The organism is Kribbella sp. NPDC050281 (assembly GCF_040655855.1).
Classification (GTDB): domain Bacteria; phylum Actinomycetota; class Actinomycetes; order Propionibacteriales; family Kribbellaceae; genus Kribbella.
The window spans coordinates 1-54,944 of the sequence record NZ_JBFAKS010000022.1; the positions used below are offsets into that span (position 1 = coordinate 1).

Here is a 54,944-nt window from a genome sequence, read left to right on the forward strand (position 1 = left end):
CCGGTCGCGGCCATGGCGTCGGTGACGAGGATCGAGCGTTCGTGGCCGGCGGCACGGGCGGGGTGGTTGATGCCGGGGGACGGTGGGTGTTGCCCGGCTTTGTCGACACGCATTGCCACGGGGGTGGCGGAGCTGCCTTGTACTCCGGCACCACCGACGACGTCATCCAGGCCGCCGGTAGTCACCTCGCGCAGGGCACCACCACGCTGATCGCCTCGGTCGCCACCATGCGGCTCGATCGGATGCTCGCCGCCGCCACCGCCATCGCTCGAGCCGTCGCCACCAACCAGGCGCCGAACATCCGAGGCATCCACTTCGAAGGCCCGTTCCTGTCGCCGAAGCGCCGCGGAGCACAGACCGAGTCCGCCCTCCTCACCCCCGACGAGCAGGTGTTCGCCGACCTGATCGACGCGGCCGACGGCCTGGCCGTCTCGATGACCATCGCCCCCGAACTCCGCGGCGCCATCGACCTCATCCACCGCCACCACGAGCAGATCACCTTCGCCGTAGGTCATACCGACGACGACGGATCCCACACCCGCCAGGCCTTCGACGCCGGCGCCCGCACGGCGACCCACCTCTTCAACGCCATGCCCACCATGACCCACCGCCACCCCGGCCCGGTCGGCCTCGCCCTCCTGGACGACCGGGTCGCCTGCGAATTGATTGCCGACGGCACCCACCTGTCCCCCGAAGCCCTGACCGTCGCGACCCGAACCGCAGGCCACGAACGCTCGATCCTCGTCACCGACGCCATGGCCGCGACCGGCCTCGGCGACGGCGACTACTCGTACGCCGACCGCCACGTCACCGTCCACCACGGCATCGCCAAACTCCGCGGCACCGACACCCTCGCCGGCTCGGTCCACTTCCTGTCCGACGCACTGGCCAACGTCGTACGCCTCCTCCACCTGACTCCCCCACAAGCCGCCCCACTCGTCTCCACCAACGCCGCCCGCCACTACGGCTGGCACGACCGCGGCACCATCGCCATCGGCCGGTCCGCCGACCTCGTCCTCCTCTCGGAAGACCTCACCGTCCACACCGTCTATCTGGCAGGCAAGCCCTTTGATCGCTAGCGCTCACCCTGACTGAGCGAAACCGCGACGGCGCGTGGGCAGACCCTCACACTGAGGCGATCCATCCCGCCGTCCAGGCCGGAACGAGGTGATCGTCATCAGTACGGCAGCCCTCCCCGCGCTCCACTCCTGGCAACCGTCCGCCCCCTCTCCCCGCCGTACTCAACGGCTGGCCGAGATCCTCGACCTCTTGACCACGCGCGGCGCGATGTCCGTCGGCGCCCTGTGTGGCGAGCTCCAGGTGTCACCGGCGACGCTGCGCCGGGACATGACCCATCTACAGGACCAGGGCCTCGTCTCCCGGACCCGCGGCGGTGCCCGGGCCAACACAGGGCCTGAACTGCCGGTTCGGCTGCGGGACACGAAGTCCCCGCTGGCCAAGCACGCGATCGCCGTCACGGCTGCTGCCCTGCTGCCGACCGACAGGCCGCTCGCCGTGGCGATCGGTGGCGGATCGACGACTGCCGAGGTCGCCCGGGAGCTCGGTCACCGGCAGCGGCTGACCATCGTGACGAACGCGCTCACCACCGCGGCCGCGGTGGCGGCGCGGCCGAACCTGCAGGTGATCATGACCGGTGGAGTGATCCGGGCGAGCTCGTTCGAGCTGGTCGGCAGTCTGGCGGAGAACGCCTTCAACGGGATCAGCGTCAACGTGGCCATCCTCGGCGCCGACGGCGTCAGCGCGGCCCACGGCGTCACTACCCACGACCACACCGAGGCCCGCACGAATCACGCCATGGTGACCCATGCGCACCGGCTGATGGTGGTGGCCGACGGTTCCAAGGTCGGTCAGACCACCGTGGCCAAGGTCGCCGACGCGTCGGAGATCGACATCCTGGTCACCGATCCGTCGGCGGATCCGGACGAACTCGCCCGGCTCACCGGGCTGGGCGTCACGGTGCATCTCGCCCGGATCTCCGCCGACGTATCGCTCCCGCTCAGCTGACGCCGCTCAGCCCTTCACCCCGGAGAAGGCGATGCCGCTCATCAGGTGACGCTGGAAGACGATGAACACGATGATCACCGGCAGGCTCGCCAGCAGCGATCCGGCCATCAGCACCGGGAAGTTCGTCGTGTACTGCCCCTGCAGACTGGCCAGTCCCGCGGAGACCGGCATCTGCCGGGGATCCGAGTTGACCACCAGCGGCCAGAGCAGGTCGTTCCAGGACCAGATGATCACCAGTACGCCGAGCGCGATCATCCCGGGAGCACTCATCGGCAGCATGATCCGCCAGAAGATCTGCAGGATGTTCGCACCGTCGATCCGCGCGGCCTCCTCGATCTCCATCGGGATCTGCCGGAAGAACTGCCGCATCAGGAACGTCCCGAACGCACTGAACATGCCCGGCAGGAACAAGGCCGTCAGTGTGTTCAGCAGTCCCAGGCCCTGCATGATCTGGTACTGCGGCAGCAGGAACACCTGGTACGGAACCATCGTCACCGACAGAAAGATCGCGAACAGTACGGCGTTGCCGCGGAACCGCATCCGGGCGAAGGCGAAGCCGGCCAGCGAACTGAACAGCACCTGGCCGACGGTCCGCGCGATGGTCATCAGTGTCGTGTTCATCAACTCCCGGCCGAACGGCAAGGCGCTGAAGACGGTCGTCACGTTCGACCACTGCGGTGAGTGCGGCAGGAACGTCGGCGGCACGCTCACGGACTCGCCGAAGGTCTGTAGCGAGGTCGAGAGCTGCCAGAGAAACGGCCCGACCATGAAGATCGCACCGAGGCAGAGCACCAGATGCGCGATCGGGTGGCGCGGCCGAGAACGCCTGCGACCTCGCCGGGCTGTCAGCTGAATCGAGTCAGCCATAGTGCACCCACCTCTTCTGCAGCCGGAACTGCGCCGCGGTCAGGATCAGGGTCGCGATGAGCAGCAGTACGCCGATCGCCGCCGCGTAACCTCCGTCGTGCTCGGCGAACCCGCGCTGGTAGAAGAGGTAGACCAGCGTCTCGGTCCTTTCGATCGCCGGAGACTGCTGGCCCACCATGAGATAGATCAGGTCGAACGCCTGCAGCGAGTTGATCACCGTGATCACCGTGACGAAGAAGATCGACGGCGTCAGCAGGGGAACCGTGACGTGGAAGAACTGCGCCAGCCGGCCGGCACCGTCCAGCTCGGCGGCCTCGTAGTAGTCGACCGGGATGCCGCGGATGCCGGACAGGAAGATGACCATGTTGTAGCCGATCGACCCCCAGACTCCGACGATGCTGATCGCGAAGATCGCGGTGGCGGGGTCGGAGAGCCAGTGCGGACCGTCGATGCCGATCTTGGACAGCAGCCAGTTGATCAGGCCGTAGTCCCCGTTGAAGAGCCACTTCCAGGTCAGGGCGACCGCGGCCGGCAACGTGACCACCGGCAGGAAGTACAACGTGCGGTAGATGGTGACGCCGCGCATCCCGGGGAGACTGAGCAGTGCCGCCACGATCGCCGACAGCGGCACCGCGAGCAGCGTGATCGCGGTGATGATCGCCGTGTTGACGATGGCATGGAAGACGTCGGAGTCGGCGATCAGCGTGCGGTAGTTCTCCAGCCCCGACCACGCGTGCCCGCCGAAGGCTCCCCAACTGGTGAAGGAGTAGTAGATCGTCTGGAACGTCGGCCAGATCTCGAAGACGGCGAGTCCCGCGGCGGCCGGCAGCAGCAACATCAACGCCCACCAGCCGCTGTCCCGGGTCGGTGGTCGCGGCCGCCGGCGGCGAGCCGGGCCGGCCCGCCGACCGGTCTCACCGCCGGTCAGCACATCGGGTGGCGCTGTCGCGGTGCCCTGACTGCTCACTTCTTCTCCTTCGACAGCGCGGTGTTCATCGTCTCCGCCACATGGCGGGAGACATCACCGACCGGGGCCTTGCCCGTCCAGGCCTCGGCGAACTGCTTGGTCACCTCGTCGCGCCAGACGGAGGTGTCGGTCGAGGCGGGGAACGGCTGGGCGTACTTCAGATGATCGACGAAGACCTGCAGGTCGAACTCCGGCATCGCCTTGGCGTACGCGTCGGCGTGCCCCTGGTACGCCGGAATGACGGTGCCGGTCTTCGCCTGGATCTCGGCGGCCCGCTCGGATCCGAGGAACTGCAGGAACTGCCACGCCTGCTCGGGATGCTTGGTCTTGGCCGAGATGCTGTTCGCCAGCCCGTTGCTGTAGTAGTCCCGTTTCCCGGTCGGACCGGCAGGCAGCGGCGCGATGCCGATGTTGGCCTTGCCGTACGGGACGGCGGCGATCTCCTCGGGCTCCCAGGATCCGCAGTACCTCATCGCGACCTTCCCGGAGGTGAGCATCGCGAGCGGGTCGGTGTCGGTGGTCTGCTGCAAGGTCGGCGAGACGTGGTACCTCGTGATCATGTCGGTCCAGAACTGGATGCCCTGGATCGTCGTGTCCTGGTCGTACCCGGAGCTCTTGCCGTCGGGCGAGATCACCTGCCCGCCGACCTGCGGAACGGTCAGGTACCAGCTCAGCTCGTCGGCTTCCGGTGCGACGAACCCGTAGATGCCCTTCTTCTGGTTCGTCAGCTTCTGGGCCGCGGCGATCACGTCGGTCCACTTCCAGGACGCGTCCGGGTGCTTCACCCCAGCGGCGTCGAAGAGCTTCTTGTTGTAGCAGAGCCCGAAGCCGTTGACGTCCTTCGGGATGCCGTACAGCTTGCCGTCGACCGTGTAGGCCTTGGTGACGGCCGGCACGTACACGCTCGTGTCCAGCTTCGACTTCTTGACCTGATCGTCGAGCGGTGCGATGCCACCGCCGATGGCGTAGTACTGGGCGTACACCATGGTCATCCAGAAGACATCGGGGCCGCTGCCGGCGGTGACGCTCGTCTGCAGCTTCGTCCAGTAGCTCTCCCAGGGCGTCACCTGGATCTGTACGTCGATGTTCGGGTGCTGGGTGTGGAACTCCTGGATGATCTGCTTCATGGCAGCCGCCTGGGCCTGGTCCCAGACGGCATAGGTCAGCGTGACCTGCTCGTCGCTGTCGCCACCGGACTCGGAGGATCCCGAGCAGGCGGCTGCGGCGAGCAACAGTGGGACGAGCAACAAACTCAGTAGACGCTTCATGCGGACTCCTTGATGAGTGGGCGGCCTGGGCTGAGGAAGTCGAGGCGGGCCGGCATCTGGTCGCCGAGTGCGTGCCGGGCCGCCAGGTCGCCGAGCAGGGGCCCGAGCGTCAGGCCCCACGCCCCCAGGCCGGTGGCGACATGGATGGCCGGCGCTACCGCCCCGACCAAGGGCAGACCATCGCTGGTGGCCGGGCGCAGGCCGACCCTGGTCTCCAGGACCGTGGCGTCGGACAGCCCGGGCGCCAGGTTCAGTGCGGCATTCAGGACGGACTGCTGTCCGCCGGCCGTGACGCGGGCGTCGAAGCCGACGTCTTCGTGGGTCGCGCCAACGACAATGCGGTCGTCGAAGCCGAGCAGATAGCCGGCACCAGGTGTGTTGACCACCGGTCGCATGCCCGTCTGCTGGCCGTCGAGTCGCAGGTGCACGAGCTGCCCACGGATCGGCCGGATGTCGACCCGTACGCCGAACGCGGCCAGGTCTGCGCCCGCCCAGGCACCGGTGGCGAGCAGCACGGCCCGCCCCTCGATCACGCGGTGACCGACGCGGACCCGCGGTACCGGATGCTGCGGGTCCAGCATCCCGGTGCCGGGGATCACCTCGAGTCGGGCGCCGTCGGACCGGGCCTGAGCGCGCCGGCGCGCCGCCGTCATCAGCCGGTCGTGCAGTCGCGAACCGACGACCCGGCCGACCTCCGCGATGAAGATTCCGCGCAGATCGCCGCGCAGTTCCGGCCAGTACTTGCGAAGGTCTGCGCCGTCGACCGTCTCGACCGGCTTGGTGACGCCATGCGCTCGACGCCCCTCTGGACGAGAGAGGCGCTCGGTCACCGCGTCGAGGGCAGCCTGCTCGTGCGGATTGTTGCCGGCCACCACCAGTTCGCCGACCTGCTCGAACGTCGCAGAGCCGGCTCCGGCCGGATCGACCGCATCCAGCTCGGCCAGGAGACTGCGGTAGTAGCCGACGCACTCGGTGATCACCGACGTCCAGTCGGGGCGTTGCTCGCCACGATCGAGCGCGACCGGGGACACGATGCCCGCACCGGCATCGGTCGCACGACCGGCCAGGCCGGCGTCGACGAGCGCGACCCGCGCGCCCTTTCGTACGCCGGCCAACGCGGCGCTTGCTCCGACAATGCCGCCGCCGAGGATGATCAGGTCACAGTCCGCCATCGCTGTTCCCCGCCGGGGCTTGCGCGAGCGCCGGGATGAACGCGCGGGCGTTGTCGCCTTCGACCCGCGCGGCCAGCTCGTCCGGCAACCCGAGGCCCGAGATCGTCCACCGCCCGTTCGGCGGCGGTTCGATCGACGAATACGCGAAGCCCTCGTCCGCGCTCGCCAGGAAGCGCAGGTACATCCGGTAGTCGGCGATCTCGGGTGGCGCGCAGTCGGTGCCGAGCAGCACGCGATCGGGATGCCGCTCGATCAGTGCCCGGGTACGTCGTGGCTGGCGGCCGAGCTCGGCGATCCGTGCGGCGAGGTCGACGCGGTAGTTCGGGTAGCGGTCGAGCATCTGCTCGACCCAGTCGAGGTTCTCCGCGAGGCAGCCGACATGAGCACCGATGAAGCGCACCTGCGGGTGGGCGGCGATGACGGCCTCGAGCGCGTCCAGTAGCCGCTGCAGCGGCGGGAACTCAGGCCCGTGGAAGTGCCAGTCGGGATGGCGCAGCAGCTCCTCGAGACGTTCGTTGTGACGATCGAGTGGCTGGAAGAAGGCCGCCGGGTCGGCGGTGTGGATCAGGGCCGGCACCCCCGACTCGGCCAGCGCGTCCCAGAGCGGTTCGAGCCGTTGGTCATCGAGGAAGATCAGCTCGGAGTTCTCGTCGCGGATCCGCAGGCCGATGTCCTTCCAGAGCTTGAGTCCTGCCGCGCCACGGCGTACCGAATCGGTCAGCGAGGCACCCATCCGATCGCCCCAGCCGGGTGTCGCCGTGTCGCTCCAGTCCAGGCGTGCGAACGTCACGAAGCGGCCGGGGTACCGACGGTCGTAGCGATCGAGATTCGCCTCGAGCTCATCGGTCCATTCACCGTCGAGGTTGACGATGGTTGCCACGCCCGCCTCGTCCATCGTCTTGATCAGGGCGTCCGGATCGGGCGCCCGCCAGACTCCGGTGGTACGGCGGCCGAGATGGTTGTGTACGTCGACGATCGGCGCGGCCGGATCGGTCACGGTGGTCGTTGCGGTGGTCATCATCGAGACCGGCGCGAAGTCGCGCAGCCGGACATCAGCGAGTGGCTCGGGCATTCATCCCTCGATTCACAGCACGGTTGGAGAACCAGCCAGATCGGGGCCGACGCTAGGACCGCCGTCGAGCGGCGACCAGAAAACGATCAGTCGAAGTGATCGGTCGGCCGCGGTTGTCCTCGGCCGAACAAAGGAGATGACGAGGCAGGCGTTCGACCATAGGGTCGAAGTCCGGTGCACCATGAGGAGGCCTCGTGTTCCAACCGTTGCATGCGTCCGCGACCCGAGCCGTCGAGAAACTGCGCGACATCGGTGAACCGCTCCCCGAAGACCTCGCCGGCCGGTTGGCCAAGCTGGCGGACGACTCGCAGACCGATACCGTGCGGTCCGCCGCGGTCGAGGAGCTCCTGCGGCCGTACGTCCTGGTCGACGTGGAGATCGACGAGCGGGGCTACACGGCGAGCACGCCAGGCGCGGCGCCACCGCGACTGGTCCAACACGGGTGGCGCAGCTTCCTGGTCCGGGTGGTGAACCCGCATCGCCTGCTGGGCGACCTGGCCGGCGGTCCGGGCGGCGTACTCGGACTGGTCGACCACCACAGCCACGCCGCGCGGATCACGCTGCACGACACGTTGACGGTCGTACCGCGGATCGAGCGCAGCTGGCTCCAGGCGAAGCTCGCCGGTCCGACCGACGTGTCGGGGCTCGATGTCGAGTACAAGGTCATGAGTCTGTACAGCCGCGACGGCGGGAGCCGTCGCGGCGAGCTTGCCTTCATCCTGGCCGTGGAGGAGGCGACGGAGAGCCTGACCCGGCCGCCGTTCGCGAAGGCCGGCCAGCGGATGGGGTTCGAGAGCCGCCAGTACGGCGCGGCGATCGAGTTCGACTGCCTGCCGGCTCGCGACATCCGGTTCGACATCCGGGAGCCTGACGGCAGCAGTTGCGTGGCGGCGCTGACCGTCCGCGACTCGCAGCGGCGGGCGTACCCGTCGAAGGCGATGCGGCTGGCGCCCGACATGTTCTTCCACGAACACGTCTACCGGGCGACCGGCGAGGTGATCACGCTCCCTGCCGGTCAGTACGAGATCTCCGCACGCCGCGGACCGGAGTACCGCGAAGTCCGCGTCGAGGTCGACGTGGAGGCCGACACCGAGGCGGTCACGATCGAGCTGGATCGCTGGGCCGATCCTGCCACCCGCGGCTACTACTCCGGCGACCCGCACATCCACGCGGGCGGCTGCTCGCACTACAGCGTGCCGTCCGAGGGCGTCAACCCGGAGACGATGATCCGGCACGTGCGCGGCGAAGGGCTGTGGATGGGCAGCGTGCTCACCTGGGGGCCGTGCTACTACCACCAGAAGCAGTTCTTCAGCGGCTCGTCGATCAGCCCGCGCGCCGAGCTCGAGTACCCCGACATGCAGCGGGCGCAAGGCATGACCTGGAATCCGCAGGACACCGACCACGACGGCCAGAGCCTGCTCCGGTACGACCTCGAGGTGTCGGGCTTCCCGTCCAGCCACTCCGGTCACGTCATCCTGCTCGGCCTCACCGACCAGGACTATCCCGGCACCAAGCTGATCGAGGACTGGCCGTCGTGGAACCTGCCGGTGATGCGCTGGGGCCACGCGCAGAACGCGATGGTCGGGTACGCGCACTGCGGGCTCGGCCTAGCGGTCGGCACGGAGGACCTGCCGAACTACATCATCCCGGAGTTCCAGTCGATCGGCTCCAACGAGATCATCGTCGACGTACCACTCGGTGCCGCCGACTTCCAATGCGGTGCCGAGTTCTCCCCCGCCGCCGAGATGAACGTCTGGTACCACCTGCTGAACGTCGGCTACCGCACTCTGATGCTCGGCGAGACCGACTACCCCTGCATCTACGACGACGGTCCCGGCGTCGGGCGTACGTACGTCCGGCTGCCCGAGCCGCCGCAGGGCGATCAGGCTCTGGAGTCGTGGCTCGGTGGGTTGAAGGACGGCGCGTCGTACTTCGGCGACGGCCGCAGCCATGTGTACGACTTCGCCGTCGATGGCGACACGGCCCGGGAGCGTAGCGTCGATGCGTCAGGACCGGTCCGGGTGAGCGCGACGGTCGCAGCCTGGTTGCCCGAGCAGCCGCCCGCGGCTCCGGCGGCCGGCCAGCCGGCGTACAGCGCACCGGTCGGCTGGCACATCGAGCGTGCCCGGATCGGCCAGACCCGCACTGTGCTGGTCGAGGTGCTGGTGAACGGCGTACCGGTCGCATCGCAGGAGGTGCTTGCCGACGGCAACGAGCAGGCGGTCGAGTTCGACGTACCGCTGGAACGTTCGTCCTGGGTGGCGCTGCGGATCCTGCGCAGCGTGCACACCCAGCCGATCTTCGTCGAGATCGCAGGCCGGCCGATCCGGGCCTCGCGTCGCAGCGCGCAGTGGCTGCACGACTCGGTGGACGAGCTGTGGAAGGCGAAGTCCGGCTTCATCCGCGAGACCGAGCGAGCGGAAGCGCGCGAGGCGTACGACGCCGCGCAGGCCGCCTACCTGACCCGTCGGGACGAATGCGAGGTGGACTGATGATTCACGGCGAGGCAGCCGGTTGTTGCGGCCCGGTCGACACGGCGGCGCCGATCTCGGTCGCGATCAACCCGGAGGCACGGGTGAACGTCGCCCGGACCGCAACCCGGGTGGCGAGTCTGACCGCGGGTGACTGGCACACGATCGACGTCACCATCGTCAACCAGGGCTACGTGACGGGTCAGCTGGCGATCGAGAGCGCCCCGGTGCCCGGTGTCGAGCTGGACCTTCCGCTGCACGAACTCACCGGTGAACCACGCCAGGAGGGCGGCTTCCGGGTCCGCTTCAAGGCTCCGACCGTCGTGGACATCACCCTGACGTTCCGAGCCCTCGGCGCCCTCGGCGGCCTGGCCAACCACAGCTCCCTGCACCTCCTCCTCCGCTCCACCGCACAGCACAGGAGGCCTCTCACCGTTCTGGGCGGCTGAACTGTCGGAGGTGGTGTGCCGGACGTGACAGCTGATCGGCAACCCAGCCGAACAGGGCCAGCCACAGGACGGCGACGACGGACACAACGAGCTGGATGACGATGAGCACGCAGATCATCGTCGCGAGGCCCCTCACGGTTCGACAGTGGCAAGAATGCCCACCTCCGATAGATTGTCGCCATGCATCGGATCGCGGTCGTTGCCGTCAACCACGTGAAGAGCCTCGAGCTTGCGATCCCCGGCCAGGTGTTCGGGACCGCCCACTCCCATGACAAACCGGTCGGGGCGGTGTTCGGCGATCCGCTGTACGACGTGATCGTGTGCGGGGAGCGACCTGACCTCGTGGTGTGCGGCCGCAGCGGGGTGGAGATGTTCCGGATGACCGCGCCGTACGATCTGTCCGACGTACTGACTGCCGACACAGTGATCGTGCCTGGTGCACGCACGGACATCGAACCGTCCGTCGAGGTACTCGATGTCCTTCGGCAGGTGCACAGCCGCGGCACCAGGATCGCCTCGATCTGCTGCGGTGCTTTCATCCTGGCGGCCGCAGGACTGCTCGACGGACGGCGGGCGACGACGCACTGGACCTCCGCCGCCGGATTCGCCGAACGCTTCCCGCGGGTCGAGGTCGACCCGAACGTGTTGTTCGTCGACGACGGCGATGTGCTGACGTCGGCCGGGGCAGCGACCGGCCTCGACCTGTGTATCCACATGGTGCGCAACGACTTCGGCGCGGCGGTCGCAGCCGACGCTGCCCGCCATGTCGTGATCGCACCTCAGCGCGACGGCGACCAGGCACAGTTCATCGTCCACCGGGACCCCGCCGGCGCCAGTGGTTCGCTGGAGCCGACCATGCGGTGGGTGCGGGACCGTCTCGGTGAGCCGCTGACGCTGTCCGACATCGCGCGGCAGGCGGCCATGAGTCCGCGTACGCTCAACCGCCACTTCCGCGAAGAGACCGGTACGACGCCACTGCAATGGCTACTCACCCAGCGCGTACGCCACGCCCAGGAACTCCTCGAAACCACAGCCTTGTCGATCGAGGACATCGCCAGACACTGCGGATTCGGCAGCGCCATCAACCTGCGCCAGCACTTCACCCGCCGAGTGAACATGTCGCCCCTCGCCTACCGCCGAGCCTTCCAACCCCGCTGAGCCGGCGGCTCGGATGCTTCTGCCGACGCTCGGAGGCGGGCGGCATCGCGGCCGGGTGGCAAGCCGAAATGGCGGCGGTACTCGCGGCTGAACTGCGAAGCGCTGTCGTACCCCACGCGGAATCCAGTGGTGGCGACGTCTCCCGCACCGGACAGCAAGAGCAACCGGGACTGCTGCAGCCGGACCTGCTTCTGGAACTGGAGCGGACTGAAGGCAGTGACGGCCAGGAAGTTGCGATGGAACGACGACACGCTCATTCCACACATGCCGGCCAGTTCCTGCACCCGCAGCGGCTGATCGTAGTTGTCGGTGATCCATCGAACCGCACGACTGATCTGCGTCAGTCCGCTGTCGGTCATCGCGATCTGCCGCATCGCCGGTCCCATCGGACCGTTGAGGAGATACCACAGGATCTCCCGCTCGATCATCGGCGCGAGGACATCACGATCCCCCGGACGCTCGATCAACGTCAGCATGCGTACGGCGGCGTCGATCATGGCCTCACTGGCGTCGGCGACTCCGAGGGCCGCCACGGCCGGCCGCTGACTCGGCCCTCGAGAAGCCTCCAGCAAGAGCGTCGCAACGACCCAGGGACGGATGACGAGTCCGAAGCCAAGGGCCGGTGTCGCCGCCGAAGCCTCGACGTAGTGGCCGGTGATCGGCAGGTCCACGGATGCGACGAGGTACTGCCCTTGGCGGTACTCATACGTGCGGTCGCCCAACGCGATCCGCTTCGCGCCTTGGGCGATCAACGCCATCACGGTCCCAGATCGAGACGGGGTCGGCTCCCCGACCCGTGTCTCCGCGGACGCCAGCACTCCGTCGATCCGCGTGGTCTGGTCGGGACGAGCATGCCTGCCGATGAGATCGACCAGCTCAGCCAGTCGGCGGGCGCGGCCGGCGCCCCGGGAGTCGAACGCAGCGCTCCGCTCCATGGGCAGAATCATACAATCCAAGCCACAGGGGTCCGCCATAGTTGACCGTCGGGACAGTAGGATCAGGCAAGCATCCAACACGATCGATTCCTTTGTGCGGTGACCGGGATCTACATGGTGGGAGGCACAGACCTCTCTCCTGTACGCCGAGAACGAAAGGCTCCCGCGACCATGCACGCGCTGCAGCAGACATCCCTCAACGGCCCGCAGGACATGCGCCTGATCACCGACGCTCCAATGCCGAGCCCAGGCCGGGGCGAGGTCCTGATCCGCGTCGCCGCCGCGGGCGTCAACTTCGCCGACATCTCCAAGGCCCACGGCACCTTCCTGGACGGTCCGCGGCCGCCATACCTGGCCGGGTTCGAGGCCGCCGGGGAGATTGTTGCCGTGGGCAATGCTGTGACCGGCCTGACGCCGGGGACTCGCGTCGTCGGCGTCGGCAACGGCGCTTTCGCCGAGCACATGGTGCTCCCCGCGGCGGCGGCGATGCCATTGCCCGCCGGCTGGACGGAGCAGCAGGCGCTGGGACTCGTCGTGAACTGGCCGACCGCGCTGGCCGCGCTCAAGCCCCTGGGCGGCATCAACGCAGGGCAGATCGTGCTGATCCACGCCGCCGCGGGCGCGACCGGCCAGGCCGCGGTCACCTTGGCCAAGCACTACGGTGCGACGGTCATAGCGACCGCGTCGCCGAGCAAGCACGAGACGGTGCTGGCAGCCGGTGCCGACCACGTCCTGGATTCTCTCGGCGGCGACCTCGCCGCCGAGGTGCTGCGGCTGACCGGCGGCACTGGTGTCGATCTGGTGCTGGAGTCGGCAGGCGGCGCGACCTTCGAGGCCAGCTTGGCCGCAGCCAAGCGGGTCACCGGCCGGGTCATCGTGTCTGGTCTGCCGGGCGGCGAAGCGGCGATCACCAACTGGGAGCTGGTGTACAAACACCAAGTCCACCTCATCGGCTTCAACCTCGGCGTACTGATCGGGGCCGCGCCGCGAGTCTTCGGTGAGGTCATGGGCGAGCTTTCCGCGCTCATCGCCGTCGGCGTGTTGCCGCCCGGCCGGCCCACGGCGTACGAACTGTCCGACGGCCCGAAGGCGCTCGCCGAACTGGAAGCCAGGGCAACCGTGGGCAAGCTGGCCTTGCTGCCCTGAGGATGCGGCATTCGATGGCTAGGCTCGCGGCGTGACATCGCATCTGCGGGCGGCAGCGGATCACGACAGATTCACCGCCGAGACCGCACGGTTCCGCCGGGAGTTGCTGGCGCACTGCTATCGCATGGTCGGTTCCGCGCACGACGCCGAGGACCTGGTGCAGGAGACCTATCTGCGGGCGTGGCGGTCGTACGCCGGCTTCGAAGGCCGAGCGTCGATCCGGTCGTGGCTCTACAAGATCGCCACCAACGTCTGCCTGAGAGCGCTGAAGCCGCGCCCGATCCGCGTGCTGCCCTCGGGTCTGGCCGGCCCGTACGACGGACCGGATCGCGAACCGAGTCTCGTTGCGCCGGGTGAGGTCTCCTGGCTGGAACCGTTGCCGGACCAGTGGATCGCCCCGCCCGCCGACGATCCTGCCGCCGTCGTCGTCGCGCGTGAGTCGGTGCGGCTCGCGCTCATCGCCAGCCTGCAGCACCTGCCCGCTCGCCAACGGGCGATCCTCATCCTGCGCGACGTACTGGCGTTCTCCGCGGCGGAGACGGCGGAGGTCCTCGGCACCACCGTCGCGGCGGTCAAGAGCGGTCTGCAGCGCGGCCGCGCCCGGCTGGACGAGCTGCAGCCGGAGCCCGCGGAACTGCTCGAACCGACCGACCAACGGGCACGCGCGCTGCTCGATGGCTACATCGCGGCCTTCGAGCGGTCCGATGCCGGCCTGCTCGAACAGGTACTGCGCGCGGACGCCACGCTGGAGGCGACGCCGTTCCGCGACTGGCAGTCGGGCCGGGCGACGTGCATCCATGTGCTCGATGCGTACGTACTGGGCGCACCCGGCGACTGGAGGATGATCCCGACCGCCGCCAATGGCCAGCCGGCCGCCGCCGTGTACCACCGGACCCCGGACGGCACACTCCGAGCCGACGGCGCCGTCGTACTGGCCCCCACCCCCAGCGGCATCTCCGCGGTCATCAAGTTCCACGACCCCACCCTGGTCACGACCTTCGGCTTCCCCGACGTACTCCCGCACTGACTCGTACGGCGCGGAGCCGTGGGATTGTGCTCGCAGATCCTGGCGTGTTTGACTCCGACATGACTGCGCTTGAAGACGAGCTCGGCGAGTTGCTGCTGCTCGACGAGGACCAGCTCTACATCGCGCTGGCGCGGTCCGATCCCGCCAACGCCGACGTGATGTTCTCGCCCGTCGAGGCGCGCGAGACAGGTCGCCGTACCTTCGACCGCCTCGAGGAACCTCTCCGGCATCGGATCTGCGACGAGTGGAACTACTGCGCGAAGAAGAAGTCGTCCAACTTCGGCGACACGCTGACCCTCACCGCGGCCGTGGCGGACGTCATCGTCACGGTGCTGGGCGGTATCCCCGCCGGCACCGTGGCGACGCTGCTGGTCAAGAAGGGTCTGTCGAAGCTGTGCCGATGCCGCGCCGACGACCATGACTGACGAGGTCGACAGGGATCTGCGTGGTCGCTACTCCCCTCGGACCGACCACCTGTCCTTCACGCACCGCATCCCCGACGCCTTCCCGTACATCGAACTGTCCGTGACCTCGGCCGACATGGCTACGCCGATGGCCGGCTTGCTGGACGAGTTCGTGTATCGCGCGCAGTGGTCGCTGACCGCGGTCGGCATGGTGTACCGCGTCGGCTGCCATGTGCAGGTGCTCCACACCCTCGAGCTACTGCGCCTGCTCGCAAGTGACGCGTCCCTGCGGGTCCCCACGCCATGGCTCACCGGAGACCTTCCCGCTGACGCGGACGCGGCACGCCACCTCACGGCGATCCGCGCCATCGAGTCGACCCAGCGATACCTCCTCGGGCAGCCCCTGGGCCACCCGATCGGCGAACTCTACGACGCACTGCGCGTCGCCCGCGCCGCACTCGACGACGCAAGCCCACTGCACTTCGGGACGTTCGGAACCTTCGGGTCGGAAGGTCTCTACGATGCGAGCGGCCGCCCCGAGAAGCTGACCAGCACGCAGAACATCCTCGAGAGCCATGCGAGCACCTTCGCCGTCGAACTGCTTCGTGGCGTGTCCCGCAAACGCGCCCGACGGTGGCTCGACGAGTACGTCGCGACGAATCACGTCGACGTCTACCGCACCCTCCAAGAGCTTGCCACCGTCGCGCGCAGCGACGCCGACAACGACTCGCTTCTGCGGCTCTCCGACTGGGCACTCGCCTGCCCGTTGACGCACGTGTACGGCGTACCGCCACCTCCTGACTACCTCGAGTCCGCCGTACCGTATGCGCGCTTCGCCCTCGGACTGCAGCGATTTCCTCTGGTCACCAAGGCGTTCCATCGCAACGGTGTCCCCGATCCGACCGCGCGGCAACTCGTCGAGGCCGTCATCGCGGCGTACGGCGACATCCGGCCCGGTTTCGTCGATGTTCCGCCGGACCGCCGCAGAGAGATCGACGTCGCGCTGAACGAGGTCGACGAGTGGCAGCAGCGGCAGCTGTCGACGCGCACCGGCCCCGACATCATCACCAGCTTCACCAGGCTCATCACGATCGCGACGGCCCAGGCAGTTCAGCGCTATCTGGCCGGCCTGCGAGAGATCCCCCGTGACGGCATGATGTTCGAGCCCACCCACGAACGACTGGTCCGGATGTGTGCGATCTCCGATTCCCCCGTGATCGTCTATCCCGACGGCCTCGAAGTGTTCCTCTGCGAGCCGAACGACGACCCCGAGCTGGAGTTGAGATTCCGTACGACGACCTTCGGGATCACCGCAGCGGCTCGCGCACTGCACGCGCCCGCGGCGGCCCAACCCGAGCACGTGCCCTTCGACCTCGCCGCTCTGCTCGAGTGGACCGGAGTCACGCCAGACCAAGTAGGTCCACGGTGAGGCACCCCAAGATCCAACCTCGCGCCACCTGAGCCCGGCCTGACGAACACGGCTTGCTGGGATCAGTGCTCTACGCCGGGGCGGGCGGTCTTGGGGAGGAGGAAGCCGACCGCGAATGCGAGTGCGATCCCGCCGAGGGTTGCCAGCAGCGCCACCTGGGCGCCGTCGAGCGCGGCCAGGGAGCGGGTCGCGGGCTCGGCGTCGGCCACCTTGCCCATGAAGATGGTCCCGATCACCGCGATGCCGAGCGCGATCCCGACCTGCTCGAGCGAACCCAGCATGCCCGTGGCCGAGCCGACCTCCTCGTCGCGGACGCCGCCCAGGATGATGTCGAACAGCGGGACGAAGACCATGCCCATCCCGGCCCCGCCGATCAGGTTGGGGACCACCAGGTCCCAGTGCCCGACGTTCAGCCCGGTCAGCGCGAGTACGCCGTAGAGGCCGGTGAGCCCGATCGCCATCAGCGCGAGGCCGATGTGCAGCAGCTTGCGGCCGTACTTCTGCATCGCCATGCCGGAGACCGCCGAACCGATCAGCGCCCCGAACGCCCACGGCGCCATCGCCAGGCTGGCGTGGATCGGGGTGTAGCCGAGGCCGACCTGGAGGAACATGCCCAGGACGAACGTGCCGGCCATCGCACCGAAGAAGACCACAGCGAACAGTACGCCGGACAGGTACGAACGGCTCCGCAGCAGCCCGGGCTCGATCAGCGGGGTCGCGCCGCTGCGCTGCCGGCGGGACTGGTACGCACCGAACCCGGCGAGCACCGGCACCGACGCGACGAGCAGCGCCTTCGACCACAGCGGCCAGCCGATCTCGTGCCCCTGCACCAGCGGGTAGACCAGGGCAACCAGGCCGGCCCCGGCGATCAGCAGCCCGGGAATGTCCAGCGAGATCCGGCGGCCGTCGGCGGCCCTGGTGTTCGGCAGGTACTTGGCCGCGACGACGAAGGTGAAGATGCCGACCGGAATGTTCACCAGGAAGATCGCTCGCCAGCCGGTCCCGAGCAGATCCGCGTCGAGCAGCGTGCCGCCGATGATCGGGCCGATCACCGCTGACAGACCCATCACCGGACCGAAGAACCCGAACGCCTTGGCTCGCTCACCCGGATCGAACAGTTCGCGGGCCAGTCCGAAGCCCTGCGGCAACATGATCGCGGCGAACGCACCTTGGGCGACGCGGGCGGCGATCAGCATCTCCGACGACACCGCGAGGCCGCAGAGGAACGAGATCACGGTGAACCCGCCGACGCCGATCAGCAGCGCCTGCTTCCGGCCGATCATGTCGCCGAGGCGGCCGCCGACGAGGAGCAGGACCGCCAGAGCCATCGTGTACCCGGCGGCCATCCACTGAAGGCTCGCGTAGGAGCCGCCGAGGTCGGCGCGGATGCCGGGGGCGGCGACGTTCATCACGGTCGAGTCGAGCAGGTCCATCACCGACGCGGTGATGACCGCGGAGAAGGCGAGCCAGCGCCGGCGCTGCGGGGCGGCCTCGACTGCTGCTGTGCTGCTGGGGAGTACTGCGACTGCGGTCATCATCGGCTCCAGCTTCGAACGGAACGAACTGTTCTGTTCCAACTCTAACGGAACGGAGCATTCCGTTCAAGTGGTAGGCTTGGTGACATGACGAAAGCTCTCAGTGGCCGGCAGGCCCAGGCGGCCCGCAACGACGAGGTGATCCTGGGCGCGGCCCGGGCGGTGTTCATCGCCGATCCCGGTGCCCCCATCTCCGCGGTCGCGGAGCGTGCCGGGGTCGGTATCAGCGCGCTCTACCGGCGCTACGCGAGCAAGGAGGAGCTGCTCCGCAAGCTCTGCAGCGACGGGCTGGCCCGGTACATCGAGGAGTCGGAGAAGGCTCTGGCCGACGACCGCGAGCCATGGGTTGCGTTCGGAGCGTTCCTGCACGCGCTGGTCGACGCCGACACCAATTCACTGACCCAGCGGCTGGCGGGGACGTTCACCCCGACGCCCGACCTCTGGCAGGACGCCGCCCGGGCGGCTGAGCTGAACCAGGCCATCTACACGCGGACGAAGGAACAGCTCCGGCCGGGGATCGTGGTCGAGGACTTCGGGGTGATCCTCGAACAGATCACGTCGATCAAGTTCGGCGACGAGGCTCGGACGAACCAGCTCCGGCATCGGTACCTCACCCTGATGCTGGAGGCGATGCATCGGTCCGGAGAACAACCGGGCGGCGCGTCGGAACTTCCAGGACCGCCGCCCACCAACGACGAACTGACCGACCGCTGGCGTGCCTGACCAGCGATTCGTCGGGCGAGAATTCAGCCATGCGGATTCTGCTGCGGGTCAAACCGGGTGCCTCTCGGACCGCCGTCGGTGGCCGGTACGACGGTGCGGCCGGCCCGGCCCTGGTGGTCGCGGTGGCGGCCCGTGCGGTCGAAGGTCAGGCGACGAAGGCCGTCTTGGAAGCGATCGCGACGGCGTTCGGCGTACGACGTTCGGCCGTGACACTGGTGCGAGGCGCGACCAGCCGAGACAAGCTGGTCGAGGTCGAGGGCGAGGACACCGAGATTCGGCCCAGACTCGAAAGACTCCTCGGCCGGTTGGGGGATCGCGATGCCTGATGTGTTGAGCGTGCTGGCCGGCCAGCAGTACGAGTGGGACCAGCACGACTCGCTGCGGCTGGACGAGCGCTATCGGACCCGGCATCTCCCGTTACTCACCGACCGGCCTCGCGATCTGCTCGGGCCGGATCCTGGGCCTGGCGAGTTCTGGCCACCCGCGCGCTCGTTGGTCGTCCCACTACCGGACCCGCGCCCGGAGCCGTTCCTTTCGGCGCTGGCTGCTTCGAGTCTGGCCGAGTTGGTGTGGTGGCACGGACTCGAACTGAGGGCCGACCGGGTCCACGCGACGCTGGTGCACGGCAGTGACGAACCACGAATCCTCGACGCACCGATCGACCTCGTCATCCGCGGACCGTGGATCGGGCAGTTCAACACCGGCCGGATCTACCTGCCGGTCGAACCGGCCGACGAACAAGCCGCCCTCGCACTTGCCGTCGACCGGCCGCTGCTGGCCGGGTACCTCCAGCTCACCGCAGACGTCACCGGCAACGCCTACACCGAGCTCCGCCAGATCGTGGCAACCTTCCAACCCCTCCGAATCCCGGTCCGCGTCGCCCGCCTCCACGTCCTGGAGACCATGGACGACCTGGCCCTGAGATCCCGCATCCTGACCCGCTGAAGGGATCCGTCAGGGCTTGGTTGTCGGCTCTCGTCTGCGCACGCCGAAGATCGTGTACGGCAGGGCGATCAGGGCGGTGGCGCACAGCAGGAGCAGGCCGACGGTGTAGCTGTGGTCTGCCTCGTCGTACGTCACACCCATGACGAGCGGCGGGAAGAACCCACCAAGACCACCGGCCGCCCCGACAATGCCACTCACGCTGCCGACCCGCTCCTTCGGTGCCAGCGCGGCTACCCAGGCGAAGACGCCTCCGGTGCCGAGTCCGAGGAATGCGGCCAGGAGCACGAACGCGATACCGGCAGGGATCTCGGGTTGCGGCTGGAGCGCGACCACGACAGCGAGGATCGCCGCGCCGCCGAACGCCGTCGCGGCGACGGCCCGGGGCCCGACCCGGTCGGACAACACCCCGCCCACTGGGCGCGCAACCACAGCTGCGATCGCGAATCCCGCCGTACGTGTCCCGGCGCCGGTCAGGTCGAAGTCGTACACATCCTTGAGGTACGTCGGTAGGTAGGTCGAGAACGCCACGAAGCCGCCGAAGGCGACCGCGTACAAGAACGCCATCTGCCAGGTCACGGGCAGCCTGGCGGCCGCGACCAGCTTGGGCACGACAGGATCGGCATTGGACACCCAGATCGGTGAGTCACGCATCATCGTCCAGACGATGCCCGCGACGACCACGAGCGCCGCGGCGATGATGACATGGGTGGCTCCGTAGCCGAACCACTGGACGAAGCGGGGCGTGAAGAACGCGGACAGGGCGGTACCGCCCATGCCGGCGCCGAAGACGCCGGTCGCGAATCCGCGCCGGTCGGCCTCGAACCACGCGTTGGCGAACGGGATGCCGACCGCGAACGTTGTTCCGGCGATGCCGAGGAAGAAGCCGAAGAGCAGCAACAGTCCATACGAGTCCAGGGCGCCGGCGACGCCGACCAGCAGCACGAACGGCGAGGTCGCCAGCAGCAGCACCGTGAACATCGTCCGACCGCCGAACCGGTCGGTGAGGGCACCTGCCAGGATCCGGCCGACCGACCCGACGAGCACCGGAGTCGCGACCAGCAGCGACTTCTGACCGGAGGTGAGCCCCATCTCGCCGGCATACCGGACCCCCAGCGGAGCGATCATGTTCCAGGCCCAGAAACTGATCGTGAAGGCCAGGGTCGCCAAGGTCAGGTTCTTGGCCTGTCCCTGCTCAAGCGAGAGCTCGACACCGGCCGAGCTCATCGGGACTTCCGGTCTCGATCGGGTGTCCCGACCGGATTCCAGCCGGCCCGGGCGCGACCAGTCGGTGCCGGCGTACGGGCGTCGCGGCTTCGGTAGACGATGTACGGCCGGAACAGGTAGTGCACCGGCGCGGTGAATGCGTGGACGAGCCGGGTGAACGGCCACACGGCGAACAGCAGCATCCCGACCAGAGCGTGCACGTGGAACTGGATCGGGGCGTCGGCCATCGCGTCGACGTCAGGGTTCAGCCGGAAGATCGAGCGGAACCACGGGGAGACAGTCTCCCTGTAATTGTGAGCCTCCGACCCTGCCCCTACTGATACCAGGGTGGTCCAGAGGCCGAGAGTGATCGCCCCGATCAGCAGTACGTACATCAGCTTGTCGTTGCGGGTGGTCGCCATGAAGACAGGACCCGTCGTACGACGACGTACGACGAGGATCACGATGCCGGCCAGCGTGCACACCCCCGCAATGCCACCGAACAGCAGCGCGTTGAAGTGATACAGACCCTCGGAGATCCCGACTGCCTCGGTCCAGCTCTCCGGGATGATCAGGCCGCCGACATGCCCGATGAAGACCACGAGGATGCCGAAGTGGAACAGCGGCGACCCGATCCGCAGCAGCCGTGACTCGTAGAGTTGTGACGAGCGCGTGGTCCAGCCGAACTTGTCGAAGCGGTAGCGCCAGACGGTTCCCAGCACGAGGATCGCGATCACCAGGTAGGGCAGCACGCCCCACAGCAGCACGTTCATCGCTTGCCGGCCATCGGCAGCAGCCGCGGATCGAAGGGCTCCAGGCCGACCGTCTCGACCGGCGGCCCGCCGGCCATGGCCTGGACCGCCGCACGATCGACAGGTGACGGTCCCGGAAGGGTGGCGCACACGGCCGCGACCACGCCGGCGTACGGCGTGCCATCCTCCTCCAGGCCGATCCGCAGCAGCTCGAGGCTGCGCCTGTACTCCCGCAGCAACGCCTCGCCCGCGTCAGGATCGGCGATCGCCGCGAACTCCAGAACCAAGGGCAAGTAGTCCGGCAGCTCGCCGCGGGTGTCGACGTGGAAGCCGCTGTCGCGGTAGCGCTGTTTGAAAGCGGCAAGCACCTGCCCGCGTCGCCGGGTGTCGCCGTCGGTCCAGTAGGACAAGTAGAGGGCGTGCCGACGGGAGAGATCGAAGACGTCGACGTAGCGGCGCTGGAGTTCGCCGACAGGAAGCTGCTCCAGCTGTTCGAGTAGCGCGTCGAGGCTCGTCACGGCCTGCTCAGCGAGCGCAGTCCGCAGCAGCGGCACCCGCTCGATCAGCTGCGCATCGGGATAGCCCAAGCACCACGACGCGGATTGCCGGACGACGCGGGCACGAGCCTGCCGGTTCATTGCGAGTCCCCTCGGTCACGGGGTGGGAACAGCCCTTCCGGCGCACCGTTGCCGTCCCAGTTGAGCAGGTTGACTCTGCCGCGCAGTTCCTCGCTGCCGGTCGGTGTCTCGCTGGTCTGGCGCTGCTTGAGCGCGTGAAAAGTCTCGACGGCGACCGGCACTGGACGGCCGCTCGCCTCGCCGAACGCCGCGGAGCCGTACATCCCCGGCCCTTCGTCGTAATCGAGCGAACAGCCGATCTCCTCGAGGTCATGTGCTTGTTCGACGTGGGCCTTCGGGATCACGTAGCGCTCGTCGTACTTGGCGATAGCCATCAGGCGGTACATCTCGTACATGGCTTCCTCGGTCATCCCGACCGATGCGGGAATGGAGTCGTCCGGATCCCGCCCGAGGTTGACCGCGCGCATGTAGGAGCGCATGGCGGCGAGCTTGCGCAGCACGCCGTCGACGACGGCCGTGTCCCCCGCCGTGAAGAGCTCGGCGAGATACTCGACCGGAATGCGCAGCGCCTCGATCGCCCCGAAGAGCACGTCGCGATCCTCGGCGTCATGGCCTTGCCCGGACAGCAGATCGACGACCGGCGAGAGCGGCGGGACGTACCAGACCATCGGCATCGTGCGGTACTCCGGGTGCAGAGGCAGCGCGACCCGGTACTTCTTCGCCAGCGCGTACACAGGTGAACGACGCGCCGCGTCCAACCAGTCCTCGGGGATCCCCTGGGCCCGCGCGCCGGCAATCACCGCGGGATCCTCCGGATCGAGGAGCAGGTCCATCTGCGCCTCGTAGAGCTCGGCGTCCGGCACCGACGCGGCGGCTGTGACGGCGTCGGCGTCGTACAGGAAGAGGCCGAGGTAGCGCAGCCGGCCCACGCAGGTCTCCGCACAGACGGTCGGGATGCCGACCTCGACGCGGGGATAGCAGAACGTGCACTTCTCCGCCTTGCCCGACCTGTGATTGAAGTAGATCTTCTTGTACGGGCAGCCGGTGATGCACTGCCGCCACCCGCGGCAGCGATCCTGGTCGACGAGCACGATCCCGTCCTCGGTGCGCTTGTAGATCGCGCCTGACGGGCAGGAGGCCATGCAGGACGGATTGAGGCAGTGCTCGCAGATCCGCGGCAGGTAGAACATGAACGTCTGCTCGAACTCGAACTTGATCTTGTCCTCCGCCTCGCGGCGGATCTTCGCGACGATCGGGTCGAGGTGCCCCAGCTCCGGGGCGCCGCCGAGGTTGTCGTCCCAGTTCGCCGACCACGTGACCTTGGTGTCCTCGCCGGTGATCAGCGACTTCGGGCGTGCGACCGGAAAGTCGTCGCCGAGGGGAGCCTCGACGAGAGTCTTGTAGTCGTAGGTCCACGGCTCGTAGTAGTCGGTCAGCTCCGGCTGCACCGGGCTGGCGAAGATCGACAACAGACGCTTGAGCCGGCCTCCTGTCTTCAGCCGGAGCCGGCCACGGGAGTTGACCTCCCAGCCACCGCGCCACTGGTCCTGATCCTCGTAGCGACGCGGGTACCCCTGGCCGGGCCGGGTCTCGACATTGTTGAACCAGACGTACTCCGTGCCCGCACGGTTCGTCCATGCCTGCTTGCAGGTGACCGAGCAGGTCTGGCACCCGATGCACTTGTCGAGGTTCATCACCATGCCCAGCTGGGCCATGACGCGCATCAGTACGTCACCTCCTGCGACCGCTTGCGGACCGTCGACACCATGTCGCGCTGATTGCCGGTAGGCCCGAGGTAGTTGAACGTGTAGGACAGCTGGGCGTAGCCACCGATCAGGTGCGTGGGCTTGACCAGCAAACGGGTGACAGAGTTGTGGATGCCGCCCCTGCGCCCGGTCGCCTCGGACTTCGGCACGTCGATGGTCCGCTCCTGCGCGTGATGCACGTAGACGACGCCGCGTGGCATCCGGTGGCTGACGACCGCCCGCGCGACGAGTACGCCGTTCGCGTTGGTGCACTCGACCCACTCGTTGTCGTGCACCTCGATCGATCCGGCGTCCTGCGGGCTCATCCAGACCGTGGGCCCGCCGCGCGACAGCGACAGCATGAAGAGGTTGTCCTGGTACTCGGAGTGGATCGACCACTTCGAGTGCGGCGTCAGGTAGCGCACCACGATCTGCAGCCGTCCGTCCGGTCCGAGGGCCGGCTCGCCGAACAGCCGGTGCATGTCCAGGGGCGGCCGGTACGTCGGCAGCGCCTCGCCGACGTCGGACATCCAGTCGTGATCGAGGTAGAAGTGCATCCGTCCGGTGAGCGTGTGAAACGGCTTGAGCCGCTCGATGTTGACCGTGAACGGCGCGTAGCGGCGTCCGCCGGTCTCAGACCCCGACCATTCCGGCGAGGTGATCACCGGCACCGGCGCGGCCTGGGTGTCGGCGAAGCTGATCCGCTTCTCCTCCGATCCTTCGGCAAGATCGTGCAACGTCTTGCCGACCCGCTCCTCGAGCGAGCGGAAACCCTGCACCGCCAGGGCACCGTTCGTGGTGCCGGAGAAGCGCAAGATCGCCTCTGCCAGGTGCTGGTCCGTGTCGATCGCGGGCCTCCCGGCCCCGGCGCCGGCTGGCATGACCCCGTTGCTGCGCGCAAGCGCCTGGACCTGCTCCCCGAGTTCGTAGGTGACGTTCTTGACCGTGAACCCCAGCGTGTCCGCGAGCGGACCGACGGACGCGAGCTTGTCGGCGATCGCGGTGTAATCGCGCTCCACCACCGCGAAAACGGGGGTGTTGACGCCTGGGACCGCCTCGACGCCTGGTTCCTGCCAGTCCCGGACGACGCCACCGGCCTGCCTGGTTTCACCCGGGGTGTCGTGCTGAAGAGGAACAGCGACCAGATCGCGCCGGGTGCCGAGGTGCTCGACCGCGAGCTCGGAGAGCCGCCGAGCGATGGCATGGAAGGCGTCGAAGTCGGTGCGCGCCTCCCATGGCGGGTCGATCGCAGGGCTGAACGCGTGCACGAACGGGTGCATGTCGGTCGAGGACAGGTCGTGCTTCTCGTACCAGGTCGCGGCCGGCAGCACGACATCGGACAACAGCGTCGTCGACGTCATCCGGAAGTCGGCGGAGACCAGCAGGTCGAGCTTCCCCTCCGGTGGCTCCTGGTGCCACGCGACGTCGGTCGGCCGCGGCACCTCGGGGTTCTCCGAGCCCAGCAGGTTCGAGTGAGTGCCGAGCAGGTTCTTCAGGAAGTACTCGTTGCCCTTCGCCGACGAGCCGAAGAGATTCGAGCGCCAGAGCACCAGCGTGCGCGGCCACGACTCCGGCGCGTCGATGTCGGCGATCGCCGGCCGCAGGCGCCCGTCCTGCAGCGCGTCCACGACGTACGACGCCGGGTCGCTCGCCCGCCCCTCCTCGACGGCGGTGCTCGCCTCCTCCGCGACGTCGAGCGGATTCGCGGAGAACTGCGGATAGAACGGCATCCACCCGAGTCGTGCGGACTGCGCGATGGTGTCGGCAGTGTGCTTGTTCTTGAGATGGCCGCGCGCGAGCGGCGAACTCAGCGAATCGGCGGAGTAGCCGTCGTTGCGCCACTGACCCGTATGCATGTACCAGAACGACGTACCGGTCATGGTCCGTGGCGGCCGGCTCCAGTCCAGCGCGTTGGCCAGCGAGATCCAGCCGGTGATCGGACGGCACTTCTCCTGTCCGACGTAGTGCGCCCATCCGCCGCCGTTGCGACCCATCGACCCGGTGAGGATCAGCAGCGACAAGATCGCGCGATAGGTCGCGTCACCATGGAACCACTGGCAGATTCCGGCGCCCATGATGATCATCGACCGGCCACCGGACTCCTCGGCATTGCGCGCGAACTCGCGCGCGATCCGGACGCATTGCTCAGCCGGAACGCTGGTGCGCTCGGCCTGCCAGGCCGGCGTGTACGGCGTACTCGCATCGTCGTACCCGGTCGGCCACTCCCCCGGCAGCCCGTCGCGAGCCACGCCGTACTGCGCCAGCATCAGGTCGAAGACCGTCGTGACAAGGTGGCCGCCGACCCGGCGGGCCGGCACGCCACGGCGCAGGACCGAGCCGCTGCCGTCGGGATCGGTGAACGCGGGGAGCAGCACCTCGACGGGTTCGCTCCCGTCGCCGGCCAGGGTCAGCGCCGGCGAGGCTCCCTCCAGGTCGAGGTTCCACCGTCCCTTTCCGGAGTCTGCATAGCGAAATCCCATCGAGCCATTGGGAACCACCGGCTGTCCGGTCGCGCCGTCCAGGAACACGGTCTTCCACGCGTCCTCGGGTGCGGTGCCGCCGAGATCGGTGGAGGTCAGGAACTTGCCGGGAACCAGGCCCTCACCGTCGTACTCGTCGAGCCGCACCAGGAAGGGCAGATCCGTGTAGGTGCGGACGTAGTCGACGAAGAACGGCGTACGACGGTCGACGAAGAACTCCTTGAGGAGGACATGACCCATGCTCATCGCGAGCGCAGCGTCGGTGCCTGCCTGTGCGGGCATCCACTCGTCCGCGAATTTGGTGTTGTCGGCGTAGTCCGGGCTGACCGTGACCACCTTGGTCCCGCGATAGCGGACCTCGGCCATCCAGTGCGCGTCCGGCGTGCGGGTGACGGGGACGTTCGAGCCCCACATCATCAGGTACGTCGCGTCCCACCAATCACCCGACTCGGGAACGTCGGTCTGGTCACCGAAGACCTGCGGGCTCGCCACGGGCAGGTCGGCGTACCAGTCGTAGAACGACGTCATCACGCCGCCGATGAGCTGAATGAACCGGGTGCCGACGCAGTGCGACACCATCGACATCGCCGGAATCGGGGAGAAGCCCGTGCAGCGGTCCGGGCCGTAGGTCTTGATCGTGTGCACGTGGGCGGCGGCGACCATGTCGACAGCCTCCTGCCAACTCACACGTACCAGACCGCCCTTGCCGCGCGCCTGTTGATAGCGGCGGCGTTTCTCCGGATCGTTCACGACGTCCGCCCAGGCGAGCACCGGATCACCGAGCCGCTCGCGTGCCTCGCGGAACATCTCGACGAGCACCCCGCGGGCGTAGGGGTAGCGGACCCGCGTGGGCGAGTAGGTGTACCAGGAGAAGGCAGCGCCGCGCGGACATCCGCGAGGCTCGTACTCGGGCCGGTCAGGACCCACCGACGGATAGTCGGTCTCCTGGCTCTCCCAGGTGATGATCCCGTCCTTGACGTACACCTTCCACGAGCACGAACCGGTGCAGTTCACGCCATGAGTCGAGCGCACGACTTTGTCGTGGCTCCAGCGATCCCGGTAGAACATGTCACCCGCGCGGCCGCCCTGCCGGAACACCGCACGCCCGTCGCTGGTCTCTTCCCTCCGCGTGAAGAAGCGACCGAGCTTCAGAAGCGCGTCGCTGCCCGGACCGTCGAGACCCGCCGGACCAGCATTGCTCATGACTTCAAAGGTAAGGACAGTCCTCGCCACGGGTCCATACCTCGTCACAGCTGGGCGTGTCGATGCGAGTCTCGTGACGCCCGCTGCGTCGGTTCCTCGGGCGAGGCAGGCTTTGACGGCGTTGGCCAGACGTGGCTCACCGTAGCGGCGTACATCCGGGTCGTGGGCCCCGCCGAGTCCGCCGGCGCCGGCCTGGACAGCCCCCTACGGCGCCGACCAGGTTGCCGGCCGAAGCGGTTCGTCGAGCTCGACTCGGCCGGCCAGGTTGTCCAGGGTGCCGACCAGTCCGGCGAAGGTGCATTCGGCAACGACCTCCAGCACGTCCGCCTCGGACAGTCCGGCTCCGGCCGTACGCCGAACGGTGCCCTCAGCAACTTTCCCTCGGGTGAGCACCAGCTCCCGCGCGAGTGCGTAGACCGCCGCCGCAGCGGCATCCGCGGGCTCGTCACCGGCGCGCATCCGCTCGAGGTCTTCCGCTGTTGCGCCGAGAGCTGCGAGCACAGTGCTGTGGAACGCAACGCCGTACCGGTTGTCGACCGCAACGCCGACGGCAAGGCCGGCTGTCTCCCGCAGCACCGGGTCGAGCGGACCGCCGGTGACCGCTCGCCGCAGTCCGTCGAAGGCGGCCAGCAGCGTGGGTGATGTGGCCGTCGTCGCGGCCAGGTTCGGCACGAAACCGAGGTCCTCGGCGATGCCTTCCAGGATCGCCTTCGACTCAGCCGGTGCCGTACTCGTGGTGTGCACAGTCAGATCCATCATTCTCTCCCTGCGGCCGACGGTCGCGGCCATGCCAGGACAGCGTGCTGCGCGACGGTGCGGTGGCGCGATTCCCTCGTGGGGAAGGGAATCGCCGCGGTGCGGCGCCTATCCTTGGCCCCATGCGGGCAGCACCGGCGGATCCGGAGTTCGGCGACCTGTTGCGGCACTGGCGATCGGTCCGTCGGTTCAGCCAACTGGACCTCGCATCGGCCGCCGGGTCGACACCGCGGTACGTGAGCTTCGTCGAGACCGGACGATCCCAGCCGAGCCGGGAGATGGTGGTGCGGCTGGCGCGGGCGCTCGACGTACCGCTGCGGGAACGGAACGGGCTGCTGCTCGCCGCCGGGTTCGCACCGCTCTACCCGGTGGCGGCGCTCGGCAGCGCGCAGCTCGCCCGGGTGGAGGAGGCGCTGGCGTCGATGCTCGAGCAGCACGAGCCCTACCCGGCGGTGGTGATGGACCGCGGCTGGAACGTGCTGCGGGCGAACCGCGGCGCCTCGCAGCTGTTCGGCACCCTGCTCGCCCCCGACCCGCTACCGGACCCGGCGAACGTGCTGCGGCTGATGATCGAGCCCGGACCGGTCCGCGCGGCCGTACTGAACTGGTCCTCGGTCGCACCGGCGCTGCTCGAACGCGCCGCCCGCGAGGCCGTCGGCGGCGTCTTCGACCGGGAGACAGCGGAGCTGGTACGCCGCCTGCGCTCCCGCCCGGACGTCAGCGCCGTACTCACCGGGCCATCCGTCACGGCACCGTCGGTACCCGTGATCGACGTACGGTTCGCGCTCGGTGATCAGGTGGTCGAGCTGTTCTCGGTCGTGTCCACCATCGGCACCCCAGTCGACGTCACCGCCCAGGAACTCCGCGTCGAGGCGTTCTTCCCCGCAAACCAGGCCACCCGAGACACCTGGCACCGCCTGACCACGGCCGGTCGATGACTAGTCTCTGCCTATGAGTTCACAGACCATCGAGGCCAAGTTCGAGATCCTGGACTGGACGGAGAAGCCGTACGACGAGCCCGCCGAAGGGCCGAAGCTGGTGCGGATCACGATCAGCAAGCGGTACTCCGGCGCCATCGAGGGGACGGGTGTCGCCGAGGTCCTGGCTGTTCAGGGCGTCGAGGGCAGCGGCTTTGTCGCGTCTGAGCGCGTGGTCGGCAGTTTGAACGGCAGAGTGGGCAGCTTCGTGATCCAGCACGGCGGGCTCGCCGACGGGGACCAGCTCTCGACGTTCGGAACGATAGTGCCGCATTCCGGGACCGGCGACCTGGTAGGCATCACCGGTCTCGCGACCGAGGCCGCCCAGGGCGTTCTGACGCTCGAGTACGACAGCTGACCCCCGGAGGTTGCGCCGGTTGGCGCGGGGCTGGGTTAGTGTGCGGAAATGGCGCAGGGGGATGTTGACAAGATCGCCGAGGAGACCGGGTTCTCCGGTGTGGTCTGGATCGACCGTGCCGGCCAGGTCGAGTTCGCGAAGGCCTACGGGCTGGCCAACCGCACCTACCAGGTTCCCAACTCCCTCGACACCAGGTTCGGCATCGCCAGCGGCAGCAAGGGGTTCACCGCCCTGGCCGTGCTTTCCCTCGTGCAGGACGGTGCGCTGGAGCTGAGCACCACCGCCCGATCCGTGCTCGGCAAGGATCTACCGCTGATCGCGGATGACGTGACCGTCGAACACCTCCTCACGCACACCTCTGGCATCGGTGACTATCTGGACGAAGAGGCCGACGCCGAGATCACCGACTACTTCGTCGGCGCGGCGCACGAGCTGACTACGACCGAGGCTTTCCTGCCCCTGCTGGACGGGCATCCCACCAAGTTCCGGGCCGGCGAGCGGTTCGCCTACTGCAATGGTGGTTTCGTGGTCCTCGCCCTGCTGGCGGAGCGGGTCAGTGGCGTCGGGTACCACGACCTGGTCCGGCAGCGGGTACTCCGCCCCGCCGGCATGACCAGAACAGACTTCCTCCGCTCCGACGAGCTACCTGCTGACGCGGCCGTGGGCTACCTGCCGTTGGACGGGGTCGACCGTTCCAACGTCTTCCACCTGCCGGTGCTGGCCACCGGCGACGGTGGCATCCACACCACCGCCGCCGACATGTCCACCTTCTGGCGCGCGCTTTTCGCCGGCGACATCGTGGATTCGGTCGAAGAGGTCGTCCGGCCTCGTCGCGACGTACCCGAGAAATCCAGGCGCTACGGCCTCGGCTTCTGGCTGCACGAGAGCAACGACACGGCGATCCTGACCGGGTACGACGCCGGCGCGTCGTTCAAGTCAACGCACGACCCACACACCGGCACCACCTGCACCGTGCTTTCGAACACCTCCCCCGGTGCCTGGCCCATCGCCCGCGCTCTCACACCTTGAGGCAAGTCAGTCCAGCGCGGCTGCCTTGCGGAGGAGGACTGAGCGTTCGCGCTGGTTGGCGCACAGCCGGGCCGCCAGCTCCAGCTCGGCGCGCGCCTCCGGTCGCCGACCGAGGCGGGCCAGCAGCTCGCCGCGTACGGTCGGAACCAAATGCGAACCGGGGAGCCGATCCGAGGCGATCAGCTCGTCCACGATGGCCAGGGCTTGCGCCGGCCCCGTGGCCATGGCCACGGCGACGGCCCGGTTGAGCTCGACCACCGGCGAGGGCGCGACCCGGCCGAGCGCCTCGTAGAGCACCACGATCCGGTCCCAGTCGGTCGCCTCGACCGACGGAGCCGACGCGTGGACGGCGGCGATCGCAGCCTGCAGGCCGTAGGGGCCGAGCCCGCGAACCGATGCCTTGGCCAGCGCGGCCAGCCCACGGTGGACCGCCGAGAAGTCCCAACGCTGCCGGTCCTGGTCCGCGAGCAGGATCGGCGAACCGTCCGGGCCGGTCCGAGCCGGGAAGCGCGCGGCCGTCAGCTCGCACAGCGCGAGCAAGCCGTGGACCTCCGGCTCGTCCGGCTGCAGCGCGGCCAGCGTTCGCGCCAGCCGGATCGCCTCGTACGCGGCGTCGGGGCGTAGCAGCCGGTCCCCCGACGTGGCCGTCGACCCCTCGGTGAAGATCACGTAGACGACGCTGAGTACACCGCCCAGCCGTTCCCGGCGCTCATCGGCCGGCGGCAGCTCGAACGGCACCCCAGCCGCCGCGATCGTCTTCTTCGCCCGGGTGATACGGGCCTGCACAGTCGGCACAGATACCAGGAACGCCCGGGCGATCTGTTCGGTGGACAGGCCGCCGACCACGCGCAGGGTCAGCGCCACCCGGGCCTCGCGGGAGAGCACCGGGTGGCAGCTGACGAACATCAGCGCCAGGATGTCGTCGTCGATCCGGTCGGGGTCGACGTCCTCGTGGACCACCGGATCAGCCGCAAGTACGGCGTACCGGTCCTTCAGGGCGGTACGGCGGCGGATCGCGTCGATCGCCCGCCGCCGGGCCGTGGCCATCAACCAGCCGGCCGGATCGGCCGGAGGGGTGAGCGGCCACGACACCAGCGCCGCGGCCACCGCCTCCTGGGCGGCATCCTCGGCCAGGCCGAAATCGCCGGTGAACCGGGTCAGCGCGGCAACGATCCGCGCCGACTCGATCCGCCAGACGGCCTCGACCTCGGCCGCACTCATCAGCTCTGGCCGTCGCTCTCGGCCAAGGCCCCTTCCTTGACGAACTCCCCGCTGTCCTGCGGGACCTCGTCCTCCCCCGGCACCCGCCGGACCTCGATCTTGGACCCGCGGGCAGCCGGAACCCGCTTGGCCCACTCGACCGCCTCCTCTTTCGAGGCGACGTCGAGCAGGAAGAAACCCCCGAACAGTTCCTTGGTCTCGCCGTACGGCCCGTCCGTAACCACCGGGGCCTCGCCGCTGAAGTCGACCACGACGCCCAGGCCCGGATCGTCCAGCCCTTCGGCCGCGACGTAGACGCCGGCCTTGAACATGTCCTCGATGAACTGGCGGGTCGTGGTCATCATCTCGTCGATGTTCGCCATCATCGCCGCGTTCGACTCGTCGGTGCCCCGCATGATCAGCATGTACTTCGACATCGCGCTCTCCTCGTCCGGCGGGGCCGCCTCTCGGCCCTCGCACCCACTGGTCGAACGAGCGACCCGCGGATCGACACCGGCCCCAAACCCAGTAATCCCTGACAGATATTTACCGCACTATGTGGCTGAAACCGATCCACGACGAGGGTAGGACCGGTCGCTGTCCCCGAGTCCTTACGGACGGACGCGGATGATCGTCTTTCCCTTGACCCGCCCGGACGGATTGAAGGCGGCGACGGCCTCGTCGAGGGTCGCGACGGTGCCGATGGCTGTCCGCAGTCGTCCGTCCCGCACACGCCGGGCGATCTCGCCCAGCTGAGCACGGTCGGACACTACGACGAAGTCGATCGCCAAGCCGTCGACGGGACGCGCTTCGGGCGGGCCGGCGATGGTCACCAGCGTTCCTCCGGCTCGAACCAGACCCGCGGACCGCCGCCCGATGTCGCCGCCGAAGACATCGAACACCAGATCAACTCCGCCGACGTCTTCCAGAACGTCGTTCTCGAGATCGACGAACTCCTGTGCGCCGAAGTCGAGCGCCGTCGGCCGATCGACAGCGCGCCCGGTGCCAACGACGTAGGCGCCAGCCTCGCGCGCGAGCTGCGTCACCATCGAACCGACACCACCGGCCGCTCCGTGCACGAGGACGCTCTGCCCCGCCTGAAGACGGCCGTGCTCGAACAGTCCCTGCCACGCGGTCAGGCCCGAGATCGGCAGACTCGCACCCACCGTGAAATCAACATCGCCTGGCAGCGGCGCAAGGTTACGTGCCTCAACGGCGGCGTACTCCGCCAGCGTGCCGTCGCGCGTCCAGTCCGTGAGCCCGAACACCCGCTGGCCCACCGACAACCCCGTCGTTCCATAGCCGAGAGCGCTGACCACCCCGGCCAACTCATGCCCGGGAATCGACGGCGTTCGGTCCCGGCCGAGGCGATCCGTCCAGGTCGAGGGCCACGTCAGTTCGCCCGGAGTGAATCCCGAGGCATGAACCTGAACGAGGACGTCGTTCCCCGCCGCCTCTGGATCCGGCCGCTCCGCCAACGTCATCCCGGCCGTTCCCGCGGCCTGATCCGTCACCACAATCGCCTTCATCCGGCACCTCCCTGCATCAGTCTCCCTCGCCGGCACTCTGCTGACCGGTCCGTCGATCATCCGACGTGCACCTGGCGGGTGTCGAAGGCTACGTAGCCGGTGAAGTCGTGACCGACCTGCTCGATGGCCGAATGCTTCGGGGCCGGGTACGTCCAGGCGGCGTCACGGAGCGTGTGTCTCGGCGTCGTCACATCGAAGTACTCCGCAGCGCCCTTCCACGGGCAGACGTACGGCGTCGCCGACGGCTGAAGGGTGCCGATGACCAGTGAGTCCGGCGGGAAGTAGTGGCTGCCTTCGATAACAACCACCGCGCCGGCGGCTGCCTCGGCCAGCAGCGTTCCGTCGGCAGTTGCTTTGACGTCTGTCCGCATCGTCTCGTTCTCCTTTGACGGCTGTTGATCGACCTTCGATGAATTAGGACTATACAGACCAAAACAACGCTCGCGATCTTCGCTCCCGCCAGCCACGAAGCCTGTCTACGAGACAGATCACCCGTCGATCGCTTGCTTCCAAATGGACATCATGGTCCACTTTTAGACCAAGGCACGGACCCATCCACAGGAGGGCTTGCGCCGACATGACCGCTGCGGTGCGCGGGCGCGGGCGCGGAGCGACATCCTTCAGGTCCGGTCCTGGCTCACCGACCCGGACGCCGTCGGCACCTACGTGAACGTTCGCAACGACGTCTTCTCTCACCGGCCGGCTTATATGCTCTCACTGGTGCCACAGCTGAACCGGCCCGATCTGCGCCTCGAGATCGAGGTCACCGCAGTCGTGACACACCAGGCGGCCCAACAGAACGAGTGAGCAACATGCCCGAGGGAGACACCGTGTCCGGAACCACCGCTACACGCCGCACGCCGCGTGGCCTGGAGACCCGTTCACGGATCGTCGAGTCGGCAGCCAACCTGTTCTACGTCAAAGGCGTCAACGCGACGACCCTCGACGACGTCCGGCTGGCCAGCAGCACCAGCAAGTCCCAGCTGTACAACCACTTCGAGGACAAACTCGCGCTGATCCACGCCGTGATCGACGTGCAGTCGAAGTTCGTCCTCGCCCGCGAGGAGCAGCGCCTACGGAGTGTGAAGACTCTCAGCGGTCTGCGCCGCTGGCGTGACGCTCTGGTGCAGGCCAACTCACTACAGGACGGGTCGTACGGGTGCGCGCTGGGCGCGATGTCGATCGAGCTGTCCGACACCGACGAGCAGTCACGAAGAGCGCTCAACGCATCGTTCGACGCCTGGCAGCGGATACTCGTCGAAACCCTGACCCGGCTCCGCGAACTCGGCGTGCTCACCGAGGACGCGGACCCGCAACGCCTCGGGACCGGCCTGCTGGCTGCCCTCCAAGGGGGCTACGTGCTTGCACAGAACGCCCACAACTCCGAGCCGATGGCCGTCGGGCTGGACATGGCCCTCGACCACATCGGGTCCTTCGCTCGCAGCTGAGCTCACGTTCACTCACCAGCGCGGGAGGTCCAGGTCGCCGCGTCGCAGGCGATAGACGTCCAGCAGAACGCCGTAGTACTTGTCGGTCTCGCCGACCCATTCCATTCCCATCCGGCGGGCGGCGGCAGCGGCCCGCCGGTTTCGCGGCCGCGTCACGGCGAAGACCTCGTCGACGCCGGAGTCGAACGCGTAGTGCGCGAGCGCGTGCCCGGCCTCGGCGGCCACGCCGCGGCCCCAATGGGCCGCCGCGACCTGGATACCGATCTCGTAGTCGACCTCGTACGGAGGGAGAAGGAGTAGCGCTACCGCGCCGACCGTCTTGCCGGTCTCGAGGTCGTCCACCTTCCAGCGACCGAGCGGCGCGGGCAGGGTCGCGTCCTCGCTGACCCATTGCGAGAGCAGCTCCCGCATCTCGATCTCGGTGGTGATCCGGCCCATGGCCGGAGCGAGCCACCGAGCGACGTCCAGGTCGCCGAAGATGCGCAGGGCCGCAGCGGCGTCGTCTGGGGTCCAGGGGGCCAGCTGCAGGCGCGACGTACGGATGCGCCGGCCGTCGATCTTCGGTACGTCCAGCACCGGGGTCGAGGCCTTCTCCTCGTTCACGTCCGCCCGCGGTGCCCTCTCCGGAACCAGCGCCGCACCCGGATGCTCGGTGTCGACAATCGGCCGGTACGACGGGTGGTCGGCGATGTAGTCCGCGACGAAGGGGCAGTAGTTCGTCAGTGTCAGCATCTTGGCGGTGGCGTCGTCGAGAGCGACTCGGACGAGCTCGGTCGCGATGCCGGTGCCCCTGTGATCCGGGTCGACGGTGGTGTGGGTGAAGATGACGCGCTTTCCGTGCGGCTGGTACTTCAGGTGCCCGACGACGTGTCCGTCGGAGATCGCCTCGAACTGCCGCGTCTCAGGGTTGTCCCGTATCTGCAGGTCGCTACCCACCGTTCGGCTCCTCCAGCGGTCTCGTCGCGATGCCACTCGCCCATGCGGCACGTATCGATGAGGACGCTACAGTCCACTATGACGCCTGTCAAAGACGTCTTCAGAGCTGTCCACGTCGGCCGAAACATGGCTCCGTCGACGATTTGACCCCACAGGTCGACGGTGTAGCCTACGCGAGAATGGACTACCTAGTCCACGAAGATGAAGAAAGATACGAAACGGTGACTGAGAATTCCAGACACTTGCCGGGCAGCTACCGGCTCACCGGCGGTGAGGTCACAGTCGGAAACGTCATCGGGCGGACAACCCGGCAGCACAACGGACGAAGCGCTGTCAGCGTGACCGCCCGGATCCTCGATCTCGACGTGATGCTGGCCAACTGGGAAGGCCACGCCGCCGCGGACTCAGTCCTCCCACTGACGACGTTCCCCCTCCCCCTCGACTCCCTTCCAGCGAGTGTTCAGATCCGGATCGAGGCCAACCCGGCACCCGTGTCGTGCGTAGACGGTGACTGGCACATACGCCTGTGGTTCACCGACAGCGCCGGCGGGCAGCTGACCTGGCACTGCCTGGCCCGCCCCGGCCTGGACGGAACCGACCGCTTCTCGGCTCCCCTCGCAGCGACACTGGTGGTCGACGACGTCCACCGGGTCGACCCGGCGGCCTCACCGCGAAACCTCCAGAGGAGCACCCAATTGACGACCCCGACAGACCACAACGACCAGGTGATCGCGATCCTCGATCACCCCGAGGACGAGTACTACGAAGTCACCTGCGGCGACGAGCGAGTAGGCATGCTCGTCTATCACGTGATCGGCACCAAGCTGACGATCACCCACACCTGGATTGCTGAATCCCACCGCGGACAAGGTCTCGCGTCGATCCTGATACGTCACGCGCTCGACGACATCCGCACCAAGAACGTGACCGTTTCGAACTACTGCCCGATCGTGGGCAGCTACATCGAGAAGAACCCCGAGTACGGCGACCTGCTCCGCAACACCTAGAAGTCGATGCGCATGACGGCACGACGGTTACCAGGACGACTCACCTCGGCGAACCCGGCATCGGCGAACATGGCGAGAGTGCCGACAGACCCGCCGTCCACGAAGTCCGGGTAGCCCTCCACGGCGCGGGCGCCGCGTTCACGGGCGAAACCGGCGGCGGCGCGGGCGAGTGCGCGGCCGACTCCTCGGCGTCGGTAGCCGACCCGGATGACGAAGCAGGTCACGGCCCAGACGCTGATGTCGGTCTTGTCCTCGTTGCGACCCAGCCAGGGGATGCGGAAGTCACGTAGCAGCCTCGGGTGGTCGGCCCGCGGCGCGACGGCGCACCAGCCGACGGGCTCGCCGTCGAGATACGCGACCAGGCCGCTCGTCGCCCGCGCCTTCCGGTCTCCGCAGGCGGTCTGGTCGCGGAGCCGGGCCGCGAGCTCCTCGGGACCCTCAGAGTCCCAGGATTCCTTGGGCAGCATCCGGAACCGCTGGCACCAGCACCGGGCGGGGTCGCCGGTCGTGCCGAAGACCGCCTGGAGGTCCTCCCAGGTCGCCTGGTTGGCCGGAACGATCATGAGCTGCTCGGCGGTGACCGGTTCCCGCGAGCCCGTCGGGCGAGGAACGTGCACCCGCTCGGCCGGACGCCGCTTCTGCTGACGGGGTGGTGCGTCGAACATGAGCCGAACATCCACCGCGTCGCCTGCGTCCAGTCCTCCAGGCTTGCGCACAGCGTCCTTCAGCGGGAGCAGGTAGCCCCCGTCCTTCGGCCACAGCGACGTCTTCCACTCGACACTGCCGATCCGAGCGCGGATCGGCAGCATCCCCCAGCCGTAGCTGGCGGCCGAGCCCGCCGCCCGCAGTGCGACACATTCCTGCTCCGGCACGGGGACGAAGTAGTACGGCGCAGGACCACGCCACTCGATGACCGTGCCGCTGAACTCTTGCTCCATGGCCAGATGTTAGGCCCCATTCCGGACGTCCCGCTTCCGGATCCACCTCTCGTGCCACCGCGACTTGCGGTCCGTCGCCGAGGTGGAGGTCCCGCTGAACTGAACCGGAGGAGCTCGGGTTGTTCCCGTGCACCAGCCTGGAGCTCAGCCCTTGAGGGCAAGGCGGTGCAGGCGGATCGCGGAGATCAGGAAGAAGACACCGCCCAGGATCGCGTAGCCGGCGACGGTGGTCAGTGAGGCTTTCGGCCCGCCTGCCATCAGGATGAAACCGCTGCCGGCGATGACGGAGATGCCGCCGCTGAGGATCATCGCCCACTGACCACCGAGCTGGTAGCGCAGGATCGCGACGATCAACTGGACGATGCCCGCAGTGATCGCCCACACGCCCCACACCCGCAGCACACTCGGGACGCCGGAGGTGGCCGCGACAGCCAATCCGACGGCGGTGAGCAGACTCAGGCCCATGTTCACGTAGAGCGGCGACTTCGGCCGAGTAGCGCCCGAGGAGCGGAAGTCGATCACGGCCGCGGCGACGTCGAACAGTGGGTAGATCACCAGCAGGGCGACCGCTCCCGGGTTGATCGTCGTGGCGATCGCCAGCGTCAGGACCGCCCAGACGATGGCGAATCCGAAGCGGACGTAGTACAGGGTTCGCAGCGCCTTGGTGCCGGCGGCGGCGCCAACCACTGAGCCGGTGGCGCCGATGGATTCGAATGAAGTGGACACCAGATTCCTCTCGAGATGGACGAACTGGGCGAATGCCCCCGACGCCATTTGTGTAGACAGAACGATCGGTACTGCTGAGCCTTGCAGCAAGTGTCGATCGTTGTCAAGACCGATCGTTCTGTCTGCTAGTCTCGACAGAGCACTCCAAGAGATCGGATGGGAAACGGATGTCGGAAGCACGGTCTCGACTGCTCGGCACTGCCACTGAGCTCTTCTACGCCGAAGGCCTGCATGCCGTGGGAGTCGACCGCGTGATCGCTGAGGCACAGGTGACGCGCGCCACGCTGTACAGGCACTTCCCGAGCAAGGATGACCTCATCGTCACCTACCTGGTGCAAGCCGACGAGGCGATCCGCACGCAGGTAGATGCCGCGCGGGCTCACGGCGCTGACCCCGACGACATCATTCGAGCTGTCGGCCGGACCATCACCGATGACATCCAGAGACTCGGCTTCCGAGGCTGCGCGTTCCTGAACGCCGCCGCCGAATACCCCGACCCGACCCATCCGGTGCACCAGGCAGTTCTCAGACACCGGCAGTGGTTTCTGGCAACTCTGACCGAACTGTTCTCCGGCACCGGGAAGATCGACCCAGAACCGGCCGCCCGGCACTTCGTCATGCTGCGAGACGGTGCCATGGCCGCCGGCTGCCTGACCGATCCGAAGCCCATCTGTGAGACATTCCTGCGCGGGATCGAAGGCCTGCTCACCTATCGCAGTCGCCAGGAACCGGCGACCTGATCTGCGATCAGGCCACCCGCCTGCAGGCAGCCGTTAGGGCCTTCTATTCGCCGACGAGGTCGACACAGGCATCTGCTCTCCCGGGCAGGGCGGTCAGCAGACTGTTCTGCCGTCGTTGGCGGGGAGAGTCAGGACGAGGCTTCAGCTCTGCGCCGGCGCATGACGCGGCGCAGTTGGGTCATGCGGGCGGCACCGATCGTCGTGGCCACGATGGTTGTAGCGACTCCCGCGATGAACAGGGCCAGGGCGAGTGGCAGGGAGCCGTCCATCCAGAGGAAGTGGACGTCGACGCTGCCGGTGTTCTGCAGCATGAAGATGATCAGTACGACGAGTCCGACCACGGCGGCGCAGACCCCGAGCCACGCGGCACTGATCCGGGTGCGTGGCACCCGGGGCGGCAACGGCTTCGAGAGCTCGTCAACGGCCGACAGCGGCGCGCCATCTGCCGGGGGTTTGCGTGTGTTTCGGGTGCGGTGCAGTACCGACATGACATCCCCTACGGGAGGGCCGGTGTGGCTGGCAGCCTCAAGGTGGGATGTCGTCGATTCCGGAACTACTCCCACAGTACGCCTGTCTGGACCGGAAACTCAGTCGTCGACGACCAAGTGGTAATTCGGGATCCGCGCCTCCCTCCGAAGCTCGCCAACAAGTCCTACCGGAAGCGATCCGATCGTCGTGCCTCGCCCGCGGCTGCGGCGCTGCCGTTCATCACGCGTTGCCTAAGGCAAACATCATCTCCGGCGGCTGGCAGCCACTCGGCTGGTCTCGCCGAGCACGACCCGGAACTGTCCCGCACATCAACCTTGGGCGAAGCCGGGCCTCGCGGCTTCGAACTCGGAGGTGGGCCGCACCGGCCCCGAGCCTGGACGCTTCGCGACGACGAAGCATCATGGTGGGATGCGAGTCCATCTCTCCGAGCGATCCCGTACGGCGGTCGTCGCGGGAGCCGGCGCCGTTCCGGCGCTGGTGTGCGTGGCGATGGTGCCGTTCCGGGCACGGATCGAGAACACCAGTATCGCCCTACTGCTCGTCCTCGTCGTGGTCTCAGCTGCGGCGACCGGCGTCCGGTGGGCAGGAATCGTTGCCGCCCTGTCCGGCGCGGCATGCTGGGCCTTCTTCCTCACTCAGCCGTACCAGCAGATGATCATCACCGAGCGGGCTGACATCCAGACTGCAGCTCTACTCACACTTGTAGGCATCGCGGCCGCGCTGATTCTCTGGGGACGGCGCAAGCGGCACACCCACGCGAACGAGCAGCAGGCCCATCTCAGCGGCATTCTCCGAACCGCAGGCATCGTCGCGGCTGGAAGCTCACACACCGAGGGTGTGATCGAGCACGTCGCAGACCAACTCGTCGAGTTGCTGGGAATCGACGACTGCTACTTCGACAGTGACATCCAGAACGAGGCGCCTGCCGCGCTCGTCCGTGACGGCACAGTCGTGCGCCGCGGACGAGATCTCGACGTCGAGCGATTCGGGTTGCCCACCGACTGCGAAATCGAGCTTCGAGTCCACCACAACGGCGTCACCCGCGGCCGCTTCCTGCTCGTCGCATCGACCCGCCTGGCCCTTCCGTCGCTCGCACAACGACAGGTCGCAGTCGCCCTGGCAGACCAGGTCGGAGCAGCATTGGCGACACACGACAGATCTTCGTGACCCAAGCGGTGCCCCGGTGGACGATGCCGCAGGACCCGAGGCCGTTGCGGACGAATTGTCGTTGCGGAGGGCCGGGACTGGTGGTCAAAACCTGTGGCTGGTCAGTCGGCGGGGCGCGACAATCTGCCCATGGATCAGGAGGCTTTGCTGCCGCGGTCGGTGCCGTCGGAAGAGGGTGTCGACGCGACCGGGGTGTCGGGCTTGCTGGAGCGGCTCGAGGAGCAAGGGATCGAGTGCCACTCCCTGATGGTGGTGCGCCGCGGCCGGGTGATCGCGGAAGGGTGGTGGGCGCCGTACTCGGCCGAACGCCCGCATCTGCTGTACTCGTTGACGAAGTCGATCGTCGGCGTCGCGGTGGGTATGGCAGTGGACGACGGTCTCATCGCGCTTGACGACCGCGTGGTCGACATCCTCCCCGAGCACGTCCCCGACCCGGTGTCCGCCCGTGCCGCTGAGCTGACCGTCCACCATCTCTTGAGTATGTCGACCGGGCACGAGGGCGACGTCCTCGAAGCCGCGTGGGCACTCGAGCCACACGATCTGGTCCGAGGGTTCCTGCGGATCGCTCCGGACGCACCGGTCGGATCGCGCCATGCCTACAACAACCCGACAACCTTCGTGCTGGCGCGGATGATCGAGCGGGTCACCGGTCGCGACCTGCCGGAGCTGCTGAGTCAACGACTGTTCGGCCCGATGGAGGTGACCAGCGTCGACTGGGAACGCCTGCGCAGCGGGGTCACCTTCGGCTTCCACGGGGCCTACCTGACAACGGAGGCGATTGTCGCGTTCGGCCTCTTGCTGTTGCAGGGCGGGCAATGGCGGGGCCACCAACTCGTGTCGCAACGCTGGGTGGAGATGGCTACGCGGCGCCAGATCGAGACCGTCCAGTTCGAGGACGGCTCGCGAGGGCCTGACTGGCTGGAAGGGTACGGCTACCACTTCTGGCGATCGCGTTACGGATACCGAGGTGATGGCGCAATGGGGCAACTGTGCTTGGTCGTCCCCGAGCAGGACCTGGTGGTGGCCGTCACCGCGGCAACAACCACCACGCAAGCTCTGCTCACACTGATCTGGGATCAGCTCCTACCCAGCGTGGACAAGCCCGGCTCCGCAGCGGACGACCGCGCGCTCGCCGATCGTCTCCGGCAGCTGACCCTGCCCGTCGTCACCGGCGACCACCGTCCGCGAACCTCAGCGGGCGGAGTTGTCGTCGCCGCAACGGAAGCGTCGGCCCTGCCGTCGGGATCGGCGGTTTCGATCGAACCACGCCCTGATGGCTGGTCGCTACGGATCGATGCCGATGGCAACACCTTCGACGTCCCCGTCGGCCACGGCCACTGGCAGGAAAGCTCACCGCTCGGCCGACCAATCGTCGCAGCCGGCGGCTGGTACGGCGACGTGTTCGAGGCCGACCTGTTCGTCATCACCACCCCGAGCCGAGTCCGGGTCGTCATCGACTCAGACCGGGTCACGACCACCTGGAACATCGTGCCTCTGGTCGGCGCGAACCTCATTGACCAACTGCGATCACCCCTGATCACCCGCCCAGACCGATCCTGAAGCGGCGTTTGCGGCCGAACCACACTCCCGGTGGGACCTTCGGTGCCCACCGAACAGGACCTTCCGCCCTCGCGGCGGCGGGCAAGCCCGCCTTGACTGGAAGTCGAGAATTCCTGAGGAGCCGCACCGTGGACGTCGTCATCAGAACTCGGAGACTGACCAAGCGATTCGGACACCGCACTGCTCGGCACGGCCTCGACCTGGACGCACCGGCCGGCGTCATCCTGTGCGGCCGCGACGTCGCCACCGCACGCGGCGGCTGAGTCCCGTGCCTGTGTTCCGCCGACGCGACCTGGCCGCATCCGCCGTGATCGTCGTACTGCTCGCGCTCTACCTGCCGTTCCTTGCCCTCGGCACCTTCCTCGGCATCGGCAGCACCGACGAGATGACCTGCGCCGTCCTGATCCTGACCGGAGCAATCGTGATCCTGCTCGCAGACGACGGCCGCTCCGACGCTGCCTCGTGGCTCACCCCGATCCTCGCCACCGCCGCAGTCGCGTGCGCCGCACTGTCACTGATTTCAGCCGCGGGCACCCTCCTACCTGTCTCCGTCGCCACGACGGTGACCCTCTGGTCCGTCCAGCTCGCCGAGCACGTCACCTTCACTCCCAACCCGCTCAGGCGACCCTGATGACATAGACGCCCTGTCGGCGATGGAATCTGCTCAGCTCTGCCGTCGGCGGACGACCGCGACCGGAGAGTCGGCGTGGTGCAAGAGGCTCTGACTGACGGACCCCAGCAGCAGGCCGGCGACTCCGCCGCGCCCGCGCGAGCCGACGACGACAAGCGACGCATCGTTCGACAGGTCGACCAGCTTCGCACTGGCTCGTCCCTCGAGCAGCGAGGTCTTGACGTGCACCGCGGGATGCTTCGCCTGGTACGGCGCGAGGCTCTCCGCGAGCCGGTTCTTCAGCAACTCGCTGGCACTCTCGGCCGACTCGACATGCCGCTCCTGCGGGTGCCAGAAGTGGACGACCATCAGTGGCTGACCGGACGCAGAAGCCTGCTCGAACGCGAAAGCCACCGCCTCGTCGGAGTCCTCCGAGCCATCTGTGCCGACGACCACCGGTCCGGTACGACGCTCGCCGCGGACAACAACCACCGGGCAGGGCGCCTGGGCCGAGACCGATGTCGCCACCGAGCCGAGCACCGCGGCGGACATCTTGTTCCGCGACCGCGTACCGACGACGACCATGTCGGATTCCGCGGCCTCGGCCAGGATGGCGTCGGCTGGGGCCAGGTTCGCCAGCCACCCGGAACCTCGCTCGTAGCCGAGTCGGTCCTGCGCGAAGCGAACCGCCGCGTCCAACTCCTCCTGATACCTGTCGACCGGCGAGGGTATCGGGACATACCCTTCGACACCCAGCCCCGACCAACTGCCCGACTCCTGCAGATAGGCGCGAACGACCCGCACCGCCGACCCACGCTCCCGCGCGGCCTCAACCGCCCAGCGCAGCGCGATCTGGCTCTCCGGCGTCTCATCGACACCTACCATGATGAACTTGCCCATCGATCCTCTTTCCTTCACTGCTCGGGTGCCGGACGAGAGAGTGCCGGCTAGGTGCTGCGGTACCGCCAGCGTGGTCCGACTCGGGCCCATTCACGGTCCCAGGCGCGCAGGCGGCGGCGGTCGAGGGGTACGACGGACAGCCTGGCCAGGCCCGCAATCAGCAGCCACGACAGCATCGCCGTACTCAGACCGACCCCGCCACCGACCGCCGCGCTGTCACCGGGCCGGCGAGGTGGCGTGGTGATCTCACCGGCCGGATCGAGCCAGATCGTCACCTCGGAGTCCTTCACCGTTCCGAGCGGCACATTGGCTCGTGCCTCGCGCGGCCATCCGGCCGGATCGGTCCAGGACACCGGCACCCTCGCTGTCGCCTGCGCGCCGGCCTCCGGGATCATGGGCGGCGTGTCCTCCAACGCTCGCGCCTGAACCTGCGTCATCGTCGATCGGCGTTCGGCCTCAGATCGTTCGATGGAGCGCGTGACGGAACTACTCACCGCCACCGCGACCGGAATCATCACGACAGCGACCAGGACCGCGGTCAGCACGACCAGCGACTGGATTCGATCGAGCGCGCGGCGCAGGGGGTTGCGACCGAACCCCAGCCGACGCGCGAGCATCAGCCCCCACGAAGGCACGTTCCGGTCGCCCGCCCTGCCCATCGCGCACTCCTCGACGGCGTCGGTAGCAAACGCCTTCGGCTCCCCCTGCACTCATCACAATGGCCCGCGCACAGCGATTCGGCCAGAGTCCAAAGTCCTCGGATCGTCGCACGAGCGATCGCCCCGGCCCCTCCGGAGTCGGACGAAGGAAGACCTCGTCTCGTCCCCCTCCTGCGCGTAATCGTGCCGCAACGGACGGCGACCTCGCCGCCGTCGCTCCCCGGCTTCGCGGCGTCCACCCCGGGAACGTCCCGCCGTTCGTCGTTCATCAGCTCGAGGAACCGGCCTGCCGCACGTTGTCCGCCGAGTCCTTCGCCCCGTCCGCGACCTGCTGAGCCGCCGAGCGACCCTCGTCCGCCACGTCGGTCGCAGCCTCGGATGCGGACTGCTTGACATTGTCGACAGCCTGCTGCGCCGGCTCCTGCAGGTTCTCCTTGACCTCTTGAGCCACCTGTGCGGCCTGCTCCTTCACCGGACCCGCGGCCTCCATCGCTTTGTCCTTGGTGTCCTGGGCCAGCTCGCGTTCCCGCGTCGACGCAGGGAGCGCTGCGGCGGCGACCCACCCTGCTGCGAAGGCGATCAGGCCGGCGGCCAGCGGCGTACCGCGAGTCCGCGCCCGGGCCACGTCCGGTGCTGAGCCGACAGCGTCACCGACCTTGCTGCCTGCGTCCTGCACCGTCGACACAGCCGAACCAGCGGTATCGCTCACGGATCCGCCCACCGACTCCGCCGAGCCCATCACGTGCTCCTTCAGCCGGTGGACACCGCCACGGGCGCGGTCGACCCGGCGGCCGACGACGCGGCTGGGGCTGACCTTCTCGGTCAGGGCGTCGACGTCGCGACCCAGGTTGCGCCGGGTCTGCTCGATGTCGCGCTTCAGCTCTTCCGGGTCTTCAGCCATTTCGCGTCCTCCTTGAGTGATTCGACCGTCTGGTCAGGTTTCGGGTTGACCTCCTGGAGCTCCTTGCGTCCCGTCATCGCCAGTACGGCGGCGACGACCGCCCACACGACGGCGACGATGAGCGCTGCCCAGATCAGATCCATGGCCTCGTCCAGCGCCCACATCACCGTGAGCGAGACGAAGAGGGCGACCATCCAGCCGGCGAAGGCCGCGCCGCCGAGCATGCCCGCGCCCTTGCCCGCCTTCTTCGCCTCCGCCTGGAGCTCCGCCTTGGCCAGCGTCAGCTCCTGGCGCGTCAGCCGGCCCAGGTCGGTGGTCAGCTGGGAGACCAGCTCACCGACCGTCTCGTCCGTCGACAGCCGGGTTGGGCCGCCGTCGGGTGGTGATCCGCCGAAAGTCATGTCACAGCCCCGGCCTGCGCGTGGTCGGCATGCCGGGATCCGGCGCGGGTGCCGACGGCGGTTGGACCAGATAGTCGTCAGCGGCCGACTGCTCAGGCATACCGTTGCTGCTGGTCGGCGCGCCAGTGTTGATCGGCGTAACCGTGCTGTTCGGCGTACTGGTGCCGCCTGATGCCAAGGCCCGCGTGAGACGGCCGGCGACAACCCCAGCGGCCGCCGCTATCAGCAGGAACGTGCCCGGCCTGCGTCGCGCGAACCCGCGGACCTCTTCCAGCAAGTCGCCAGGCTCGCGCTGCTGCAGGAAGTCCGCAGCCTGATCCGTGAAGTCGGCACCGTGCCGTGCCAACTGAGCCCCCAGGCCGGACTGACCGTGCTCGGCCATCCCGCGCAGCTCGTCACTCACCGAACGCAGTCCGTTGGCGGCCCGTTCCTTCTGCTGGCCGGCCTGCCCGACCAGCTCGTCCCGGGTCTGACTCGCCAGCCGCCGGGCCTGCTCACGAGCATCCGTCGTCACGTCCGATGCCTTCTCCTTGACCGTTCCCGCGACCTGGCGAGCGGCCTCCGCCGATGTCTCCTTCAGCTGCCCGGCTTCGTCCCGGGCTGTCTCGGCCATACCTTCTGTGGGTGGACGGTCGGCGTCCATCCGATGATTCGTCGTCTGCGACATGTGACGGCTCCTTCCAGGAGCATTGATTGACCTCGTGCCCGCGTCTGATCCCCGCCGTACGACAACGACGGCAACACTGGGCTGAGAGGGTGGCCTGCCTAGGCCGAAGGGCGCAGCATCTCTGCCTCGCAACAAGGACTTACTGACATGGCACTCTGTCGTACCACCCCGAAACTGGCCGCCCGGTACCCGCCACCAAACCCGCAAACCAACCAACTCCCCCGGCCTCGGTCTGTGCTGGATTCTCGCCACTCGGGCACCGGGGAGGCATGAATCAGCGCCTCGCCCTCGTCACCGGAGTCACCGGCTACATCGGCGGCCGCCTCGTGCCGGAGTTGCTCGAGGCCGGCTTCCGGGTCCGCGCGATGGCACGGAACCCACGCCGGCTCCGCGATCGGACCTGGTACGACGAGGTCGAGGTCGTGGAGGCGGACGCCGGGGACGCGCGGCAGCTGCGGGGGGCGATGGACGGCGTGGACATCGCCTACTACCTGATCCACTCCCTCGGCACCGGCCGGCGGTTCGAGGCACGCGACCGGCATCACGCCTTGACGTTCGCGACGTCTGCCAGGGAGGCCGGCGTATCGCGCATCGTCTATCTCGGCGGGCTCTACCCTGAAGGCGAGGAACTCTCGCCGCACCTGGATTCCCGGCGCGAGGTCGGCGAGATTCTGCTGGCATCCGGCGTACCGGTCACGGTGTTGCGCGCGGCCGTGATTCTCGGGTCCGGCTCGGCGTCGTTCGAGATGCTGCGGCACCTGACCGACCGCCTGCCGGTAATGGTCACCCCACGCTGGCTCAGCACCCGGATCCAGCCGATCGCCGTCCGCGACGTCCTGCACTACCTGGTCGGCAGCGCGTCGATGCCGGCGGATGTGAGCCGTGGGTTCGACATCGGCGGACCCGACGTACTCACCTATCGCGACATGATGCAGCGCTACGCGGCGGTGGCCCACCAACCAACGGCGCATCCTCCTCCTGCCGCTGCTCACGCCGTCGCTGTCAAGCCACTGGGTCGGTCTGGTCACCCCGGTGCCGAGCAGCATCGCCAGACCGCTGGTCGACAGCCTGATTCACGAAGTCATCTGCAAGGAGCACGACATCGCGACGTACGTCCCCGATCCAGGGACGGGACTGACCGGCTTCGATCAGGCGGTGTCGCTCGCGCTCAAGCGGGTCCGCGACCTGGACGTGACAACCACCTGGGCCTCCGCGTCGACGGCCGGCGCGCCGAGCGATCCGTTGCCGAGCGACCCGGACTGGTCCGGCGGCTCCTTGTACGTCGACGAGCGCGAAAGCGTCGTACCTGCGAGCCCCGAACGGCTGTGGACGGTGATCGAAGGTATCGGCGGCGGCAACGGCTGGTACTCGTGGCGGCTGGGTTGGTGGGCGCGCGGCCTGCTGGACCGGCTGTTCGGTGGTCCTGGCCTGCGCCGCGGCCGGCGCAATCCACGGGACCTGTCGGTGGGCGATCCGCTCGACTGGTGGCGCGTCGAAGAGATCGAGGACCACAAGCTCCTCCGTCTCCGCGCCGAGATGCGACTCCCCGGCCTGGCCTGGCTCGAACTCGTCGTCGATCACGACGACGAGGGCAGCACCGTTTTCCGTCAACGCGCGCTGTTCCATCCCCACGGCCTGCCGGGCCACTTGTACTGGTGGGCGATCAAACCCTTCCACGGCCTCGTCTTCGGCGGCATGCAACGCAACATCGCCTCGGCCGCCACAGCCGGGCACTAGGAGCCCAGTCGGGGTCAGTGCCCGACGAGCTGCTCCGCTCGCAACGCCGCTCTGAGCGTGTCGGGATTCCCCGTGCGCTCGTAGGCCTCGACCGCGGTGTCGGCGAACTTGAGCACATGTTCATCGCTGTTCTCGGCCGCGCGCTGCAGTACCTCGGCGACCGGGTCGGCGTCCGTGGCAGAGTCGGCTGGTGCGGCGGGGAGGGCGACGTCGTCCGCCGCAGCCGCCGGCGCGTACATTGCGACGATGGCAGCGCTTGCTCCCCATACGGCGCCAAAGCTGGGTTGCCACAATTCGCTCGGCAGCACAGGAAGCGTGTGCAGCACGGCGTTGGGTGCGGTTGCTGTGTGCACTAGGAGGACCGGGCTGCCCTGCGCAGAGTGCAGGTAGCGGATCGAGGCGGCGTCCACCAGTTCTGCCAGTCTGGCGGGCACATCGTGGTCATCGACAGGGCGACGGATGGCGGCTACCGACTCGGACCAGCCGGGCACGGTGGCCAGTCGCGGGATCCGGGAGGCGAGCACGCCGCTTTGATCTGCCAGGTGCGGCACCGCGTCCAACGCGCTGGCGGCGTCGAATTCGCCCGTGGGCGTACTCAGCCCGGGGACGAGCCTGGATCGGCCCGCCCAGAAGGCCAGACCATGCGCCAGTTCGATCTGCGCAGCCTGGCTCTCGTTGCCGGCCAGCAGGGTCCGAACTGCGTGCCCGACACGGATCACGCCGTGGGTCGCGCCGGCCACGATGCCAGGCAGCAGCCGTGGCCACCACGTCGTCAGCACGTCCCGCCAGGGCAGCTCGGTGACCTGCCTGGTGAAGTACTCGGTCCAGTCGGCAATCCGTTTGGCGTTGCCGAGCGCAACTTTCCAGTCCTCGTCGGTGATCGGGGCGCTCGGCGACGAGAGCTCGACCAGGCGAGGCAGGTAAGCATCGATCCAGCTGTGCACGTCGAGGTCCAGGTTCCGGCGCACGATCACCTCGGCGGCCATCGGGCCGTGGTTGGTCAGACCGTTGTTGCCCTCCTCGTCACCACCGAACTCCGGTCCGGTACGACGCAGCCGCTCATAGGTCTCGTCGAGAATCTCGCTACCGCTCATCGCCGCACTACCTCCGTCAGTCAGTGGCCGAGCCGACGGTAATCGCCGGCCCCGTTGACCCACAGGTCCAATTGGCGCCATAAGTTCCATGCCACTTCCGCGCGTCGCGGCTTCAGGGGTTGGCCACTCCGGGCTCCCCTCAGGCGATCAGACGGATGGCGTGCAGGCCGGCGTCCAGCACTCCTGGGACCTCGGCGAAGTCGATGGCGGTATCGACGAACTTGATCGCGTGTTCATCGCCACCGGCGACAGCCTGGGACATGACATCTTCCGGATCCAGTAGGTGATGCTCCGAGGGTGGACGCGGTTCCGAAGGTGAATACGCCGCAGTCACAGCGGCTGTGGCTGCCCAGGCCGCTTCCAGACTTGGCTGCCAAAGCCTCTGCGGTAACTCTGGGAGCGTTCTGAGTACCGCATTGGGTGCGGTGGACGCGTGTACGAGCATGACCGGACTGCCATGCCCGTGCGTCCCATAGCGCAGAACCGATGCCTGCACGATCGAGGCGAGCCGCTCCCGGATCTCTCCCGTGCCCGGCACAGCACCCGAGGCCTCGCTCCAGCGATCGGTGACGGCGAGTTGCGCGAGTCGGTGGCGAATGCCGAAGCGTTGATCCGCTACGCGCGGCACCGAATCAAGGGCAGACCGCGGATCGTTCGCGCCGTACGGCCCCTCGCCGGCGGGCGCCAGCGGCTGCCAGCGTGCGGCCCAGTACGCCAGGCCGTGAGCCAGCTCGACGACCCTCGGCTGTGTCTCTTCATCCGCCAAGGCACGCACAGCGTGGCCGACCCGGATCACCCCGTGGGTAGCGCCGGCGGCGATCCCTGGCAGCAACCGTGGCCACCATCTGGCCAACACTTCACGCCAGTCCCGCTCCCTGACTTCCTCCTCGAAGAAGTTCAACCAGTCGCCGGTTCTCAGCGGGTCGCCGAGTGGATCCCGCCAGGAGTCCTGGTGGATCCGATCCAGTCCGCGCGGCCGCGATTCGAGCTTGTCGTGATACTCGTCGAGCCATCGATGCACCACAGCTCCACGGCCCCGTCGTGTCAACGCTTCAACAGCCATCGGCGCATGGTTCGACAGCCATCCATCACGCTCGGGGCCGGTGTCACGCAACCTCTCGTACGCTTCGTCCAAGTAGTCGTCTGTATCCACGACGACCACCCTCATACTTAAAGCAAACTTCAAGTCAACCATCATCTTGCGGCACGCAGCGCGGCGGTGTGACAGGTGGGCTCAGTTGGGGAGCATCGCCGTGAGGCGGACTTGGCTGTTCTGGGTGAGCTGTACTTCGGCGACGTGTGCCACCGCGATGTCGAGCCGGTAACCGGTCGTGCCGGCGCTGTCTTTCACCTGGCAGGCGCCAATCGAGCGCACTGCGCCGCCGCGGTCCCGGACACGGATCTCGTACCGTCCGTCGGTCGGTGCGGACGAGATACTGACGAGCAGCCAGGATGGACTTCCCTGGTAGAGGAAGACTGTGCCGGACTGCTCGCCGGCCGGGGAGGACAGCCGCGCGGCCTTCAGGTAGCGACCGTTGGCGATCGACAGGGTCTGCCGGTACTGATCGGCCAGCGCACGGTCCGTTTCGCCTTGCTGATAGACGACCGTGGCGCTTCCTCCGGCCACGAGCAGCAGTGCGGCCGCCATTCCTCCGGCGGCGAGCATCATCCGACGCGAGTACGGGCGGCCCCGGCCGACTGTTCGCGATCCCGCCATGCCCAGCCGCTCGAGCACCGCGCTCTCAAACCCCGGCGGTGGCTCCGTCGGCGGCACGAGCATCAGCAAACCGTCAGCGACCTTCGCCAGCTCATCCAGCTCGGCCCGGCACGCCGGACATCCGCTGACCTGGCTAAGCGCCCACGCGCGTTCGTGCCCTGAGGCCGCGCCTGTGGCCAGTTCGGCGAGCAACGACCGCATCGCCGGACAGTCATGCGGACTTGTCATCGCTCACCTCGAAATCGTCGCGCAGCCGGGCGAGGCCGAGCCGGATCCTGGTCTTGGCGGTGCCCAGCGGCACCCGCTCGCGCTCGGCGATCTCTCTGGCACTGAAGCCGTAGATCGAGGCGAGCACCACGGCCGCGGCCTGTTCCCGCGGGAGCCGCCGGAGCGCGGCCCTGACCTGGTCGGTGTCTGCGACCTGTTCGATCTGCCTGTCGTCCGACGCCTCACTCGTGGTCAGCACCGCCAGCAGAACATCTGGGTCGTACGGCTGGTCGCGACGCAACCGGACCGTGTCGATCGCCGCGTTGCGGGTGATGGTCAACAGCCACGTCAGGACGCCACCTCGCCGGGCGTCATAGCCGCCCGCGAACCTCCATGCCCGGACGAACGCCTCCTGGGCCACATCGTCCGCGGTCGCCGATCCACCCACGATCGCCACTGCCAGGCCGTACACGCGGGACTGGTAGCGCCGTACGAATGCTGTTGCCGCCTGCGGATCTCCAGCCGCCATGCCGGCAAGTAGCGCCTCGTCGCTCACTTCCATAGCGGGTATTACGCGCCGGGACCCCCGATTGGCTCTCTGGCCGAGAGATCCGTTCGGCTCCCTCGGCCAGTAGTACCGCAAGAAGCCATTCGAGGGAGCTGAGAATGATCGACACCAAGACACCCTTCAGCGGTCGGCGGCACCGCCGCATCCGCGCCGTGGCGGCAGCGGCTGCGCTGCTCGCGCCGACGGTGCTGGTCGCGTGCGGGAGCGATGACGAGTCGGCCGGTGCGGGCGGGATGTCACTCTCGATCGCACAGCCGGCAAAGGACGCCACGGTCAGCCTGCCGTTCAAGGTGAAGGTCGACGCGGGGGTGCCGTTGGGTCCGACCGAGTCCGGCAAGCATCACGTCCACCTGTGGCTCGACAACCATGCGAACGACTACCTCGTCGTGGAGTCGGACACCGCAGAAATCACCAGCGGGCAGAAGGCAACCTTGTCCGGCAAGCCGTTGGGGGTCTCCCCCGGCAAGCACACGATCCACGTCTCGCTTCGCAACGCCAACCACTCGGCGGCAGGCGTGGACACCGAGATCGCAGTCAACGTCGGAACCGGAGCCGGAGCCGCACCGACGACCGCCGCACCCTCGGAGCCCGAAACCAGCTCCGAGGATCCGTACGACTACTGACACCATGGCGACCACCAAGCAGCGGGTGCCGACGGTCGAGCGCTACACCCGACGGATCCGCTGGTACCACGCGGCCACCTACCTCACTGTGCTCACCCTGCTGGGCACCGGTTGGTGGCTGCTGACTGGTCGCGAGGGTCAACCAAGCCTGGCCGCCCGGCTGACCGGCGTCTCCGACATCACGTTGCACACCTACGCGGGCTGGATACTGACCGGGCTCGCGGCCTTGGCAGTCACCGTCGGTGCACGCGCCGCGCGCGCCTTCGTGCTGGAGTCCGTGCGGGTCGACAAGGGCGATCTCCGGTGGTTCATCCGCTGGCCTGTCGCCGTGGTCACCGGCCGGTTCTCCCACCACCGCGGCCATTTCGATCCAGGACAGCGCGTGGCCAACCTCGTCCTGGTCATCCTGCTCGCTGCCCTGGTCGGCAGCGGCGTCGGGCTCACCATGGTGGTTGGCGGTCCTGGTTTCGTCTGGTTGCAACGCGTGCACCGCTGGGCCACGTACCTCATCACCCCGGTGCTCGCCGGGCACATCCTGATCGCCGCGGGTCTGTTGCCCGGTTACCGCGGTGTCGCCCGTGCCATGCACCTTGGCGGGCGGCTTCGGATCGATACGGCTCGGCGGGTGTGGCCGGACTGGCTCGACCGGCGGCTCGCCGAGGACAAGGAGCAGCCGTCACACGCGGTGACGACAGTCCGGCCTGAACCATCCGATGACGAGCCGCGTATTTAGGCGTGTGTCGACGGATGGTGGATCCGGGAGCGAAGCGGACCTCGAGGTGCTGTACGACCGGTATCGCAGGCCGCTCCTGGGCTATGTCCTGCAGTCAGTGAGCGGCGATCGCCAGTACGCCGAAGACGTCGTCCAGGAGACCATGATGCGCGCCTGGCGGAACTCGCCTGCCCTTGACCCGGACCGAGCTGGTCCTTGGCTGTTCACCGTGGCGCGGAACCTCGTCATCTCCGGGCACCGCCGACGCGCGGCGCGCCCGGCCGAGGTACCCATCGCCGAGAGGGAGTTCGTGTCGGCCGACGACGACATCGACCGGGTCCTACAGGCCTGGCAGGTCGCAGAGGTACTGCGGGGCCTCAGCCGGGACCATCGCCAGGTGATCGTCGAACTCTTCTACCGCCGGCGGACCGTCTCCGAGACGGCCGAGCAGCTCGGTATTCCGATCGGGACAGTCAAATCGCGAAGCTTCTACGCGCTGCAGGCGCTGCGAGCGGCTCTCGAGGAGCGAGGAGTCACCGGCTCATGAGCTGTCCACAAGCCGACGCGATCGGCGTCTATGTTCTCGGGGCACTCGATGCCGACGAACGCGTCGAGCTGGAGCGGCACATCCGGGACTGCCCGAGCTGCCAGGAAGCAGTCCAGCAGTTCGCCCATGTGCCGGCGGTGCTCCACAGTCTCACGCTCGAAGATGTCCTGGAGTTGCGACTCGAGGACGACGCCGATCCGGACGTCGACCGGCAACCAGCCTCCATCAGGCGTCGGCGGCGTACGCCGAAGCGCGCACTTCTCGCCGCGACCGCCGCCGTGGTCCTGCTGGTCAGCGGCGGCCTGATCGGTCGCCAGATCTCCGACGCTCCGGCATCTCCGCCACAAGCCGGGGGCGGTATCACCTGGTCTGCGACAGATGGCGTCGGCGGGATCGACACGCGGGTGCAGCTCAGCAGCCGCACCTGGGGAACAGACATTCAGGTCCACCTGGACGACCTTGCTCCTGGCCAGCGATGCATGCTGGTGGTGCACACCCGCACTGGGCGGTCGGAGGTCACCGGCTGGTGGACGACAACCGACATCCCCGAGGCAGATGTTCCTGCCAGCTCATCGTTCGCCCTCTCGGACATCACTCGCGTTGACGTCGTCACAGCGGACAACGCTGTGCTTGCGTCTCTGACCGCAACGACACGATGAGAAGGCCCTAGCGGCGGTAGGTGAAGGTCCGAGTCGCTAGATGGTTCGGGTCTGCCAGGGTCTCGCGGACAATCCGGTACGACGCGTCCACCTCGAGCTCGACATGGATGCCTTCAGCAGGCAGGCCGAAGGTGAGCAGGCGGTGTCCACCCGGCCGGGGCTCGACGACCACGTCGGGATCTGGCGGACCGGCGTACGGGTCGCTGTCGATGAACTCGGGTCCATCGATGATCACCGACTGCGCCGCCGGCGTCGGCGCAGTGGTATCGCTCGTGATCGACTCGACGACCCGGAAGTCATGCTGCGCGAGCATGGCCGTGCGCACGCGCGGCAGGGCATCCCGAGAGATGTGCGGCGCCCACCGGATCGGGAAGCTGACCATGCCGCCGTGCCATCCAGTCGCACCGACGCGCAGTTCGATGTGCTCGAGCCCCGCGGTCCACGCCACCGGACCGACGAAGCATCCACGACCACACGGCCGGAGTACGACGGTCTCGCCCCGGCCGCTGAGCTTGGCGGTCAGGTCGA

The 54,944-nt window shown here is 68.0% G+C and carries 59 protein-coding genes and 1 pseudogene (1 of these 60 running past the window's edge); 29 read left to right on the forward strand and 31 right to left on the reverse strand.

Annotation, left to right across the window (positions count from 1 at the left end; genetic code table 11):
• Window positions 1-62: 62 nt before the first annotated feature.
• Complete coding sequence (gene nagA, locus AB0I34_RS23330) at window positions 63-1,079, forward strand: N-acetylglucosamine-6-phosphate deacetylase (protein ID WP_360448614.1); 1,017 nt, start codon at window positions 63-65, stop codon at window positions 1,077-1,079.
• An 88-nt stretch (window positions 1,080-1,167) separates the two neighbouring features.
• Window positions 1,168-2,025 (forward strand): DeoR/GlpR family DNA-binding transcription regulator, encoded by an 858-nt coding sequence (locus AB0I34_RS23335; protein ID WP_360448245.1) that lies wholly within the window; start codon window positions 1,168-1,170, stop codon window positions 2,023-2,025.
• Between the two features lie 6 nt (window positions 2,026-2,031).
• On the opposite strand, the gene AB0I34_RS23340 is transcribed toward AB0I34_RS23335, so the two are convergent.
• Genes AB0I34_RS23340 through AB0I34_RS23360 form a run of 5 tightly spaced genes read right to left on the reverse strand, consistent with a single transcriptional unit; the run spans window position 2,032 to window position 7,371 of the window.
• Complete coding sequence (locus AB0I34_RS23340) at window positions 2,032-2,892, reverse strand: carbohydrate ABC transporter permease (protein WP_360448247.1); 861 nt, start codon at window positions 2,890-2,892, stop codon at window positions 2,032-2,034.
• On the reverse strand, window positions 2,885-3,859 hold the full coding sequence (locus AB0I34_RS23345) for a sugar ABC transporter permease (protein ID WP_360448248.1): 975 nt from the start codon (window positions 3,857-3,859) through the stop codon (window positions 2,885-2,887). Before AB0I34_RS23345 ends, AB0I34_RS23340 begins: the two co-directional genes overlap by 8 nt.
• Window positions 3,856-5,127, reverse strand: a complete 1,272-nt coding sequence (locus tag AB0I34_RS23350; protein ID WP_360448250.1) for a sugar ABC transporter substrate-binding protein — start codon at window positions 5,125-5,127, stop codon at window positions 3,856-3,858. Before AB0I34_RS23350 ends, AB0I34_RS23345 begins: the two co-directional genes overlap by 4 nt.
• On the reverse strand, window positions 5,124-6,299 hold the full coding sequence (locus tag AB0I34_RS23355; RefSeq protein WP_360448252.1) for an FAD-dependent oxidoreductase: 1,176 nt from the start codon (window positions 6,297-6,299) through the stop codon (window positions 5,124-5,126). Before AB0I34_RS23355 ends, AB0I34_RS23350 begins: the two co-directional genes overlap by 4 nt.
• Window positions 6,286-7,371, reverse strand: coding sequence for an amidohydrolase family protein (locus AB0I34_RS23360; protein ID WP_360448254.1), 1,086 nt, complete (start codon window positions 7,369-7,371; stop codon window positions 6,286-6,288). The genes AB0I34_RS23355 and AB0I34_RS23360 overlap by 14 nt, the downstream gene beginning before the upstream one ends.
• Window positions 7,372-7,565: 194 nt before the next feature.
• Between AB0I34_RS23360 and AB0I34_RS23365 the strand changes: the two genes are divergently transcribed.
• The 3 genes from AB0I34_RS23365 to AB0I34_RS23375 all read left to right on the forward strand — a co-directional run bounded on the left by AB0I34_RS23365 (window position 7,566) and on the right by AB0I34_RS23375 (window position 11,449).
• Entirely contained in the window at window positions 7,566-9,863 is a 2,298-nt protein-coding gene (locus AB0I34_RS23365) for a CehA/McbA family metallohydrolase (RefSeq protein ID WP_360448256.1), read from the forward strand.
• A complete protein-coding gene (locus AB0I34_RS23370; RefSeq protein WP_360448259.1) occupies window positions 9,863-10,291 on the forward strand; it encodes a hypothetical protein in 429 nt (142 codons plus the stop codon). Before AB0I34_RS23365 ends, AB0I34_RS23370 begins: the two co-directional genes overlap by 1 nt.
• 180 nt (window positions 10,292-10,471) lie before the next feature.
• A complete protein-coding gene (locus AB0I34_RS23375) occupies window positions 10,472-11,449 on the forward strand; it encodes a helix-turn-helix domain-containing protein (RefSeq protein ID WP_360448261.1) in 978 nt (325 codons plus the stop codon).
• Here the strand turns inward: AB0I34_RS23375 and AB0I34_RS23380 are convergent.
• Window positions 11,422-12,384 (reverse strand): AraC family transcriptional regulator, encoded by a 963-nt coding sequence (locus AB0I34_RS23380; protein WP_360448263.1) that lies wholly within the window; start codon window positions 12,382-12,384, stop codon window positions 11,422-11,424. The two genes, AB0I34_RS23375 and AB0I34_RS23380, sit on opposite strands and share 28 nt — an antisense overlap.
• 171 nt (window positions 12,385-12,555) lie before the next feature.
• Between AB0I34_RS23380 and AB0I34_RS23385 the strand changes: the two genes are divergently transcribed.
• Genes AB0I34_RS23385 through AB0I34_RS23400 form a run of 4 tightly spaced genes read left to right on the forward strand, consistent with a single transcriptional unit; the run spans window position 12,556 to window position 16,390 of the window.
• Window positions 12,556-13,530 carry a zinc-binding dehydrogenase gene (locus AB0I34_RS23385; RefSeq protein ID WP_360448266.1) on the forward strand — a complete coding sequence of 325 codons (975 nt, stop codon included), beginning with the start codon at window positions 12,556-12,558 and terminating at the stop codon, window positions 13,528-13,530.
• 31 nt (window positions 13,531-13,561) lie between these two features.
• Window positions 13,562-14,557, forward strand: coding sequence for a sigma-70 family RNA polymerase sigma factor (locus tag AB0I34_RS23390; protein ID WP_360448269.1), 996 nt, complete (start codon window positions 13,562-13,564; stop codon window positions 14,555-14,557).
• A 59-nt stretch (window positions 14,558-14,616) separates the two neighbouring features.
• Entirely contained in the window at window positions 14,617-14,982 is a 366-nt protein-coding gene (locus AB0I34_RS23395; protein WP_360448271.1) for a hypothetical protein, read from the forward strand.
• Complete coding sequence (locus AB0I34_RS23400; protein ID WP_360448274.1) at window positions 14,975-16,390, forward strand: hypothetical protein; 1,416 nt, start codon at window positions 14,975-14,977, stop codon at window positions 16,388-16,390. Before AB0I34_RS23395 ends, AB0I34_RS23400 begins: the two co-directional genes overlap by 8 nt.
• Window positions 16,391-16,452: 62 nt before the next feature.
• Here AB0I34_RS23400 and AB0I34_RS23405 read toward each other — a convergent pair whose 3' ends face one another.
• Window positions 16,453-17,928 carry an MFS transporter gene (locus AB0I34_RS23405; protein ID WP_360448276.1) on the reverse strand — a complete coding sequence of 492 codons (1,476 nt, stop codon included), beginning with the start codon at window positions 17,926-17,928 and terminating at the stop codon, window positions 16,453-16,455.
• Between the two features lie 84 nt (window positions 17,929-18,012).
• Here AB0I34_RS23405 and AB0I34_RS23410 point away from each other — a divergent pair, with 84 nt between their 5' ends.
• Genes AB0I34_RS23410 through AB0I34_RS23420 form a run of 3 tightly spaced genes read left to right on the forward strand, consistent with a single transcriptional unit; the run spans window position 18,013 to window position 19,593 of the window.
• Window positions 18,013-18,648, forward strand: a complete 636-nt coding sequence (locus tag AB0I34_RS23410; RefSeq protein WP_360448278.1) for a helix-turn-helix domain-containing protein — start codon at window positions 18,013-18,015, stop codon at window positions 18,646-18,648.
• 29 nt (window positions 18,649-18,677) lie between these two features.
• Window positions 18,678-18,974: a DUF167 domain-containing protein gene (locus tag AB0I34_RS23415; RefSeq protein WP_360448280.1), complete on the forward strand. Its 297-nt coding sequence runs from the start codon at window positions 18,678-18,680 to the stop codon at window positions 18,972-18,974.
• On the forward strand, window positions 18,967-19,593 hold the full coding sequence (locus AB0I34_RS23420; RefSeq protein WP_360448282.1) for a hypothetical protein: 627 nt from the start codon (window positions 18,967-18,969) through the stop codon (window positions 19,591-19,593). Before AB0I34_RS23415 ends, AB0I34_RS23420 begins: the two co-directional genes overlap by 8 nt.
• Window positions 19,594-19,602: 9 nt before the next feature.
• Here the strand turns inward: AB0I34_RS23420 and AB0I34_RS23425 are convergent, their stop codons facing one another.
• The 6 genes from AB0I34_RS23425 to AB0I34_RS23450 form a co-directional block, all read right to left on the reverse strand.
• Complete coding sequence (locus AB0I34_RS23425; protein ID WP_360448284.1) at window positions 19,603-20,817, reverse strand: MFS transporter; 1,215 nt, start codon at window positions 20,815-20,817, stop codon at window positions 19,603-19,605.
• Window positions 20,814-21,569, reverse strand: coding sequence for a respiratory nitrate reductase subunit gamma (narI, locus tag AB0I34_RS23430; RefSeq protein ID WP_360448287.1), 756 nt, complete (start codon window positions 21,567-21,569; stop codon window positions 20,814-20,816). Before narI ends, AB0I34_RS23425 begins: the two co-directional genes overlap by 4 nt.
• Complete coding sequence (narJ, locus tag AB0I34_RS23435; protein ID WP_360448289.1) at window positions 21,566-22,186, reverse strand: nitrate reductase molybdenum cofactor assembly chaperone; 621 nt, start codon at window positions 22,184-22,186, stop codon at window positions 21,566-21,568. The genes narI and narJ overlap by 4 nt, the downstream gene beginning before the upstream one ends.
• Window positions 22,183-23,850 (reverse strand): nitrate reductase subunit beta, encoded by a 1,668-nt coding sequence (gene narH / locus AB0I34_RS23440; protein ID WP_360448292.1) that lies wholly within the window; start codon window positions 23,848-23,850, stop codon window positions 22,183-22,185. The genes narJ and narH overlap by 4 nt, the downstream gene beginning before the upstream one ends.
• Complete coding sequence (locus tag AB0I34_RS23445) at window positions 23,850-27,554, reverse strand: nitrate reductase subunit alpha (RefSeq protein ID WP_360448294.1); 3,705 nt, start codon at window positions 27,552-27,554, stop codon at window positions 23,850-23,852. The genes narH and AB0I34_RS23445 overlap by 1 nt, the downstream gene beginning before the upstream one ends.
• A 204-nt stretch (window positions 27,555-27,758) precedes the next feature.
• A complete protein-coding gene (locus AB0I34_RS23450; RefSeq protein ID WP_360448296.1) occupies window positions 27,759-28,310 on the reverse strand; it encodes a carboxymuconolactone decarboxylase family protein in 552 nt (183 codons plus the stop codon).
• Between the two features lie 122 nt (window positions 28,311-28,432).
• On the opposite strand from AB0I34_RS23450, the gene AB0I34_RS23455 reads away from it, so the two are divergent.
• Genes AB0I34_RS23455 through AB0I34_RS23465 form a run of 3 tightly spaced genes read left to right on the forward strand, consistent with a single transcriptional unit; the run spans window position 28,433 to window position 30,674 of the window.
• A complete protein-coding gene (locus AB0I34_RS23455; RefSeq protein ID WP_360448298.1) occupies window positions 28,433-29,248 on the forward strand; it encodes a helix-turn-helix transcriptional regulator in 816 nt (271 codons plus the stop codon).
• A 13-nt stretch (window positions 29,249-29,261) separates the two neighbouring features.
• Window positions 29,262-29,645 carry a DUF3224 domain-containing protein gene (locus tag AB0I34_RS23460; RefSeq protein ID WP_360448301.1) on the forward strand — a complete coding sequence of 128 codons (384 nt, stop codon included), beginning with the start codon at window positions 29,262-29,264 and terminating at the stop codon, window positions 29,643-29,645.
• A gap of 48 nt (window positions 29,646-29,693) precedes the next feature.
• Entirely contained in the window at window positions 29,694-30,674 is a 981-nt protein-coding gene (locus AB0I34_RS23465; protein ID WP_360448303.1) for a serine hydrolase domain-containing protein, read from the forward strand.
• A 6-nt stretch (window positions 30,675-30,680) separates the two neighbouring features.
• Here AB0I34_RS23465 and AB0I34_RS23470 read toward each other — a convergent pair whose 3' ends face one another.
• From AB0I34_RS23470 to AB0I34_RS23485, 4 genes are all read right to left on the reverse strand, one after another.
• Window positions 30,681-31,895, reverse strand: a complete 1,215-nt coding sequence (locus AB0I34_RS23470) for a sigma-70 family RNA polymerase sigma factor (protein WP_360448306.1) — start codon at window positions 31,893-31,895, stop codon at window positions 30,681-30,683.
• Complete coding sequence (locus tag AB0I34_RS23475; RefSeq protein ID WP_360448308.1) at window positions 31,895-32,311, reverse strand: YciI family protein; 417 nt, start codon at window positions 32,309-32,311, stop codon at window positions 31,895-31,897. Before AB0I34_RS23475 ends, AB0I34_RS23470 begins: the two co-directional genes overlap by 1 nt.
• 174 nt (window positions 32,312-32,485) lie before the next feature.
• Window positions 32,486-33,403 (reverse strand): NADP-dependent oxidoreductase, encoded by a 918-nt coding sequence (locus AB0I34_RS23480; RefSeq protein ID WP_360448311.1) that lies wholly within the window; start codon window positions 33,401-33,403, stop codon window positions 32,486-32,488.
• A 56-nt stretch (window positions 33,404-33,459) separates the two neighbouring features.
• Entirely contained in the window at window positions 33,460-33,774 is a 315-nt protein-coding gene (locus tag AB0I34_RS23485) for a DUF427 domain-containing protein (protein WP_360448314.1), read from the reverse strand.
• Window positions 33,775-33,970: 196 nt separating this feature from the next.
• Here AB0I34_RS23485 and AB0I34_RS23490 point away from each other — a divergent pair, with 196 nt between their 5' ends.
• Together AB0I34_RS23490 and AB0I34_RS23495 are read left to right on the forward strand one after the other, a co-directional pair.
• Window positions 33,971-34,210 carry a hypothetical protein gene (locus AB0I34_RS23490; protein ID WP_360448316.1) on the forward strand — a complete coding sequence of 80 codons (240 nt, stop codon included), beginning with the start codon at window positions 33,971-33,973 and terminating at the stop codon, window positions 34,208-34,210.
• A 23-nt stretch (window positions 34,211-34,233) separates the two neighbouring features.
• Window positions 34,234-34,851 (forward strand): TetR/AcrR family transcriptional regulator, encoded by a 618-nt coding sequence (locus AB0I34_RS23495; protein ID WP_360448318.1) that lies wholly within the window; start codon window positions 34,234-34,236, stop codon window positions 34,849-34,851.
• A gap of 12 nt (window positions 34,852-34,863) precedes the next feature.
• Here AB0I34_RS23495 and AB0I34_RS23500 read toward each other — a convergent pair whose 3' ends face one another.
• Window positions 34,864-35,787: a GNAT family N-acetyltransferase gene (locus AB0I34_RS23500; protein ID WP_360448320.1), complete on the reverse strand. Its 924-nt coding sequence runs from the start codon at window positions 35,785-35,787 to the stop codon at window positions 34,864-34,866.
• Between the two features lie 179 nt (window positions 35,788-35,966).
• Here AB0I34_RS23500 and AB0I34_RS23505 point away from each other — a divergent pair, with 179 nt between their 5' ends.
• Window positions 35,967-36,794: a GNAT family N-acetyltransferase gene (locus AB0I34_RS23505; protein WP_360448322.1), complete on the forward strand. Its 828-nt coding sequence runs from the start codon at window positions 35,967-35,969 to the stop codon at window positions 36,792-36,794.
• Here AB0I34_RS23505 and AB0I34_RS23510 read toward each other — a convergent pair.
• On the reverse strand, window positions 36,791-37,732 hold the full coding sequence (locus AB0I34_RS23510) for a DUF1905 domain-containing protein (protein ID WP_360448325.1): 942 nt from the start codon (window positions 37,730-37,732) through the stop codon (window positions 36,791-36,793). The genes AB0I34_RS23505 and AB0I34_RS23510 overlap by 4 nt on opposite strands.
• Window positions 37,733-37,876: 144 nt before the next feature.
• Complete coding sequence (locus AB0I34_RS23515; RefSeq protein ID WP_360448327.1) at window positions 37,877-38,458, reverse strand: hypothetical protein; 582 nt, start codon at window positions 38,456-38,458, stop codon at window positions 37,877-37,879.
• Between the two features lie 167 nt (window positions 38,459-38,625).
• Between AB0I34_RS23515 and AB0I34_RS23520 the strand changes: the two genes are divergently transcribed.
• Window positions 38,626-39,198, forward strand: a complete 573-nt coding sequence (locus AB0I34_RS23520) for a TetR/AcrR family transcriptional regulator (protein ID WP_360448330.1) — start codon at window positions 38,626-38,628, stop codon at window positions 39,196-39,198.
• Between the two features lie 128 nt (window positions 39,199-39,326).
• Here the strand turns inward: AB0I34_RS23520 and AB0I34_RS23525 are convergent, their stop codons facing one another.
• Window positions 39,327-39,686: a lipopolysaccharide assembly protein LapA domain-containing protein gene (locus tag AB0I34_RS23525; protein ID WP_360448332.1), complete on the reverse strand. Its 360-nt coding sequence runs from the start codon at window positions 39,684-39,686 to the stop codon at window positions 39,327-39,329.
• A 409-nt stretch (window positions 39,687-40,095) separates the two neighbouring features.
• On the opposite strand from AB0I34_RS23525, the gene AB0I34_RS23530 reads away from it, so the two are divergent.
• From AB0I34_RS23530 to AB0I34_RS23545, 4 genes are all read left to right on the forward strand, one after another.
• Window positions 40,096-40,854, forward strand: coding sequence for a DUF4118 domain-containing protein (locus tag AB0I34_RS23530; protein WP_360448334.1), 759 nt, complete (start codon window positions 40,096-40,098; stop codon window positions 40,852-40,854).
• A 129-nt stretch (window positions 40,855-40,983) separates the two neighbouring features.
• Entirely contained in the window at window positions 40,984-42,414 is a 1,431-nt protein-coding gene (locus AB0I34_RS23535; protein ID WP_360448337.1) for a serine hydrolase, read from the forward strand.
• 128 nt (window positions 42,415-42,542) lie between these two features.
• On the forward strand, window positions 42,543-42,677 hold the full coding sequence (locus AB0I34_RS23540; protein ID WP_360448339.1) for a hypothetical protein: 135 nt from the start codon (window positions 42,543-42,545) through the stop codon (window positions 42,675-42,677).
• A 5-nt stretch (window positions 42,678-42,682) separates the two neighbouring features.
• Window positions 42,683-43,045, forward strand: coding sequence for a hypothetical protein (locus AB0I34_RS23545; protein ID WP_360448341.1), 363 nt, complete (start codon window positions 42,683-42,685; stop codon window positions 43,043-43,045).
• 33 nt (window positions 43,046-43,078) lie between these two features.
• Here AB0I34_RS23545 and AB0I34_RS23550 read toward each other — a convergent pair whose 3' ends face one another.
• The 5 genes from AB0I34_RS23550 to AB0I34_RS23570 form a co-directional block, all read right to left on the reverse strand.
• Entirely contained in the window at window positions 43,079-43,924 is an 846-nt protein-coding gene (locus AB0I34_RS23550) for a universal stress protein (RefSeq protein WP_360448343.1), read from the reverse strand.
• Window positions 43,925-43,971: 47 nt separating this feature from the next.
• A complete protein-coding gene (locus AB0I34_RS23555; RefSeq protein ID WP_360448345.1) occupies window positions 43,972-44,583 on the reverse strand; it encodes a hypothetical protein in 612 nt (203 codons plus the stop codon).
• A 268-nt stretch (window positions 44,584-44,851) separates the two neighbouring features.
• The gene (locus AB0I34_RS23560) at window positions 44,852-45,484 is read right to left on the reverse strand and encodes a DUF3618 domain-containing protein (RefSeq protein WP_360448348.1); all 633 of its coding nucleotides are present in this window, start codon (window positions 45,482-45,484) and stop codon (window positions 44,852-44,854) included.
• Complete coding sequence (locus tag AB0I34_RS23565; protein WP_360448350.1) at window positions 45,460-45,885, reverse strand: phage holin family protein; 426 nt, start codon at window positions 45,883-45,885, stop codon at window positions 45,460-45,462. Before AB0I34_RS23565 ends, AB0I34_RS23560 begins: the two co-directional genes overlap by 25 nt.
• A 1-nt stretch (window position 45,886) precedes the next feature.
• Complete coding sequence (locus AB0I34_RS23570) at window positions 45,887-46,552, reverse strand: hypothetical protein (protein ID WP_360448352.1); 666 nt, start codon at window positions 46,550-46,552, stop codon at window positions 45,887-45,889.
• Between the two features lie 269 nt (window positions 46,553-46,821).
• On the opposite strand from AB0I34_RS23570, the pseudogene AB0I34_RS23575 reads away from it, so the two are divergent.
• Window positions 46,822-47,211: pseudogene (locus tag AB0I34_RS23575) on the forward strand (NAD(P)H-binding protein); the annotation flags it as partial.
• Between the two features lie 373 nt (window positions 47,212-47,584).
• Complete coding sequence (locus AB0I34_RS23580) at window positions 47,585-48,289, forward strand: SDR family oxidoreductase (protein WP_360448354.1); 705 nt, start codon at window positions 47,585-47,587, stop codon at window positions 48,287-48,289.
• A gap of 14 nt (window positions 48,290-48,303) precedes the next feature.
• Here AB0I34_RS23580 and AB0I34_RS23585 read toward each other — a convergent pair whose 3' ends face one another.
• The 4 genes from AB0I34_RS23585 to AB0I34_RS23600 all read right to left on the reverse strand — a co-directional run bounded on the left by AB0I34_RS23585 (window position 48,304) and on the right by AB0I34_RS23600 (window position 51,869).
• Entirely contained in the window at window positions 48,304-49,383 is a 1,080-nt protein-coding gene (locus AB0I34_RS23585; RefSeq protein ID WP_360448356.1) for a questin oxidase family protein, read from the reverse strand.
• A 139-nt stretch (window positions 49,384-49,522) separates the two neighbouring features.
• Window positions 49,523-50,551, reverse strand: coding sequence for a questin oxidase family protein (locus AB0I34_RS23590; protein ID WP_360448358.1), 1,029 nt, complete (start codon window positions 50,549-50,551; stop codon window positions 49,523-49,525).
• Window positions 50,552-50,617: 66 nt separating this feature from the next.
• Window positions 50,618-51,292: a hypothetical protein gene (locus AB0I34_RS23595; protein WP_360448361.1), complete on the reverse strand. Its 675-nt coding sequence runs from the start codon at window positions 51,290-51,292 to the stop codon at window positions 50,618-50,620.
• A 19-nt stretch (window positions 51,293-51,311) separates the two neighbouring features.
• Complete coding sequence (locus AB0I34_RS23600) at window positions 51,312-51,869, reverse strand: sigma-70 family RNA polymerase sigma factor (RefSeq protein ID WP_360448363.1); 558 nt, start codon at window positions 51,867-51,869, stop codon at window positions 51,312-51,314.
• Between the two features lie 104 nt (window positions 51,870-51,973).
• On the opposite strand from AB0I34_RS23600, the gene AB0I34_RS23605 reads away from it, so the two are divergent.
• From AB0I34_RS23605 to AB0I34_RS23620, 4 genes are read left to right on the forward strand one after another with little or no spacing between them, the layout of a single operon-like run.
• Window positions 51,974-52,498, forward strand: a complete 525-nt coding sequence (locus AB0I34_RS23605; protein ID WP_360448366.1) for a hypothetical protein — start codon at window positions 51,974-51,976, stop codon at window positions 52,496-52,498.
• A gap of 4 nt (window positions 52,499-52,502) precedes the next feature.
• Window positions 52,503-53,231: a cytochrome b/b6 domain-containing protein gene (locus tag AB0I34_RS23610; protein ID WP_360448368.1), complete on the forward strand. Its 729-nt coding sequence runs from the start codon at window positions 52,503-52,505 to the stop codon at window positions 53,229-53,231.
• Window positions 53,232-53,235: 4 nt separating this feature from the next.
• Window positions 53,236-53,757, forward strand: coding sequence for a sigma-70 family RNA polymerase sigma factor (locus AB0I34_RS23615; protein WP_360448370.1), 522 nt, complete (start codon window positions 53,236-53,238; stop codon window positions 53,755-53,757).
• Window positions 53,754-54,416: a zf-HC2 domain-containing protein gene (locus AB0I34_RS23620; RefSeq protein ID WP_360448372.1), complete on the forward strand. Its 663-nt coding sequence runs from the start codon at window positions 53,754-53,756 to the stop codon at window positions 54,414-54,416. Before AB0I34_RS23615 ends, AB0I34_RS23620 begins: the two co-directional genes overlap by 4 nt.
• A gap of 7 nt (window positions 54,417-54,423) precedes the next feature.
• On the opposite strand, the gene AB0I34_RS23625 is transcribed toward AB0I34_RS23620, so the two are convergent.
• On the reverse strand, window positions 54,424-54,944 hold the final stretch of the coding sequence (locus AB0I34_RS23625) for a copper resistance protein CopC (RefSeq protein ID WP_360448375.1). The gene runs 1,363 nt beyond the window's last position; only the last 521 of its 1,884 coding nucleotides appear in the window; its start codon lies off the right edge, out of view; it ends in the stop codon at window positions 54,424-54,426.

Excerpts from the sequence above, each read along its gene's own strand:
- AB0I34_RS23340 (WP_360448247.1), bottom strand. The coding sequence starts at position 2,892 with ATGGCTGACTCGATTCAGCTGACAGCCCGGCGAGGTCGCAGGCGTTCT.
- AB0I34_RS23350 (WP_360448250.1), bottom strand. The coding sequence starts at position 5,127 with ATGAAGCGTCTACTGAGTTTGTTGCTCGTCCCACTGTTGCTCGCCGCA.
- AB0I34_RS23355 (WP_360448252.1), bottom strand. The coding sequence starts at position 6,299 with ATGGCGGACTGTGACCTGATCATCCTCGGCGGCGGCATTGTCGGAGCA.
- AB0I34_RS23360 (WP_360448254.1), bottom strand. The coding sequence starts at position 7,371 with ATGCCCGAGCCACTCGCTGATGTCCGGCTGCGCGACTTCGCGCCGGTC.
- AB0I34_RS23370 (WP_360448259.1), top strand. The coding sequence starts at position 9,863 with ATGATTCACGGCGAGGCAGCCGGTTGTTGCGGCCCGGTCGACACGGCG.
- AB0I34_RS23375 (WP_360448261.1), top strand. The coding sequence starts at position 10,472 with ATGCATCGGATCGCGGTCGTTGCCGTCAACCACGTGAAGAGCCTCGAG.
- AB0I34_RS23380 (WP_360448263.1), bottom strand. The coding sequence starts at position 12,384 with ATGGAGCGGAGCGCTGCGTTCGACTCCCGGGGCGCCGGCCGCGCCCGC.
- AB0I34_RS23385 (WP_360448266.1), top strand. The coding sequence starts at position 12,556 with ATGCACGCGCTGCAGCAGACATCCCTCAACGGCCCGCAGGACATGCGC.
- AB0I34_RS23395 (WP_360448271.1), top strand. The coding sequence starts at position 14,617 with ATGACTGCGCTTGAAGACGAGCTCGGCGAGTTGCTGCTGCTCGACGAG.
- AB0I34_RS23400 (WP_360448274.1), top strand. The coding sequence starts at position 14,975 with ATGACTGACGAGGTCGACAGGGATCTGCGTGGTCGCTACTCCCCTCGG.
- AB0I34_RS23405 (WP_360448276.1), bottom strand. The coding sequence starts at position 17,928 with ATGATGACCGCAGTCGCAGTACTCCCCAGCAGCACAGCAGCAGTCGAG.
- AB0I34_RS23410 (WP_360448278.1), top strand. The coding sequence starts at position 18,013 with ATGACGAAAGCTCTCAGTGGCCGGCAGGCCCAGGCGGCCCGCAACGAC.
- AB0I34_RS23415 (WP_360448280.1), top strand. The coding sequence starts at position 18,678 with ATGCGGATTCTGCTGCGGGTCAAACCGGGTGCCTCTCGGACCGCCGTC.
- AB0I34_RS23420 (WP_360448282.1), top strand. The coding sequence starts at position 18,967 with ATGCCTGATGTGTTGAGCGTGCTGGCCGGCCAGCAGTACGAGTGGGAC.
- AB0I34_RS23425 (WP_360448284.1), bottom strand. The coding sequence starts at position 20,817 with ATGAGCTCGGCCGGTGTCGAGCTCTCGCTTGAGCAGGGACAGGCCAAG.
- narI (WP_360448287.1), bottom strand. The coding sequence starts at position 21,569 with ATGAACGTGCTGCTGTGGGGCGTGCTGCCCTACCTGGTGATCGCGATC.
- narJ (WP_360448289.1), bottom strand. The coding sequence starts at position 22,186 with ATGAACCGGCAGGCTCGTGCCCGCGTCGTCCGGCAATCCGCGTCGTGG.
- narH (WP_360448292.1), bottom strand. The coding sequence starts at position 23,850 with ATGCGCGTCATGGCCCAGCTGGGCATGGTGATGAACCTCGACAAGTGC.
- AB0I34_RS23445 (WP_360448294.1), bottom strand. The coding sequence starts at position 27,554 with ATGAGCAATGCTGGTCCGGCGGGTCTCGACGGTCCGGGCAGCGACGCG.
- AB0I34_RS23450 (WP_360448296.1), bottom strand. The coding sequence starts at position 28,310 with ATGGATCTGACTGTGCACACCACGAGTACGGCACCGGCTGAGTCGAAG.
- AB0I34_RS23455 (WP_360448298.1), top strand. The coding sequence starts at position 28,433 with ATGCGGGCAGCACCGGCGGATCCGGAGTTCGGCGACCTGTTGCGGCAC.
- AB0I34_RS23460 (WP_360448301.1), top strand. The coding sequence starts at position 29,262 with ATGAGTTCACAGACCATCGAGGCCAAGTTCGAGATCCTGGACTGGACG.
- AB0I34_RS23465 (WP_360448303.1), top strand. The coding sequence starts at position 29,694 with ATGGCGCAGGGGGATGTTGACAAGATCGCCGAGGAGACCGGGTTCTCC.
- AB0I34_RS23470 (WP_360448306.1), bottom strand. The coding sequence starts at position 31,895 with ATGAGTGCGGCCGAGGTCGAGGCCGTCTGGCGGATCGAGTCGGCGCGG.
- AB0I34_RS23475 (WP_360448308.1), bottom strand. The coding sequence starts at position 32,311 with ATGTCGAAGTACATGCTGATCATGCGGGGCACCGACGAGTCGAACGCG.
- AB0I34_RS23480 (WP_360448311.1), bottom strand. The coding sequence starts at position 33,403 with ATGAAGGCGATTGTGGTGACGGATCAGGCCGCGGGAACGGCCGGGATG.
- AB0I34_RS23485 (WP_360448314.1), bottom strand. The coding sequence starts at position 33,774 with ATGCGGACAGACGTCAAAGCAACTGCCGACGGAACGCTGCTGGCCGAG.
- AB0I34_RS23505 (WP_360448322.1), top strand. The coding sequence starts at position 35,967 with ATGGACTACCTAGTCCACGAAGATGAAGAAAGATACGAAACGGTGACT.
- AB0I34_RS23510 (WP_360448325.1), bottom strand. The coding sequence starts at position 37,732 with ATGGAGCAAGAGTTCAGCGGCACGGTCATCGAGTGGCGTGGTCCTGCG.
- AB0I34_RS23520 (WP_360448330.1), top strand. The coding sequence starts at position 38,626 with ATGTCGGAAGCACGGTCTCGACTGCTCGGCACTGCCACTGAGCTCTTC.
- AB0I34_RS23525 (WP_360448332.1), bottom strand. The coding sequence starts at position 39,686 with ATGTCGGTACTGCACCGCACCCGAAACACACGCAAACCCCCGGCAGAT.
- AB0I34_RS23530 (WP_360448334.1), top strand. The coding sequence starts at position 40,096 with ATGCGAGTCCATCTCTCCGAGCGATCCCGTACGGCGGTCGTCGCGGGA.
- AB0I34_RS23535 (WP_360448337.1), top strand. The coding sequence starts at position 40,984 with ATGGATCAGGAGGCTTTGCTGCCGCGGTCGGTGCCGTCGGAAGAGGGT.
- AB0I34_RS23550 (WP_360448343.1), bottom strand. The coding sequence starts at position 43,924 with ATGGGCAAGTTCATCATGGTAGGTGTCGATGAGACGCCGGAGAGCCAG.
- AB0I34_RS23555 (WP_360448345.1), bottom strand. The coding sequence starts at position 44,583 with ATGGGCAGGGCGGGCGACCGGAACGTGCCTTCGTGGGGGCTGATGCTC.
- AB0I34_RS23560 (WP_360448348.1), bottom strand. The coding sequence starts at position 45,484 with ATGGCTGAAGACCCGGAAGAGCTGAAGCGCGACATCGAGCAGACCCGG.
- AB0I34_RS23565 (WP_360448350.1), bottom strand. The coding sequence starts at position 45,885 with ATGACTTTCGGCGGATCACCACCCGACGGCGGCCCAACCCGGCTGTCG.
- AB0I34_RS23570 (WP_360448352.1), bottom strand. The coding sequence starts at position 46,552 with ATGTCGCAGACGACGAATCATCGGATGGACGCCGACCGTCCACCCACA.
- AB0I34_RS23585 (WP_360448356.1), bottom strand. The coding sequence starts at position 49,383 with ATGAGCGGTAGCGAGATTCTCGACGAGACCTATGAGCGGCTGCGTCGT.
- AB0I34_RS23590 (WP_360448358.1), bottom strand. The coding sequence starts at position 50,551 with ATGAGGGTGGTCGTCGTGGATACAGACGACTACTTGGACGAAGCGTAC.
- AB0I34_RS23600 (WP_360448363.1), bottom strand. The coding sequence starts at position 51,869 with ATGGAAGTGAGCGACGAGGCGCTACTTGCCGGCATGGCGGCTGGAGAT.
- AB0I34_RS23605 (WP_360448366.1), top strand. The coding sequence starts at position 51,974 with ATGATCGACACCAAGACACCCTTCAGCGGTCGGCGGCACCGCCGCATC.
- AB0I34_RS23610 (WP_360448368.1), top strand. The coding sequence starts at position 52,503 with ATGGCGACCACCAAGCAGCGGGTGCCGACGGTCGAGCGCTACACCCGA.
- AB0I34_RS23620 (WP_360448372.1), top strand. The coding sequence starts at position 53,754 with ATGAGCTGTCCACAAGCCGACGCGATCGGCGTCTATGTTCTCGGGGCA.